This is a genomic window from Vibrio hepatarius (assembly GCF_001274785.1).
Classification (GTDB): Bacteria; Pseudomonadota; Gammaproteobacteria; order Enterobacterales; family Vibrionaceae; genus Vibrio; species Vibrio hepatarius.
The window spans coordinates 230,686-284,870 of the sequence record NZ_LHPI01000004.1; the positions used below are offsets into that span (position 1 = coordinate 230,686).

The window sequence follows — 54,185 nt, forward strand, 5'->3', positions numbered from 1 at the left end:
TCGATCCAACTCGTGGTAATGTTCTCGAACAATACGCGAGTCAACCGAGTTTAGTGAACCGTATTGAAGCGGGTGGGCTCGTTGGCGGAGTGATTATCTTCTTGCTGATCGTTGGTCTCCTGATCGCTTTGGTGCGAGGTTTTGCGGTATTGAGTGTTTCAAGAAACGTTAAAGCTCAGTTAAAAACACCGGAAACGCCAAAGGAAAATCCACTAGGTCGCGTGTTGGCGGTTTATAGCGATAGCAAAGCGCAAACTGTTGAAGCTTTAGAACTGCGGCTTCTGGAGGTGATCCTCGATGAGCAAGCTAAGCTCGAAAAAGGTCTTTCGATGTTGAAACTGCTAGCGGCACTTGCACCAATGCTTGGTTTGCTTGGCACCGTGACAGGTATGATTGAAACATTCCAAGTGATCACTTTATTTGGTACCGGTGATGCCAAAGTAATGGCTGGCGGGATCTCCACAGCGCTAGTGACCACAGTGATGGGGTTGGTCGCGGCGATGCCATTGCTGCTGGCACATAACCTTTTATCCACCCAAGCTGAAAACCTACGCAATATTTTAGAGAAGCAAGGTATTGCGCTAGTGGCAGAGCTTGCCGAAAAAAATACACCAAAGCCAGTCGTTGAGAGTGTTTAATCATGATTGAGCTGAGTCATGTCTTGCAAACACTGCTGAGCCACTTTGAAGGAGTGCGCAACTTTGCCCAATTTATGCAGCAAGGTGGCACAGTACTTTGGTGTTTGTTTGCGGTTGTGGTGTTGTTTTGGCTGCTTGTTGTCGAGCGCATTATTTATCTGTTTGTTCACTATCCTAAGCATAAATCTGAGTGGTTAGCACAATGGGCGAGGCGCAGTGATCATCACTCTTGGCACTCACGCGCTATTCGTGACGGTTGGCTGGCACAGGCGAGAATCAACTTGTTCCAGCACACCAACACAATCAAGTTGCTGGTATCACTTTGTCCGATGTTAGGGTTACTAGGAACCGTTACGGGGATGATAGCGGTATTTGATGTGATGGCGTTACAAGGTAACAGTGAGCCTAAGCAAATGGCGGCGGGAATTGCCATGGCGACTCTACCAACGATGGCCGGTATGGTTGCAGCTTTGGTTGGCATGTTTGTCCATGCAAGACTAGTTAAGTTGTGTCGTAATTACTCATACTCGCTAGAACAACAATTGAGGAGTCAGCAATGAGGCTAGGGCGACGTTCACACAGACAAGAAGAAGCTCAGGTGGATCTAACGCCGATGCTCGATATCGTCTTTATTATGCTGATCTTCTTTATCGTCACCAGCACCTTTGTACGCGAATCCGGGATTGAAGTCGATAAACCGCAAGCGACCAACGTCGTTAACCAAAAAGATGTTGGAATCTTTATTGCGGTTACCGCAGACAATGATGTCTACATCGACAAAAAAATGGTGGATATCGAGCGAGTGCAAGCAGGGCTGGAAGCTATGCTGCTCGACAAGCCTGAAAGCTCACTCGTCATTCAAGCCGACGAACGAGCGTTTAGTGGCACCGTTATACAAGTGATGGACGCAGCAAAAGGAGCGGGAATCGAGAAGATCGCGATTGCTGCAGAGAAGCCATAATGCTGCGACTGCTGGTTGCTTTACCTATCGCGGGATGCTTAGCGATAGTGTTGTTCAGTTTGATGGCTTGGCTCGTCAACGCTCCAAAACAAACTCAGCAGCATAGTGTTGAGGTGACCAACGTCAGCTACCTTGTGTCTGAGCAAGACAATGAAGCGCAAACGCGTTCACGTAGTTTACCGCCGGAGCCTAAAGTGATACCGACTCAAGCGCCACAAACCTTTGTTGACCTACCGCAGACTCTCTCTATTCCATCAATGGATGCCCCTGTTGATGCCGGAGCGCTGGGGCTCAATATCAATATTGGTGCGGTTGATGTTCAAGCTCCTCAAATTGCGCAGATAAGCGGCAGTCAGCAGGCCATGCCTTTGTATCGCGTTGACCCCAATTACCCAGCGAAAGCACGTAAACGCCGCGCAGAGGGATTTGTGATCATAAAGTTTAATATTGATCCACAGGGGAAACCTGTCGACCTAGAAGTCATTGATGCAAATCCCAAGCGTTTGTTTGAGCAAGAGGCGATAAAGGCGCTTAAGCAATGGAGATACCAGCCAAAACTAGAGTTTGGCAAAGCGGTGGTTCAACATGGACAGACGGTGAAGTTGGAGTTTCGACAACCTAAATGAATAAATACTCAGTTGCTCTAATTGCCATTTTGTTGTCTGGGTCGGCCAACGCAGCCGATCTAAGCCGCTATACCGCCTCTAAATTGCAACAAGCGCAAAAGTACGAATCCTCAGGTGATTTGCACAGTGCGATACAGGTATTACAAAGTGTCGAGAATCAGCGCGAATACGACGCTGCCTTTGTCCAGCAAAGCTTAGGTGTTTATTACTGGAAAGCGGGTGATTTGGCACAATCTATTCATCACCTAACACTTGCCGTTGATTACGACGTGTTGAGCGAACAACAGCAGCAAAGTACGCGCCAAATGCTCGCGAATCTTTTATTTAACCAGCAGCAATACCAGAAAGCACTGGAACAGTATTACGTGTTGGTGCGCGCAAAAGCGACCAAAAGTTCACAAGCCCAACTTTGGCTCAATATTGCCAAGGCGCACTACCAGTTAAAAGAGTGGAATAACGTGATCACTGCATCTAATGCTACGTTGGCGGCGGGTTACGCAAAACAAATTGACCCGCTTTCGATGAAGTTGGCGGCGTTAGTGGAACAAAAAGAATGGCAGCAAGCTGGTAGCGTGCTGAAACGGCTACTGATTCTTGAACCGAATAACGCAATTTGGTGGCGACAATTAGTCGATATCGAACTGCGCGCGGGGAATACTAAGCAGGCGTTAGATGCACTGGCGCTGGCTGACAAACAAATAGCATTAACCGCACAAGAACGACGTCTCTTAGCATCGCTATACGCGCACAACGGCGCTCCCGAACGTGCGGCAATAACTCTTGAACATATTGATCAAGCACGCTCTGAACTTGAGTTAATTGTAGAACAAGCAAAATACTGGCAGACCGCCAAAGAGCTGGAAACCGCCGAGCATTTATGGCTCAAAGCAGCCCGCTTAGATGGGCAATATTATTGGCAGTATGTGCTGGTATTAACTTATCAAGATAAGTGGCAACAAGCGTTGCAGACTATCGATAAAGTGCAAAACCCAACGACAGAAACTGCGTTGTTGAAGGTACAAATATTGTATGCGTTGGAGAGGGTAGATCTGGCATTAAGCATGGCTAAATCGGCATTGGAGAACACATCAGACACTCAGATAGAGAACTGGGTAGCCTTTCTTGAAAAGGTGAAACTTGCACGCGAGCCTTCATTGATGAACAAACAAAAAGAGGGAATATAAATCCCTCTATGACTACTAAACTAACGAATTGCTAAATTAACGCTTGCGGTATGGATGTTACTTTTGAACCAAGCAAGCAAACTCAGCACGCCAGAACAGAGCTTTTTTTGACTCCATATTATCCAGCACTTCGCGACCAGAGAGCTGCGGAAAAGCATGCATGACCTCAAGATCTTCGCTTCGTTGTGATTTAGCATAAGCCCTTACATGAGTGAACGTTCCAGATAAGTTACTCGAAAGCATAGATTTAGAAAGGCAGATGCCTAAAGTATCCTTTTGCATTTTGTTCATTTCCTCCCTCTATTCCGTTAGAGGCGGTCATTCGTAGTATTTTTTATTTAACCGCTAAACCAAAGACGCTAAACATTTTCACCAATGCTCAATAATTATACGATATGGATGCAGGATTATCCCGAAAAATAACCGATCAAATGTATGATCAAAATCAATGTTTATGGCTATTCTAAAAATCGCCTTTCTACTCCGTTAGTTGCACAAGTTATGTTACAAAAAAGTCAAAATGGGCGAATTATAAGTACACTTCATTCACAATTCGTTACTCGCAAGCTCGTTGCTCATTCATAAGAGTGATAGCCTATAGTTCTAACAAGGAGAAAGTATGAAATGGAGTAGTATCAGCTTTCGCAAAAGAATGCTGATTATCATGACTTTATCCGGACTGATAGAGTTGCTATTGCTTGCGACAGCCGGTTTTATTTATATCAAACACGCGCAAGAAGAAGAGATGGGGCATAAAGCGCTTGGCGTCGCTTCGTTTCTTGCTAAGTCACCCTATGTGATTGAAATGATTCAAACTGGCGTGACGCTAGAATATCAAATGCGTTATCGCAGCCTCACTGAGCTGATAGGCGCTGCGTTTATCGTCATCGGCGACAAAGAAGGGATCCGTCTAGTTCACCCAGTCGATGAGCGAATTGGTTTGCCGATGAAAGGCGGCGATAACAAACGAGCGTTGGTCGACGGGCTCGCTTACATCTCAACAGCAAAAGGTTCACTTGGTTACTCCGTACGGGGTAAGGCCGCTGTATTTGACTCACAAGGTAATATCATTGGTGTTGTCTCAGTCGGGTACCTTATCGACCGACTGCAAGACCGGATTGAACCATTCCTATACTTTCTAATTGTAATGGCACTGATAGTGGTTGCGGCGAACGCGGTGGTGTCGAGTTACGCGTCGAGACGATTCCAGAAAGCGATACTAGGCTTTGAACCAGAAGAGATCGGTCGACTTTATGTTGAACTAGACGTAACCATGGAAACCCTAAAAGAGGGCATTCTCAGTATTGATGGTGATGGACGACTACGTTCAATCAATAAGAGCGCGTGTCAGATCCTTGGGCTAAACAAAGCTGAGTGCCTGAATCGACCACTTAGTGAGGTTTTGCCTGAAAGCGATTTACACGTCGTTTTGCAAACGGCACGTACAGACCACGACATAAACTTGTACTTAAACCAGCAACGTCTGATCGCCAACCGCAGCCCAATTATCGTTGATGACAAAGTCGTTGGCGCCGTTTCCAGTTTTCGTTTACGTGACGATCTTACCGAACTCACCGAACAGTTGGCGAAAACCAAAGAATACGCAGATATGCTGCGTTCACAAACCCACGAGCACCGCAATAAACTTAATACCATCAGCGGGATGGTGCAGATGGGCGAACTAGACGCCGTGCAAAATCTCATTGGACAAGAAACCGCGCACTATCAGTCATTGATAGAGTTCTTACGTGAAACCATCAAAGAGCCATTGATCGCTGGCATGTTACTTGGCAAAACCGAGAGAGCAAGAGAGCTAGGGCTTGAGCTGGTGGTCGAAGAAGGTTCGCGTCTTGAACCCTTACCAGACAGGATTAATGCTGAAGATTTAGTGACGATTCTCGGTAATTTAATTGATAATGCATTCGATGCAACCCGCGAAGCGATTGAAAAAGATGCGCTTATTTCGCCTGCGCGGCGCAAGATTGAAGTCTCTATCAGTGATTTTGGGAACGAAGTGATCCTTGAAGTGATTGATCAAGGCTGTGGGTTACCGGAAAGCATGAGTGTAACGGCGCTGGTTAAACGGGGTGTTTCAAGCAAAGATAACCAAACACGCGGTGTTGGGTTGTATCTAGTGAGTGAACTGGCGCTACGCTATCAAGGCGAATTAGAAATGGCGAACAACAAGGAGTATGGAGCCAGAATGACAGTCTATCTACCTAAGGAAGATTTGGTATGACGATGAATACCAAGGTGATGATTATCGAAGACGATATCGCCATCGCACAGTTGCACCAAAAATACCTAGAACAAATCGAAGGTTATGAGGTGATTGGCATCGCGACCAGCCGTATGGAAGCCAATATTCAATTAGATATTCTAAAGCCAGAATTGTTGCTACTGGATGTGCATCTCCCGGATGGTTCTGGGTTGGAAATTTTACAAGAGTTGAGGTCGAGAAACTTAAGTTGTGACGTCATTTTGATTACCGCAGCGAGAGATGTTGACACTCTACAGCAGGCAATGCGTGGTGGAGTAGTCGACTATCTTTTAAAACCAGTGATGTTCCCAAGATTAGAATCTGCGTTGAAAAAGTATGTGTCTCAGAAGCATCAGTTTACTCATACCAACGATCTGGACCAGACAATCGTTGATCGTATGTTTCGTTCCTCATCTTCACACGAATCGACGGTTAACCGTCTACCGAAAGGAATAGACGGTGTGACTTTGGAAAAGATCAAAGCATTGTTTAACCAACCAGAGAGTTTAACCGCTGACGAAGCCGGTGAGAAAATTGGCGCTAGTCGTACCACAGCTCGCCGTTACCTAGAGTATTTGATTAGCACAGGTGAGTTAGAAGCCGATTTGAATTATGGCACGGTAGGGCGACCAGAGCGCAGCTACAAAAAGGCAGCCAGCAAAAACTGATGTCACATTTATCCTTCAAAGCGGATGGAAAACATCTACGATCGAAAAAATGATAACGACTTTCTCATTTAAGTGTATAAAATTAAACAGTTATAGTTACGAAACCATGGTGAATGCCTGATGGAAAGTGTTTTTATCGTAGTTGTTGTGCTGGTTGTGTTCTTTTTTGTTGTTCAGAAACGTTTCCTCAAACAAGAAGAACTTAAAGACAGCGAATATAAAAAGAAGGGCGCTTTGCTAAATATGCAAGAGTCAGCTTTTTATAACGCCTTGGTAACAGCGGTCGGGGAGCACGGCGTTGTTCTAACGAAAGTCAGTATGTCGAATGTTGTTGCGCCAGTAGCAACAAACAAAAAGCACTGGTTTATTGCCAACAACCGCATTGCAAAAAGCTATTTTGATTATGTGGTGTGCGATCCAAGAACATTAGAGCCAAGAGTTGCGATTGAATTTGATAATGGTAAGCAACTCGATAAAGGCAAGATTGAACGTCATAAACTGCTTATGCACGTGTGTAAGTCGGCAGGTATCCCTCTAATTGGTGCAACGATTAAACATAGCTATCAGGTTGGTCGTTTACGTCGATTATTGGCCGCTCATATTGACCTTATTGAGCCAGATAAAGAAGTTCGTTTCTGCAAGCGTTGCGGTAGTCCTATGGTAATAAAAACCGCCAGTTCGGGAGAACACAAAGGCCGAAGATTCTTTACCTGTAGTCGCCAACCACATTGTACGTATACCGAAAACTATAATGTGGTGTTTGAAGAAGACTCTTCGGAATAGCAGACTTTCTTACTTAGAAATATAAACAGCCCAGTTGTAGAGAACTGGGCTTTTTATTTAACTCGATTTGCTCAATAGCTAGCTAGGTCGGGTTCACCGCGGCTTGATTACAAACCATGATTTGATTGCGACCATTTTTCTTTGCTTTATACAGCTCTTTATCTGCTTTTCTTAATACACTTTCCAGATCTTTATAATGGTCACATTGATAAACGCCAATACTTGTCGTCAATGAAATTGGGGTAGCGCTGTCGTTAAAACTAAACTGCTCGATAGCGCTGCGAATTTGCTCAGCCTTACGTGTAGCTTGCGCTACATTGGCGTTGTGAAGCGCAATACAAAATTCTTCACCGCCAATTCTATAGACAAGATGTTCATCGCTCAGCGCATCAATTAACGCGGCGGTTTGAATCAGTACTTTGTCCCCAATATCGTGTCCATGGTCGTCATTTACTTGCTTAAAGTAATCCAAATCGAGAATCAGTAATGAAAGGGGTAATTTAACGCTTTCGTTTCGGTAGCGCTCAAAGTTATGAATGAGTGCGTGGCGGTTATATACACCCGTTAGCGCATCACGGGAAGCCAATTGCCCAAGTGAAGCTTCTGATGTTTTGCGCTTCACTTCTAGGATGTGAGAGGCAAGCCAAACCGACAGGTAAGCGAGAATGAAATTAAGATTGAATACAACATCATTCAGAGCGTAAGCGTCAGTAGACTTTTGCATGAATAGGCTTATCTGGCTTAGAAAGCCCACAGCCGTAGCTAAGAAACCGTTTCTTCGACCCAAAATGAGGTAGAAAAGAACCGGGTACAAAAAGCTCCACATAAAGATACCGTTTTCGATTGATTGAATCGAAGACGACAAATAAATGATCCCAACGACGGCATATGAGTAGCTATTTGATAGAGCTAGAGAGACTTGGTTCTTATAACCTCGAAAAGCGACGTACAGAGAAAGTGTGGAAAAAGAAAGTTCAAAAAAGGCGAGTACGTAATAAGAGGTCGCGATATTAATAGCCGCAGCAATTAGGCACATGATGGCTAGTAACATACTCATCCAGAATAAAACCGCCCCTCGAATCTGTCGTGAAGGATTAAAAATGTCTAGCTCCATGCTATTCGCCTATTTGTTCTGTATGCCTAAATGCAACTTCAGACAATAGTATTCTTTTCAAAGGTGGAATCAAGACAAACACTGAATCAATATCACAATTTGAGATAGTCATTTGCTTACATATACTTATACAAAGTGATTTTTATGAATAAATACAAATAAAAGTACAATAATAGAACAGAATGAGAGAACTGCCTCAATATTAACTTTTTAATCAGTAATAAGTGGGATTTAGCTTTAGAAATGAAATTTCGTTAGTTCCAAATTATACGGCATTTGAAGGAATTACATCTATTTATTGAATCATTGACAGCTAATTGCATTCTCCCTCTAAGTACGAGGGAGAATATTCACTTAAATCTAGGACTGAAATTGCTTCATTAATCTTTCAAGCCCTTCAAGCTGCTCAACGAGTTCCGTCGTTCTGTCTAAAGAAGTTTTAGAGGCTAGGGAAGTATCATCAGCTAGCGTCTTAATATTTGACACGTTCTGATTGACTTCCTGGGTGACGGTCGCTTGTTGTTCAACAGCACTCGCAATTTGCACACTGCTGTCGGCGACACGATTCAGGATTTCAGAGATCGCTGTCAATACTTCACCTGTTTCATGCGCTCGAACCTTGCAGTTATCTGATAGTGACATGCCTTTGTCCATTGCAACGACGGCATTTTGCGAAGTCTCTTTAAACTGCTTGATCATCGTATGGATTTCATTCGCTGAATTTGCAGTCTTTGATGCCAGATCGCGAACTTCATCTGCCACGACCGCAAAACCTCGCCCCGCATCTCCAGCTCGAGCAGCTTCGATAGCCGCATTCAATGCTAGCAAGTTAGTCTGTTCAGAGATTGCTGTGATGACCTCTAAGATGCTATCGATCTTCTGGCTATCCTGAGACAACTGGTTCACGATGCTATGTGCTTGGCCTAGCTCTTCAGCTAAATCGTCAACTTCTGAAATAGTAGAATTGATGCTCTCCATTCCTTTAACCGCTTGAGTATCAGCGTCGTTCGCCAGATTTGACGCTACCGACGAAGCGGAAGCGACTTCAGAAATAGAGTGGGTGAGCTCTTCTACTGCAGCAGCCACTTGTTCTGTTTCTTGGCATTGTCTATTAAGGCTTTGTTCTATTCCAACGCTATTGTTGAGCTCTTGCTCTGCCGCCGAATGAATCGCACTAGCAGTATCTGTCGCTCTAGCGGCAACGGCTCTCAACTCCGATTTACGTTTCATAAGAGCAAGCTCTATTTGAGAAAAGTCATCGAATTTGCCTGTGTAGATCTGCTCCATAAGTGGATTCACGTATGCTTCTTCAGCACGAGACTTCAATGTTTCGAATCGCTTGTTCTGTAGAATGGCGAAAACTGTAGAGGTGAGAGACACCAATAAAAGCGCAAAACTCAGGTAATTTGGCGAAGTGAGTGAAGCAATGGTCGCTAATGTGGATAGTAAAACACCAAACGCAATAGACAACTTATGAAAGGGGACTCGCATGGAGTTGATTCGCTGATTATTACGCAGTTTGCGATACAGGCTCTCTGCACGTTTGATTTGCTCCTGAGTAGCTTGAGAGCGAACAGATTGATACTCAATGATTTCTCCCGATTCATTCTTGATCGGCGTAGCGAAAGCACTCACCCAGTAATGCTCGTTGCTATTCTTACATTGGTTTTTGACTAAGCCCATCCAGCTTTGGCCTTGCTTTAGGTACTCCCAAAGCTGCCTAAATGCTTGTTTTGGCATATCAGCATGGCGGACCATGTTATGAGGGTTGCCCAGTAATTCTTCTCGACTGTACCCAGCGATATCACAAAAATCGTCGTTAGCGTATGTGATGTAGCTTTTTGGGTCTGTGGTAGAAATTAAGTTAGCGCTCGCAGAATAATCTTTATGAATTTGGTTCTTTGTCATTGTTATTGTTCTCGCTCTAAAGGCAATGCAATCAGTGGCTTAATAAAAGGTCTACTCCCATAATTACTGTCAATGTCATAAATTTATCGTATCTATTAGACTTACGTCTTACAAACGATTGCGATCAAATTATTAACATTGTCAATAAATTACCACTTTGGTAGTAGTTAGCCTGAAGCGACGTTGAGAATAATTACATGACAATTACGTTACATCATGATTTTGCTTCATTTCTTGTTATTTAGTTGCCGATAACCGATTGTTAACCCTGTTGGCGTTCGGAACTGTTACAATAGAAGCTTTTAAGAAGTATAGACATGATGGAAAAGATTGCGATTTTCGTAGATGTGCAAAACATCTACTACACAACCCGAGACAAATATGGCGCGAACTTTGACTACAACCACTTTTGGTACGTCGCGACAGAAGGGTGTGAGGTGCAAAAAGCTCATGCGTATGCGATTGCGTCGACAGATCCTAAGCAACGTCAGTTTCATCATATCCTGCGAGGCATTGGTTTTGATGTGAAGCTAAAGCCATATATTCAGAGACAAGATGGCAGCGCGAAAGGAGATTGGGATGTGGGAATTGCACTTGATGTTTATGAAGCGGCACCTACGGTTGACCGAGTTATCTTGTTATCTGGCGATGGTGACTTTGAGATCTTAGTGACTCGCATCCAACAAAAGTTTGGTACTAAGGTGGATGTATTCGGAGTCCCAGGACTTACCGCACAAGCATTAAGAGACGTGTGCGATAAGTTTATTCCAATAGAAGAATCTTTGTTACTAAAGCGATTCTAACGAAGTATTCTCTTCATTATTTTCTTGAGCAAGCTGCTCTTGCTCTTCCATTTTGGCTCGATCCGCTTTAGAGATGTAGCGAGGCTTATTACTCTTGTGTAGCTTCGCGTTCATCTTCTTTTGCTTCGATTTCAAAATCTGATTGATTTTCTTTTTACGATTCATGGTTTGTAACGTCTAACTGAATGTTTGAGCGCGGATGTTACCAGAGTTGAATGAAACTCGCATTGCTATCTTTTACTTTATAGATTAGCTAAAGAGATAAATATATTTGTGATTCGTCGCATTTAGGTGGTGAATAACTAATTGCATACCAGATTGATTTTATAATCCTTGTAATTCAGATGTTAACTAACAATATGATATACAAGGAAATAATAATGAAAAAAGTATTGCCTATTTTGTCGTTGGCGATAAGTGTAGCTTTTACTGCTAATGCAACTGAGCAAGAGCAAGCTAACACTGGTCCAAAAGTCGGTTGGTACTTAGGTGTGGATGTTCACAACAGTGAGCTAGATATTGAATCTTTTGCTGGTTATGCAATCGATGATATTTCTTCAGAGAGCGCAATCGGTATTGCACTAGGTTATGAGCAAAAACTATCTGAAGAATTCATGCTCGCCATTGAAGGTGAATACGTATTCTTGGGTGAACACGAAGTAATGCTTGTAAATGCATATCGTGCGATTGACCTAGACTTTTATAACTTGAATCTAAACATCAAGCCTAAGTACTACTTTACAGGAACTGGTTTTTATTTAGGCGCGTCAGCTGGTATCGGTACGTACGGTGTTGATGCTTCTGCAGGTAACATATCAGTGACTGATAACGGCATGGGTTTCAACTTTGGTGCTGAAGCTGGATATGAGTTCTCTTCAGGTGTCGTGTTATCGGGAGGCTACCGTTCAGCAACAGTAGAGATAGATTCAATTGATTTCGACTTTGACGGTTTGTACGTTGGTTTAGATTACAAATTCTAAACTTATCTTGTAAGTAGTGACGTTTGAAAAGGTTCGGCTTATTGTTGAGCCTTTTTTAATGATGCATAAATACAACAAAGCCCGCTTATTAGCGGGCTTTGTTTTAAATTTGGTGGGTCCGGGCGAACTCGAATCGCCGACCCCTACCATGTCAAGGTAGTACTCTAACCAACTGAGCTACGGACCCAAATTTATTGTTCTCTGCGAAAAGCATTTAAGGAATGGTGGGTCCGGGCGAACTCGAATCGCCGACCCCTACCATGTCAAGGTAGTACTCTAACCAACTGAGCTACGGACCCATACCTTGAGAACGAGATGGATATTACCGAGAGTTATTTAGTCGTGCAAGAGCAATTTTACGGATTTTAACGCGTTTGCTTTATATCTAAGCGAATTGGCGTAGTTTTGCCCTCAATGAATTAATAAATGTGCTTCAAATCACACACTTGCTTATCGTTGTCGGGGAGGTGTATGTCTGTTTGAGTAATCAGTGTGACAGCGTTCGCACACTCTCTTACTTCAAAAATGGTTAGCAGTAAAACTAAGCGATATCACTCGAATTGCTTTATAGGCGACGTTGCTCAGAACAAATTGTAGTGAACACAATGCCAGTACTATGAATTGTTTGGCCTTGGTATACGTATGCGCTTAAATCAGATTTCGATTGCCATTTCTGCAATCTGTTTCCCTTTACTTTGTTACTCTCAACAACCAAGTACATCAATACCTGTCGTATTAGCACAAAGCTATCAGGATAGCGTGGATGTTCTCGAGTACTGGGTAAGCGAGAAATTGGACGGTATACGCGCGATTTGGGACGGTTCAAAGCTATTAACGCGCAATGGAACACAGATTCAAGCGCCCAAATGGTTTACTCGTTCTCTACCGAATTATCCGTTGGAAGGAGAGTTGTGGGCAGGGCGAGGGAATTTTCATCTGGTGCAACAGACAGTGCTCGACCAAGTTCCAGTTGATGCTGCTTGGCGTAAGATTGACTACATGCTGTTTGATTTGCCCCAATCTGCAGGTGATTACCAAAAGCGCTATTACAATTTGATCGATCTAGTTAGAGATCTACACGAAGAGCACATCAAGTACGTTGAGCATTCACCGATTCACTCTGATTCAGAGCTTTTTGCTTATCTCGATCGCGCGGTAGATGGGAAAGGTGAAGGTTTAATGCTGCGTAAGATCAGCAGTCGATATCAGGCGGGAAGAAGCACGGACTTATTAAAACTAAAGAAACACCAAGACGCTGAAGCGCGGGTTATTGGCTACAAAGTTGGCAAAGGAAAGTACCAGGGCCTGATGGGCGCGCTGCTGGTTAAGTTAGAGTCGGGTGTAGAGTTCTATATTGGTAGTGGCTTTAGCGATCAACTCCGACAAGACCCGCCAGAATTGGGTTCTACCATTACTTTTCGATACAACGGACTTACGCAAAATGGCGTGCCTAAATTCGCTCGTTTCTTACGTGAACGACCTGAGTAACTATTTAATCGCGATTAGGATTTGCCCCACAGCGCTTAAATAGCGACTTCCAGTAATCGACGTGCTGCAAGATGGCTTGGCGAAATTCACTATGGTACTGATGAATCGGGTAGTGGTAGCCAGAACCATTTGGCACTAAGAAGCCCAATGTGGGTTCGAGCTGCATAAAGCTGCTATCCAGTTTTGCTAGGTAAGGTTGAAGATCATCAATGTAATAGTTTTGGAATACATTTTTCAGGTACTGGAACTTGGTTGTATCTCTGGATTGACCGCAGATGATTTGCTTGTCGAAGGCCTCCAATTGTTTTGTAACGGTTCTCAGTTTGAGTGACGCGTTGAGCATAGAAAAGCTCAAAATGCCAAGAAATCGCTCCTTTTCTATCACTTCCTGAAAAGGAGTAACTAGATTAATGTTTTTCGCTGATACTTTATCATCTGCGTCTTGATACGCCGCATCGATATGTTCTAACGCTTGTATTAATTGCGGACTTGGTGTCGCGCGATTTGCTTCTAGCCATTCATAGCCAATCAGTTGAGCGCGCATCGCCTCGCTGGTAAAAACTAAGTTAGTAAAGTGAGCGCCAATTTGCGCTCGCTTGGTGGCAAGCAATGCTGCCAACTGTTCTTTTAAACCAACTGAGATAGATGGGTGTACTAAGCACTCTTCGATCCCGTCGATAACCTGTATTTGATAATCGAAATTACGGAACTGGTCCTGTACTTTTCCCAGTACTGAGTTCTTTTCTGCAATCAGATTGAACAGACCACATTTTCTTAGCTCGTAGCTGTCGAGCAAGCCAATCGTAGTGTTGGGAATTGTGATAGCCAGATCTCGCTTGTCTGGGACGATGATGTTGATGTTCGGTTCAAATTGAAATGATTGCGAATCTTGGACATTGGCGATGCGCGTTAGGTAGGTATCAAATTTGTCATCGATAGGGCTTTGCAACCAATTACAGCCAGCGATAGCAAAGGTGGTTGATAGAATCGTAATAATACGCATGGAAATATGATCGATCGTGAAACTCTTTTAATAGTACGTTTATAAACGAAAAAAGGTCAGATAACTGACCTTTTTAAGCATTACTCGTTGGTTTCACAATAAACTTTAATGTGACGCGAATGTAAGTTGAGACTCGTCTGGTTGTTTGTGCATCCAGCGTAACCTTAAACCCAGCATCAGTGCAGCAGACGATAAACCAATGATAAAGCCCATCCAGAAGCCATGCGCGCCCATAGGCTCAACAACCCAGTCCGTCATCCCCAAGATATAACCACTTGGTAAGCCTAGTATCCAGTAAGCAATGAAAGTACGGTTGAAGATCGCCGACATATCTTTGTATCCGCGCAGTGCGCCGGCGGCAACAACTTGGATAGCATCCGTTACTTGGTAGATAGCGGCGAGTAGCAGTAACTGCAAAGCGACTTCAATTACCGCGCGGTTGTCTGTGTAAAGCAGCGCAACTTGTTCGCGGAAAAGCACCGTAAGGATGGCAGTACCAAACGCCATGATCACCGCAACAATCAAACCGACATGAGAGGCAATGGTTGCACCTTGGACGCTTCCTTCACCTAAGCGGTGCCCAACACGAATACTGACGGCAGCGCCGATACTCATAGGAAGCATAAACACCAAAGACGAGAAGTTAATCGCGACCTGATGAGCGGCAACAATAAGTGGGCCGAGAGGGGCGACCATCAATGCAACCACCGCAAAAAGTGTGACTTCAAAAAATAGCGCTGCTGCAACGGGGAAGCCGAGCTTAAACAAACGCAAAAGTGGTTTAAGCTGAGGTTTGTGGAAAGTGCCGAAAACGTTGATGTGCGCAACACGGTTAGACGTGATGATATAAACCAACAACATCACAAACATAATCCAGTAAACGATAGTGGTTGCAACGCCACAGCCGACACCTCCTAATGCTGGTGCGCCGAATTTGCCGTAGACAAAAATCCAGTTCAATGGAATGTTTAGCAACAAGCCGGCAAAGCCGATCACCATTGCTGGTTGAGTTAAAGACATCCCATCGGTGAAACTGCGTAACGCTTGGAACAATAGAAACGCGGGTACAGCAAGCATTACGGCGTACATGTAGCCGATAGTTTTCTCCGCCATCACGGGTTCAACATCCATCAAGCCGAGAATAACTTTTGTCTGAAATAAGACGAACACGGTCGGGATAGAAATGAACAATGCCATCGCAATCCCTTGTTGGATTTCAAACGGGATCTTTTTCTGACGCCCAGAGCCATTGAGCTGTGCCACAACAGGCACCAAAGCCATAAGCAAGCCAATGCCGAACAAAATCGTTGGTAACCAAATACTCGACGCAATAGACACGGCAGCCATGTCTGTTGCGCTTACTCCACCAGCCATGATCGTATCTACAAACCCCATACCAGTCTGCGCAACAGATGCGATCAGTACTGGGGTTGCCAGTTTGATTAACTTACTGGCTTCTTCTTTATATCGATGCACGTTTGTACTCCAAGAGACGCGATATATCTCTCCACAAGAAAGGGTGATGCGGGAGATGAAATAACTATAAATATAAGCTGACGCTTTTCTGTGGCATGATAATGAAATGTATCTCTAAGCACCATTAAAAACTAACGGATATCTCTATGTTTACCGGAATCGTTCAAGGGATGACAGAAGTCGTCGCTATTGATAAAAAACAAGATTTTCAAACTCATACCGTACGCTTAACAGGCGCAATGAGGGAAGGGCTGGAAATTGGCGCTTCTGTTGCTCACAACGGTTGTTGTCTGACGGTGACAAAACTCGATGGGGAACTTGTCAGCTTTGACTTAATGCAAGCGACACTCAAGTTAACGAACCTTGGTCAAATTGAAGTAGGCAATTTGGTTAACATCGAACGAGCAGCAAAATTTGGTGATGAAATCGGTGGTCACAGTATGTCTGGCCATATCAGTGTTATGGGTAAGATCGTTGATGTGATCGATACACCAAACAACCGTACAATTTGGTTTGAGTTGCCACAAGACAGCATGAAATATGTTTTGGCGAAAGGTTACATTGGACTTGATGGCTGTTCATTGACTATTGGTGAGGTCGAAGCAAACCGCTTCTCAGTGCACCTTATTCCCGAGACACTACAACGAACTCTATTTGGCCAACGTAAGGCTGGAGAGATGATAAACGTTGAGTTTGACCCACAAACCCAAGCCATTGTTGAAACTGTAGAGCGAGTACTCGCTGCAAAGAATCTTTAATTGCCGTTGCCGGATAAGCTTAAATACTATCCGGCATCTCACCAAAACGAATGATTAGAATATCTGTTCGTCGTCGGCGTCAACAAACAATTCAATCGTGTCTAGCTGCTCATTAACCATCATATTAAGGTGGATCGCGTTACAACAAGCAGGGCAATCATCATAAAATTCTTGGTCACCATTGGATGCATCCAGCGTAATACTGATGGAGTGCCCACAGTGAGGGCAGGCGACGAATTTTTCGGTGTAGTTACGCATAATTCTCTTCCTTACTTCTCGATGAGACATCTAGTCTAAGCTTAAGTCCAGAAGTTACTATTAGACGTAAATTAAGTGTAAATTTTGAATTGGTTAATAAAATTCACTCAATGACCGTATCTAGAACCATTTTCAAAGGTGAATTTTGCAACAAATTGTGAATGCGAAAGTTTAAATACATCCTTTATATCAATAGGTTAGTATGCGGTCGATGAGTTTTTGTGATTGTTCTAAATAGTGCCCACCAAATTGATTGTAATGGTTGAGTAAATGGTAAAGATTGTAGATATCTTTGCGCTCTGAGTAACGATAATCCAGTGGCAGGATGCTTTCATAACCTTGGTAAAACTCTGGTTGGAATCCGCCAAATAGTTCGGTCATCGCAATATCGCATTCACGATCGCCCCAATAACAGGCTGGGTCAAAACAAATCGGTCCAAACACCGAATTCGCTGTGTTACCGTGCCATAAATCACCGTGCAATAAAGAAGGGGTTGGTTGATGCGCGGCTAAATGTTCGTGGACAACCTCAGTGAAATCGTTGATATCAACAAGATTGACGCCTTTTTCTCGTACTAACTGCAACTGCCAACCGATACGTTGCTCCGCGAAGAAGCGTGCCCACTTTCTTTCCCACTTGTTTGGCTGCAGGGTCGAGCCGATGTAATTGTCCTGATCAAACCCATACTCTTTTTGCTCACCCCATTGGTGAAGACGCGCAAGTTGCTGGCCGAATAGGTAGCTGTTTTTGTCGTCGTCGAGCTGCTTGGTAGGTAGGTAATTGAGAATGATAAAAGCATTGTGCTTTGATTGACCAATAAGCACCAGCTCTGGAACGGACACAGTATCGGTCTCGCGCAAGATACGAATGTTCTCTGCTTCGACTTCAAATTTCGGCAAAAACTCACGGCTGTTTACTTTGACAAAGTAACGTTGCTCGCCGTCAGAAATCATATAACATTCGTTGATATCACCACCGGAGAGTTTTGTCTTCTCGGTGATTTGATAAGAAAACATGAGGGTGTCTGAAAGATGTTGTGAGATGGCTTGCCACATACTTTTAATCCCCGATCTTTGCGCTTTAACCTTATTGTAGAAGATGCCTTGTCTTGGTTCTGAACTAGAGTGCAAAAATTTCAATCATTTAACTTAAAATATTCGTCAGATTAATAAAATGTGAGCTAAATCGCTTATAATTCATTCTATTAACGTAAGTCGTTAACGAACAGATTAAATATGCACTTAAACACAACTCATTCATCAACTAAGCGTAGGTTACAAGTCACATAACTGATAGTTATTGCGGGTTTTATCAGCAATCGTACGGTGATAAGTTGTCTAAACTAATCGATATGTCATAGTATTCAACTACTAAGACGCCATGAATTTACGGAGGTACGCAGTGGTTGTAGATACCGATGGTTATTTAGCTTTAATCGAACACTTAGCCTTCAATATGGACGTATTTACGTCAGATGACGGAGATATAGGTCCACAGAGCGTGGAAGATGTGGTTACTGATATGGTCGCGAGCAACATAATGGCGATTTTTGATCAAAACCCTGAGTTGCACGCTAGTGTCCGTTTTAAGTTGTTGAAAGAAGCAGATTCGGTAGTAGATGACCTTGGTGAAGTGTTAGCCGGCGTTTGGGCAAAGCCTGCAACCAATGGCCAGATTGCCTTTCTGGATGAGTATATCGCACTGATGAAAAACCTATTTGATTCAGCAGTAGCAAAATACGATTAATTTTTCTTGATACCTTATTCAGGCGAATTGACGACTCGCCTGAAATGCCAAAATTTGGATGCCCAATAGGGATTATCCAACCTCGAAATAATCACCCCTTTAGATGTCGAAGCGTGCATAAACTGTTTATCACCGATGTACACTCCTACGTGGTTGACTTTGTGTGACGTTTTAAAAAACGCTAAATCGCCAATTTGTATTTCCTCATAGGGGACTTCTTTACCCAATAAAACTTGATGGTGCGTGGTTCTTGGTACATCAAAGCGCATTGCGTCACGATAAGCGATTTGGACAAACGCAGAGCAATCAACTCCAGAGAACGAGTTACCGCCAAGACGATAAGGCACACCTTGCCAGTGCTTATATACATCCATAAAAGACTGTTTAATCGCAAGATGTTCAGCCGTGGGCTCTTCGCGTTCAATTGATTGGCTAAAATCAGGAGACGATGAACAGCCAGCTAGGGCCGTCAAGACCAACGCAAGGGAAAGGCCAGGGACTTTTTTCATGACACAGTTTTGAATAATAAATGACATTTAAATGTAATGTTCCCTAAATAGAATGCTGTGCATATAAACTTTTGTATGATGTCAGTTCCAATCTAATGAATAAGAAAAACAACAGGTCGTCTTTATCTCTCGTTCAAACTATCAGCACTGTTTTTATCAGTATTACTTTACTGGTGATTATTCTATCTGTCACCAGTATCAAAGGCTTAGAGCAAGTTGAGAATCAGTTTAATGGTTTATCAGATAAAGCGCTGCCGCTTGCGATGACTAACGCTAAACTCACCCAGTCGATATTAGAACAAATCAAACAGCTCGGTTATGGTACTCAAGTCGAATCACTGGAAGAATTAACAAAAATCCAAACTGAAACGGATTCGTTGATTGCCCGTAATACTCAACTGATGGAAACCGTATTTTCGATTGCCGCAGACTTTGATTCAGCACTCACTCCACAGCAAGAAAAGCAACTCAAAAAGAACATCGCCGCATTGGCGAGCCAAACTCAAAATATCCTTGCGGACCAAGCCAAACTGCTCAATATGCAGGATCGTATTGACGGTGAGGTCAGTGAGTTTCGTTACGGTTTGAGCTCTATTGGTCCTGAAATGAACCGTATCAGTTCGTTTTTGTCCGGCGACAATCCAGCTTCACAAGATGCGGCTAACCGTTTTTCTGCCAGTGCGAGTTCGATGGAAAGCACTTTCCTTGTATTGATGATGCAAACCGACATCGACAAAGCGATGCAGGAATACAAGGAGATGCGCAATCGAATCGCTGGTATCAACTTAGCGTTTGATGATTTCGCAGAGTGGCATCCCGACGTCAAAGAATTTGCCAGCTTAACCGCACCTTATGAAATGGTGAAAGGCGGCTTTTCTGATGATGGCGTTCTCAAACAACTCCTTACTCAATTGGAATTGGCGCAGCAATTAAAACGACAAGTCGCCACCACGGCGACCACCGCCAATGAAACGATTGAATTACTTAATGGCGTGTCTACCACTGCAGAATCGCTGATTGATGACAGCAAATCAGTGGTGAGCAGTACGATAAATAACATTGTATTGATGTTGATTGTTGGTGGTTTGGTCATTGTGGCGATCATCGTGTGTAGTTGGGTCGCGCTGCGCGCTTGGATCAAAGTTGGTTTGGTTAATGTGCTGTCACACCTAAGCCGACTGACCGAACACGATTTTACCCAGTCTTTAGAGTTACGAGGCCCGTTCGAACTCAAAGAAGTGGCACGTAAACTAAACCAAGTGATTGAGTCGACCAGAGATTCCATTTCGACCGTGACACGTAATTGCGAAACACTTTATCAAACCGCAGAAATCAGCCACGGCGCGGCGGAAATAACCCATCAAAGCTTGACCAAGCAGAATGAATCATTACTCAGTATGGTTACGACTGTCACCCAGTTAGAAGCCTCTATTCGAGAGATTGCCACAGTGACCAACGAGTCTTACAGCGAATCTAATCTCGCTGCTGAGCATTCATCTTCGGGCGTTGAAGCGATAGAGCAGAATCAAGTTCGTTTGCAGTCGTTAGAGCACACATTGAACATTAATGAAGAGTCGATGCTTGAACTGGACAGTCGCGTTAAACAAATTCGTGAAATGGTCGACATGATTGCTGGTATCGCGGACAGCACAAACTTACTGGCTTTAAATGCGGCCATTGAAGCGGCTAGGGCAGGTGAACAAGGACGCGGTTTTGCCGTGGTTGCGGACGAGGTTCGTAAACTCGCGCGCGACACATCGGATCAAACTGGAAATATTCGCGAGCGAATGAATGAGTTAGTCGCGGCGGCAGAGAAATCGCGCTCAGCGGTAGAAAGCACTCGGACAGAAATGACGTATGCACTGGAATCGAGTGAGCAGGTGAAACAGACATTTGCCGACATTGCGAATGCGGTCGAACACATTCGCACCCGAGTTGAGCAAATAACCGTTGCAACCGAAGAGCAAGAACGAGCAACTGCGGACGTCAGTCGTTCAATCAGTCACATTACCGAGCAAGGAGAACAGACCAAGCTCCAGGTTGACTCAATGGTGGAAAGCTCCGAACAAGTGGCTGAAATTGCCGGTCATCAGCAAGCCATGCTTCATAAATACGAGCTACACCAGCAAGTTTAGAAATCCACGAAACTATTGCTGACGAAACGGCTGGGTAAGCATTTTATCCAGCCGTTGTTCGTTTGGTTGGCGAAACAACGGCAAGCCGATTTTGACGTTATCGTGTCCCTGTGCAGGTTGGGCAATATAAGTGCGAAACATGCGATCCCAAATGGAGAGGCAAAAGCCAAAATTGGAGTGAGTTTCTTTAGCAATCACAGAGTGATGAACACGGTGCATATCTGGCGTTACCACCCATTTGCGTAGTTGTTTGTCGATCGCAAGTGGCAGTTTAGCGTTGCTGTGGTTAAACATGGCGCTCGCATTTAACACCACTTCAAAGATTAAAACCGCCAATGGTGAAATACCCAATACGGCGATCAAACTAATCTTAATCCACATCGACAAGATAATCTCAATCGGATGAAAACGCGCACCGGTCGTGACGTCGATATCTTGGTCCGCGTGGTGCATCCGATGTAAGCGCCACAACCAAGGCACGCGATGAAATACTACGTGTTGAGCGTAGATGGCAAGATCCAACAAAATGACGCAAAGGAAAACTTCCAACGCGAATGGCATGTCGATATGGTTAAAAAGACCGATGTTACTTTGCCCAATACGCACGGCAACTTCAAACGCGAGAAACGGCATCAGTAAACTCAAACAAAGAGAGTTAAACGCAATCAGGCCAAGGTTATTCAGCCAGCGAAACAGTTTGTTTTGCGTGAGTTGTTTTCTCGGGGTTAACCATTCCCAGAGGCCACATAGCACCAATACCGAAAGAAAAAAGCTTAATCGAATAAAGTCAGGGTTTTGCATGACGAAATACGCCTCGTTTCTACTTGCAACTCGTCTATCAGAGAGTAAACTTGCCGTCCTTTGCCATTATCAATGAATGACGATGAGAGTCCACGCTTTTCACCACCTTTACCAACAACGCTTAGAAAAATCGACCAAGCCGTTTAACGCACGTGGTTGTAAGGTTATACGTTGCCAATATTGCCAAGTGTCGCAAACGCACTGCATTTGCCAGCACCAACCAGATATTGAAAGCGATGTGGCGGTGATGCTTTTAGTGTCGGAAAACGAAGTCTTCAAACCAAGCAATACCGGACGTTTGATCCTCGACACGGTTAAAGAAGGTTACGTATACCAATGGAACCGCACCGAGCCAGATCCCCAAATGTTGGATTTACTTGAAGATGAGCGCTACCAGCCAATCGTCGTGTTTCCTGAAGATTACGTTGAAGATCCGGCTCGACTGATAGATGAAGCTCCGCGCTCATTCTGCAACGGCAAAAAGCCACTACTGATTTTTCTAGATGGCAGTTGGCGCGAGGCCAGACGCATCTTTCGAAAATCACCGTATCTAGACCGCCTACCAGTCCTATCTATTTCACCGCAGGTGGTATCAAATTACGTCATGCGCCGCTCAGACAACGAGCAGCATTTGGCCACCGCCGAAGTCGCAAGCTTGGTATTACGAGAGTTAGACGAGCATTTAGTGGCAAATACGCTGGCACTTTGGTTTGAAGCGTTTAAGGAAAGTTACCTGTTAAGCAAAAGTCGCGGCAAGATGGACGAACAGCGTCCAGCATTGCAAGCATTTATCGCGCAAACAGAAAACGCGAGTCCAGTCTAAAACTAATTCGATTTTCGTCGAATCTACGCGCAGTTAAGTTTGTCTTAAGGGTAAACTTGTCACACATCACGGACTGTAGGCTTAGGTATATGGATAATAAGTCCGTTTTTCGATTTTTATATTTTGTATTTTAGGGAGAGAGTCAATGTACTACGGCTTTGACGTTGGTGGCACTAAGATTGAATTTGGTGCATTTAACGAGAAACTAGAGCGTGTTGCGACGGAACGTGTACCAACACCAACAGAAGATTACCAGTTATTGGTTGATACGATTGCCGGTTTGGTTGCCAAGTATGACAACGAGTTTTCTTGTGAAGGTAAAATTGGTCTAGGTCTGCCAGGTATGGAAGATGCGGACGATGCTACTGTGCTGACTGTGAACGTTCCGGCAGCGAAAGGTAAGCCTCTACGCGCTGACTTAGAAGCAAAAATTGGTCGTAGCGTTAAAATCGAAAACGATGCTAACTGTTTTGCGCTTTCTGAAGCGTGGGATGAAGAACTTAAAGACGAGCCATCAGTGATGGGCCTAATTCTAGGCACCGGTTTTGGTGGCGGTCTGGTTTATGAAGGGAAAGTCTTCTCTGGTCGTAACCACGTTGCGGGCGAACTCGGTCATATGCGTTTGCCGCTAGATGCATGGTTCCACTTAGGTGATAACGCGCCATTATTGGGCTGTGGTTGTGGTAAAAAAGGTTGTCTAGATAGCTACTTGTCTGGCCGCGGCTTTGAACTGATTTACGAACACTATTTCGGTGAGAAAAAGAAAGCGATCGACATTATCAAAGCGCACGCTGAAGGTGAAGCCAAAGCGTCTGAGCATGTTGAGCGTTTCCTTGAGTTACTAGCGATCTGCTTTGGCAATATCTTCACGGCGAACGACCCTCATGTTGTCGCTTTAGGTGGCGGTCTATCCAACTTTGAACTGATTTACGAAGAAATGCCAAAGCGCGTGCCTAAGTATCTTCTGTCTGTGGCTAAATGTCCGAAGATCATCAAAGCAAAACACGGCGATTCAGGCGGTGTGCGCGGTGCGGCGTTCTTAAACATCAAATAAATTGATTTGTTTTGGTTAATTTGAGAGCTTGCTTAGGCAAGCTCTTTTTATTTTGAGGAAGCTAGGATGGCACTCACGCAATTTCACATTTGCAATTACCAGCAGCTCGTCGATTGGATCGACTCCCCAGAGCTGAACTACCTTTGGGGTGGTCCAAAATTTACTTTTCCCCTCGATCGCTCACAAATTGATGCGCACGTTTCATTACCTCAATGCCAAGCATTTTTCTACTTACATCACGGCGAGCGGGCTGGGTACGTTGAACTGTTTGAAGTCGATGAACATATCGCGCGTATTTGTCGTGTGTTTGTTCACCCTGACTTTCGTGGCCACGGAATCGCGAAACAAATGCTGGTTGAATTAATAGAAGTCGCCAGACAGCAACACTACGCAAAACTCAATCTATGTGTGTTTAGTCAGAACATCGCCGCGATTCGCTGTTATGAGTCACTTGGTTTTATTGAAACCAAGCGAGAGCAGGGCACAAGAGTGTTTAATGGACAAAGTTGGGAGCTGATTTATATGGATTTGAAGTTAGATGAGTGAAGCACTGTCGGCGCGCGGTCCAAGCAATAGGGAGCGCGCTGACCAACATCATCATTTAATTAGGCCTACCGCTTGTTCAAACGGTACCGGCTTGCTGATGTAATAACCTTGAATGTAACGACATCCCATTGACTTAAGCAGTTGCAATTGTTGCTCAGTCTCGACGCCTTCCGCGATCACATCCAACCCCAGTTGATTTGCCAATAGATTCACGGATTCAACCAAAACCGCATTGTTTTTATTGCTGTCGATATTTCGAATCAGTGAACGGTCGACTTTTAGGATATCCACGGTATTCTTCATTAAGTTTGAGAAAGACGCGAAGCCAGTGCCGAAATCATCCAATGCGAGCTTCAAACCTTTGGCGCGAAGGCTATCTAATAGCTTCTGTACATCGGGTTTGTCTTCCAGTGGCACGGATTCGGTCACTTCAATAATGATGTTTTCTGGTGAAAGGCCAGATTGATGGATCGTGTTAATGATTGAACAGTTCTCAGGATCTTCGTTGATCAATTCGTCGATCGAGCGATTGACTGAGATAACGATGTCATCGTGGCCTAGCTGCTTGAGCTTATGAATATCCTGACAGGCGATTTCTAGCACCAGTTGCCCAAGGTCTTTGATGTAACCCAGCTCTTCGGCGATAGGGATAAACTCAAATGGGGAAATGGATTCACCGTCTTCAACCCAACGCGCTAGCGCTTCATACTTTACAACTCTGTTGTTGTCTAAATCGTAAATCGGTTGGTATTCGACGTGGATACGTTTTTCAGCGATGGCGTGTTTGAGTAACACGCTTAAACGGTGTTTACGGCTGATACTCTCTTCAAGCGGGTAGCAGTACATAACTGTGCTTGGTACTGGCTTCGTCTTCGCTTCGTCCAAAGCGTAGTAGGCTTGCGTGAGAGGGTGCGTGTTTGACGTTTGCTGCTCGGGGTTAGAGTGTCCAATATTGACCGACAGTTTCAGCTTGTGCTTATCGATAGTAAACTCAGCTTCAATCTCGGAACGCAATTTTTCAGTGATTTCAGGTAACGCATCGGTGTTTTGCTGCGGAATCGTCATCGCAAACTGATCCGCACCGTAGCGACAAATGCTGGTGGATACGTCTGAGAAATGCTCTTGCAATAACTTACCTACGTGACGCAAAACCTTATTGCCAAACACTTCACCATAGATGGTGTTAATCGCAGAGAAACGGCAAATGTCGATAAGAATAACGGTTTGTTGGTCGTCTGCATCAGACAGCTGAATAAATTTCGAGCGGGTGATAAGACCGGTGAAATCACGCTTGTTCTTATAGCGATCCAATTGGCTTTCGATCATCTTGGTGGTACTGATGTCTTCGAAAACCGCAAGGTAGCTTGAGACGTCGCCGTTCATATCTTCGACGACAGAGATTTGCAGTTTCTCCGGATAAATCGCGCCCGCTTTGGTTTTGTTCCACACTTCGCCTGACCAATGACCCAGCGTGTTAATGCTGTGCCACATTTCAGCGTAGAACTCTTTGTCTTGAATGTCTGAACTAAAAATTTGTGGTTTTTGACCAATCAGTTCTTCACTTGAATAACCGGTAATTTCTTCCACACGAGAATTTACTTTGACGATACGATTGTGGCGGTCAGTGAGCATCACACCACGGTCAGATAGCTGAATTAATTGATCGGCTATTGTACGCTCATGAAGCAATTTAGTGATGCGAGTGACGTTCTTGATATTACCTTCAACGCGCTCTAGCTGACCTAGAGAGTCAAAGCTCTTAGAGCAGCTGATTTCCAACTGCATACCTGCGATGCAGTCTTCGCGTCTAACGACGAGACGGGAGATACCAATATCAGACGTGGCTTTATCAAGGAAATCTTGGAACTGATCGTCCCGTTTAAACACGTGATGACGGAAAAAGTCATCGAAGCTCAAGTTTTGCAATGTTCCTAGTTGAAACATTCGCCCTAGGTTCTGTGAACAATAGAATTGGTTTTCTTGTACACGCCAGGTCCAAGATGACGTATCGGTGATCTGTTCTGAACGGTCGAACTGCTGCAGCAACTTATCATTGCGGTTCGTTAACCTTTCTTGAAGCAGAGAGTTACCGATCAGGAAGCCTAAAGTTAGCAACCAGTCGTTATCAAATTGGCTAGTGTCAAGATGGCAGGAATAAAGCAGAGCGAGCACGCCGACAATCTGACCGTTGCGCGCTTGGAGAGGTATACCGATGTAACTTTCTGCATTCAGTTCACGTAGTGCAACGTCTTCAGGAAATCTTTGCTGAATGCCCTGCGAGAACGAGCACATCATGTTGTCGTTAATGACTTTCTCACAAGGGCTACCCCTCAGTTCATAAGCCATGTTCGCTGCTTGTGTACCATCGGCGAGATAAACACGAGTCGTGGCGACGTTTTTTATCAGGTCATACTCCGCAACAAAGCAGTGTTCGGGGCTGTAGCGGGCGTAAATCTCCTTTAAACAACGTTGACAGAACTCCTCACCATCCTGAGCGTTGATTATTTTTCTTACTAGGGCTTCCATAAAAAGGCTTACATTCCGAATTTATAGTAAATTTAGCTTAATTATTATATTTGTAGCATATAGCGTTGCGGTAAATTAACAGTATTTTTAGTGCGTGTATACGGTTTAATAAACATTCGCATTAAGTTGTGTAATAAAATTGCAACTTTAGTTTAGAAGTGTGTTTGGTAAAGGGGAGGAATGTATGTTGATGAAAACGAAGGAATTCAAACTGATAGTTTGCTCACGCTCCCTAAGGTAGAGAGCGTGTCATCTGTAGCTAAGACTTCTTTTTGCCTACGCCGAGATTATCTTTTTGTTGCAGGGTGATTTTATCAAACCCCAACTTTCTAAAGTGGTTATCACGGTAATTACGAACCGCTTTGGTATCTGAAACCGCTTCGATTTGCTGCTCCATACGCAAGTAATCAGAAATATCGATGCCTTCTGCTTCCGCTACTGCTTCTTGGATATTACGGTGTTGTTGGTACGAAAAGGTCAGAGTTTTATCTTCACCTTTGTAGGTATATAGAATGGTACGAGCCATGAATTGTTTCTCAATCAGTTCAAAATAAAGAGGCCAGCGATGCTGGCCTCAGTCTTTATGGGCTAGATTCTGCCTTGAAGCGGGATGATTGTCACGCTTTCACCGACTTTTACTGTATCGACCGAAGGTGAAATTTCGATAAGACAGTTTGCTTCACTCATTGAGCGTAAGATGCCAGAGCCTTGCTTTCCTGTTGTACAAACGGTGAGTTGGCCAGTGCTATCCAGTTGGTAGACACCACGACTAAACTCAGTGCGGCCTTGGCGAGAGCGTAGGTTTTCTGTGGCAATCGCGTTTACTTTAAGTGGTTGCCAATGTTGCTCACCTTGCATTTTTCGTAGTGCAGGCTCAACAAAATTAATAAACGAAACCATGACGGCGACTGGATTACCAGGTAAACCAAAGAAAGGCTTACCGCTGATTTGACCAAACGCCAGTGGACGACCAGGACGCATGTTGATACGCCAGAAATCGATCTGTCCAAGTTTGTCGAGCGCGAGCTTGATGTAGTCAGCATCACCAACGGAAACGCCACCAGAGGTCAGTACAACATCGGCTTGAGCAGAGGCGTCTTCAAGCGCTTTTACCATCAAGTCTTCGTTATCTTCAAGAATGCCAAAATCCAAGATTTCGCAACCTAAGCTTTCCAATAACCCAATGAGCGTGAAGCGGTTTGAGTCATAAATCGAATTCGATTTTTGCTCTGTGCCGGGCGCTTGGACTTCATCGCCTGTGGAGAATACCGCGACTTTAAGGGCGCGAAATACTTGGCAATCTGCGTATCCCAGAGAGGCAATCATGCCCATTTCTGGCGATGAAATTCGTTTACCTTGGGTAAAGACTTCGCTACCAATGGCTAAGTCTTCTCCGGCTTGGCGAACGTTTTGTCCAATTTTGATTTTTGCCTCACCAAATGTGACATTGTCACCTTGTTGCGAGGCTTGTTCTCTCATGACCACTGTGTCTGCGTTAACAGGTACTGGAGCGCCAGTCATGATCTTAACTGCTTCACCAGCTTGAAGAGGTTTATCGTAAGCATGTCCTGCAAGAACTTCGGCGACGACTTGGTAGTGGTTACGGTCTAAATCATCACCGCAAATCGCATAACCATCCATTGCTGAGTTGGTGTATTGAGGCACGTTTACCGGAGAAATCACATCTTTCGCTAGTACGCGCCCATAAGCTGACTCTATAGGGCAAGCTTCGGTCTCTTCTACTGGATGAACCAAAGATAAAATTTTCTCTTGGCCTTGCTCTACAGAAAGAAAAGCAGGGGACAGAGTATCGCAGCAAGCAGCCTCAGATTTTGGTTTAGTCAGTTGACCACTACTTTTTACGTAATCAATCACAAAGTGTGCAATGGCGTCTAGGTCATTGATGTCCATTTGTGGCAACTGAGTATCGCTTAACTGCGAATCTGATGCGATGGCAATGATATTATCGTCATTTGGATACAACCAAGGCTTGGCGATCTCTTCGCGGTGCAACTCAATTTTAGGAAAGGCGATATTTTTGCAGCCTTCGACTAGAACAACGTCAAGTGTGTCGCAATCGAAGCGACTAAGCAGATAATCAAATTCTGACTCTGCTTCTGGCGTTTCAGTCATCAGCGCGTAACGATTACGTGAAGCTATCAGCATTTGCGACGCGCCAGCTTTTCTCAAACGATAGCTATCTTTCCCTTCCTTATCGACATCGAAATTGTGGTGTGCGTGCTTAAGCATGCCGATACGCAGACCAGCCTCAGTCAATTTGGGTAGTAGGGTTTCCAGAAGCGTCGTTTTGCCTGTTCCCGAGTATGCGGCAAAACCTAAGAGTGGGATAGGAAGTGAATATTTCATGACGATAGCGTTCCAAATTGTGCGAGTTCTTCTGGGGTATTGAGATTGACAAAGCAGTCCGGAGAATCACTGAAATCAACGTAACTGGTGTTGCACTCTTTGTAGAGTAAGATGATCTTTCTGTCACCGCGCTCAAGAAATGCCGTCAGCTTGGGTAACACGCGTTTGTGGTAGAGCGTAAAAACAGGCTGTTGATGGTCACCATCGTGCGCAACCAAAATGTCGGTTGACTCTGTCGCTTGAGAGCAAAAACGCTCGACAAGGTCGATGTTGATTTGTGGGCTGTCACAAGGCACAAAACCCACCCAATCGGTTGGCGCGTGAAGAAGCCCTGCATGAATGCCACCCATTGGTCCTGGGTAATTAGCGAATTGATCAGAGAAGACGTCTCCGAACTTGGCGTATTCACTCTGGTTGCGATTCGCGTTGATTAAAATATTGGATGTTTGTGTAGAGAGGCGTTCAATAACATGTTGAATCAGCGGTTTGTTATTGAGTTCAATCAGCCCCTTATCTTTTCCGCCCATACGGCTGGCTTGTCCGCCAGCCAAAATAACCCAACTAGTTTGCGTTGGAAGAAGCATAGTTGTTCTCTTGTTTTGCATCTGTAATAACCTGTAGCAGCGGAGACTCTATCAAAGTCGTGTCTTTTATCCACCATTGTTTACGGCACAGTTCGGTCAGTGCGTTTTTCTGGTGGCTTGTGACGACAATACTTGAACCTCGGCTTAGCAGATCCTTTGCCATAACAACCAAACGCTCGATTGACTCTTGGTCGAGTGAGGCGCTCGGTTCGTCCATCAATAAAATAGACGGCTTTAAGATCCAAGCTCGCGCCATCGCGACGCGTTGCTTTTCTCCTCCCGACAGTACTGAAATATGTTCATCAGCCAAAGTTTCCAAGCCTACCATGCGTAGCGCAGTAATTACTTGAGCTCGCTTATCTTTCGGTGACTCTTTTTCATAGCGAATACCGTACACTACGTTTTGATAAACGGTCCCATCGAATAAATAAGGGGATTGGTGTAAGTAGATGACGTCTTTTCTACCTGCACGATTGAAAAAGCGCTTTAACCAACTGTCGTCAGGGGCAAACACTTCGCCGGTCGTTGGCTTGATTAAACCAGATAATATCTTGAGCAGCGTGGTTTTGCCGACACCGTTATCACCTTTAAGGTAAATGGCATCGTTGGGACCAATCGAAAGCTGCGGAATGTGGAACAACACTCGCTCCTTGTAGCGCATAGATAAGTGCTGTGCTTTGATTTGAATTGTCATACAGCTCCTATGTTCTCAAGTAGCCCTTACCGCGCATGCTGGTAAGTAGAAAGTTTAGAACCAATGCTAGAGATAATAATACAATCCCTAATGCCACACCTTGTGCGAATGCACCTTTATGACTTTCCATTGCAATTGCTGTGGGAATATTTCGTGTTACACCCATAATGTTACCACCAACCATCATTGAACAGCCGACTTCGGTAACGATGCGTGAAAACGCTGCGATAGTCGCTGCCATAAGAGGGAATCTCGCTTCCCAAATCATCGTCGCGGCAATGCGAGGGATAGATACGCCAAGCGTTACTGCGGTTTCAATCGCGCGGCGATCACTTGATTGAAGCGCACCGTGCATCATCGAAACCAATACTGGGAATCCCACCAACATCTGGCCGATGATCATCGCTTTCTGGGTAAACAGCATTTCCCAGTTGCCGAGCGGACCTGCGCGAGATAGCAACATGTAAAGCAACAAGCCAATGACAACCGTCGGAACCGCTTGCAAGGTGTTAATCAGAGACAATAGCAGCCACTTGCCACGAAAGTTTGCATGAGCAAGGGTAAAAGAGAGCAAAATCGCGGGTAAAAGCACTAACGAAATCGCAGTTAAAGAAACACTAAAGGAGACCGCGACAATCTCCCATAATTCTTTATCAAGGTTCACCAATAGGGTGAGCGCTTCAAGAGTAGTTTGCCAAAGGCTCATAAATGACTATTTCTCGTTAGCATTCGCCACGAATAGCTGTTTGCCGTTGAGTTTAAAGTCATTGATCAGTTGCTGGCCTTTAGGGTTAACCAACCAGTCACTGAATACTTTTGCGCCTTGGTAGTTGATCGCTGGGTAGCGCTCTGGATTTACTAAAATTACTTGGTAAGGGTTAAATAGGTTTTTGTCACCTTGAAACACAATCTTAAGGTCAAGTTTGTTGTTGTATGCCAACCAAGTACCGCGGTCAGTCATTGTGTAACCTTGCATTTCGTTCGCCATGTTTAGCGTTGGGCCCATGCCTTGACCAACACTACGGTAACCGCCGAAGTTTGGTTCGATCTTAGTTTGTTCCCAAATGCCTTTCTCTTTCTTGTGCGTGCCTGAGTCATCGCCGCGTGAAACGAAAGTCGCGTTCATGTCCGCGATTTTCTTGAATACTTCTGCGATGTCTTTTGACTCGGTCACTTTCGCAGGATCGGCGTCTGGACCAACGATAACAAAGTCGTTGTACATCAGTTTGCGCGGCATGACGCCGTAGCCTTTTTCAACGAAGTTAGCTTCTGCTTTTGGCGCGTGGGTCATCACCAAATCTACATCGCCGTTTTCACCCATTTTTAGCGATTTACCCGTACCAGCTGCAATAACATCAACTTTGTAGCCCGTATCTTTTTCAAATGCTGGCAGCAAGTAATCCAGAAGACCTGAGTGGTAAGTACTGGTCGTGGTTGCTAGACGGACGTGAGTGTTATCTTCTGCAGAAGACGCTGAGTAGCTAACGAGAGCCAAAGACGCTGTTGCAAGTGTAAATGCTATTGCTTTCATTTAATTATCATTCCATTTTTTGAGTGGTTTGCTCTAACAAGTCGATTCCAACACTCCGACTTATTTTGAATGTGTATAAACTCGGAAGCATATATAGCAATCTTAATGCCAACATTCTGTGACTCGTTTCAAACGCTATATCAATAAGTTACACGCTAAAAACTTGAAGTGAGACAAAATGTCGCATCTTTCTTTCACGAGATTGCATAATCCTTGGTACACTCTGTCTCATTGGTAATAATTTTTAATGAGTCATCATGTCCCCATCGTTTGATCCAAACAAAGTATCGCAATATCAAGCCTTTTCAGTTCTCGTCGTGGATGACGAGATTGGTATGCAGGCGATACTGAACAAAGCTCTAAGCAAATGGTTTTCTCGCGTCGATACCGCAGGGTGCATTGAAGAAGCGGAATCACTTCGTATCACTAACCACTATGACTTAATTATTCTCGATATCAACCTGCCAGGTCGTTCAGGTGTGGAATGGGAAGAGGCATTTACCGACGAAGATCGCAAAGCAGACATTATCTTTATGACGGGCTACGCCGATCTCGAAACAGCGATCTCAGCGCTTAAGCTAGGCGCATCAGACTTTATTCTTAAGCCGTTCAACTTAGAGCAGATGCTGCAGGCGGTTGAACGCTGTATGGATAAGCGACTTACCGCCCGTCACCAATACGCTTTGAAGCACGATTTTAAACGTCATATCAAAACCGAGATTGTCGGTGGCTCTGAGCGTACCAAACAGTTAAAGCAGTTGATTACTCAGTTTGCACCATCACGAGCTTCCGTTTTGATTGAAGGCGAGTCGGGCACAGGTAAGGAGTTGGTAGCACGCGGCGTACACGAAGCCAGCCAACGCAGTGGCCCGTTTGTGCCAATCAACTGTGGCGCGATTGCACCAGAATTATTGGAAAGTGAGTTGTTTGGCCATACTTCTGGCGCATTTACTGGTGCGAAGAAAAACCGCGAAGGGATGTTCCGCGTGGCCAATGGCGGTACCTTGTTCCTCGATGAAATTGGTGAAATGCCGCTGCCAATGCAGTCTGCCTTGCTACGTGTGCTGGAACAAAGAACAATTCGTCCAGTGGGCAGCGAGCGTGAGGTCAGTGTGGATGTTCGTGTTGTAGCGGCAACCAACCGAAATCTGCAACAAGAAGTTGAAAAAGGTAACTTTCGCCAGGACCTGTTTTACCGCCTGAACGTACTTAAGATTGATGTTGCACCACTTCGCGAGCGCAAGGCCGATTTAATCGAACTGATTCCATTCTTCACACGTATGTTGTCGTCAGAACTTGCGATGCCAGAACCGAAATGGGCGCATGAAGACGTGATTGCAATGAACGAATATGATTGGCCGGGTAATATCCGTGAACTCAAAAACTTGATTGAGCGCTGTATTTTATTGGGCAAACCACCGGCGCATTACTGGCGAGAGATTAACGGCCATTCGGTGCAACCCAATGTCTCTGTGACCGTATCAAGCGGCTGTGAGATCCTGGATTTACCAGAGGGTAGAGACAGTAAGCAAGGTTATCCCAATACGTGGTCTTTGAAAGACGTTGAAAAAGCGCACATCATGCAGTTGGTCGACTTCCATGATGGTAACAAGTCAGCCGCGGCAAGAGAGCTGGGCGTTGCGCGTAAAACACTAGAGCGTAAATATAAGGAATGGGACACAGAGGAGTCGGACTATGCCCAATAGCGGCACTTTGATGTCCAAATGGCACCATAGGTTTAAAACTATGGTGCGTTACCGCCTGATGATACTAACGTCGGCGCCAATCTTTCTCACCTTGGTTGCGCTGATCGGCATCACTATTTATTGGTCGATTCACTACACTTGGCAAAGTGCGTTGCTGGATGTTTCCGAACGTTTGGGTGTTGCTGACAACAGTATCGAGCTTATTCAAGAGAAGCAGGCCAATCATGTTAAGGCGTTTGCTGAATCTTATGATTTCGTCAGTCGCATTAATCACTTAGCGCAATATGAAGATTTCGAAACTTGGGTCACTGAGCAGAGAAAGCGTTATAACCTCGATTTCCTGCGCTTTCATCGTGTTGATACCGTTGCTGATAAGTTTCGTTATCTCGACCTGACGCGGAGAGAATCATTCTTTGATGTTCTCAATCAGCAGGAGTTGAATGAACTGGGCGAAGATCTGGCGAAGCGAGCACAAATCCCAATCCTCAATAGCCAAAAAATTGAAGGGCGTGGATTGGTGAGTCGCACGGTCGTGACGATTTACAACCAACAAAACGACATTATCGGCTTTCTCGACGGCGGTTTACTACTCAACAACAGCACGGTTTTGGTCGACCAAATTCGAGATCTGATTTACCCATCAAAAGAAGACAGCTTACGTCCAGTCGGTACGTTGACGGTATTTCTAGACGATTTACGCATTAGCACCAACGTACCTTTGGACAGCGATGGTCATGTAGGTCGCGCGATCGGTACTCGTGTGTCGTCTGAAGTGAATCGCACGGTACTGGTGGAAGGGAAAGAGTGGGTAAATCGCGCGTTCGTTTATGACGCCTGGTACATCACCGCTTATCAGCCGATGCGAGACCAGTACGATAACGTCATCGGGATGCTTTACACCGGTTACTTGCTGTGGCCGTTTGTGAAATCGTACATGACCAATATCGCCGAGATCTCGATTACCACGATTGCGCTGCTCTTAGTTTCTGGCTTTTTGGTCTATCGCGGCTCTCGGGATTTGTTTAACCCCATTGAACACATTCACCGCGTGGTGAAAATGATCCAATTGGGTAAAGAAACAAGGATTGGTCCACTTGCACTGGATGATGACCATGAATTGGCGCAGTTAGCGAAGCAGTTCGACAATATGCTCGACCTACTTAGGCAACAAAAGAATGAGTTGGAACAAGCCGCCGTGGCGTTAGAAGGCAAAGTCGAAGAGCGTACTGCTAGCTTACGTGAGAAGACAGAAGAACTGGAACTGCACATCCAATTGCTCAATCAAACCCGCGATAAGTTGGTAACGAATGAAAAACTTGCCGCGTTGGGTGAGTTAACCGCAGGTATTGCCCACGAGATCAACAACCCAACCGCGGTGATCCTCGGTAACGTCGAACTTATCCAGTTTGAGCTTGGCCAAGACTCAGAGCGGGTGAAGGAGGAAATTGAAGCCATTCATGCTCAAATCGACCGTATCCGGAATATCACGCGTAGCTTACTGCAATACAGTCGTCAGGGCGGCGTGCAGGATGAAATTACTTGGCAGCACGTTAACCCAATCGTGGAAGAGAGCATTACGCTGGTGAAAACCGGTACTAAGAAACGTGAGGTCGAGTTTGAGACCGACTTGCAGGCCAAGAGCTCAGTGGAAGTCAATCGACATCAACTGTTGCAAATCCTAGTTAACTTGCAGATGAACGGCATCCACGCGATGCAAGGTCACGGTAAGTTGAGGATCTCTAGCGAAGATTGGATTGAGAATGGGATGAACGTTGGTGCGATCATTCATGTTACCGATGAAGGCAGCGGGATTAAGCCTGAAAACCTCAAACGTATCTTCTCGCCGTTCTATACCACCAAGCGTGAGGGGACTGGACTTGGCTTGTCAGTCTCGCAAAGTATCCTCAGCCAAACCGGTGGAGAGCTAAAGGTTGAATCGGAATGGGGCAAAGGCAGTACGTTCAGTATATATCTGCCTCAGCGAGCGGAAAGCGATTTGAAAATCACCAATCTTTAATCCAAAAAAGCGGAGCTATTAGCTCCGCTTTTTCGTTTAGTCTGCGTTTACCGCAATCTTCGGCGGACGAATATTATGTTTTTTGAACTCCTTCATTACGCGCAAGGTAATGTCGGTCTCAAACAGCTTCTCGTATGCAGTATCGACCACATACGCCTTACAAGTAAGTTGAATTGCCAAGTAGTTATCAGTGATGGTTTGTTTGACTAATACGGTAACTGGTTTAGGTAAGTGAATGTAGCGACTTGAAGACGCCGCTTCCTGAATCAAGTCGCGGGCTAGGGTAATGTCCTCATCCAAGCCGACATAGAAAGGAATCACTACCTGCATGTCTAGTGCGCCATAGTTACCACTGACGGTGACTTCATTGAGAAACTTGTTGTTTGGGATGGTAATGATGTCGTCGTTAAGTGTGCGCATCCGCACCGAACGTAAACCAATGGCAATAATGTCGCCGTAGTTACCTTCGAACGTGACGCGGTCACCTACTTGGAACGGGCGGTCAACCATGACTGTCATACCCGCGATAAACGAAGCGGCCAAATCTTTTAGCGCGAAACCCACCGACACCGCAAGCGTACCGCCGATCAACGCAAGAATTTGGTCGTTGATGCGAAAGCTCATCATAAACACCAAGATACCGGCACTCATGTAGATGAAAAACTGCATAAAGGATTGCAGTTTTTGCAGCAGCATACGGTATTGAGCAAACTGCCCGCCGACGCTTTCGACCATCGAGTTGATAAACTTAAGCAATAACCAAGTTGCGGCAACCACGATCAATGAGAAAAACACGCCGCTCCAACGAATCAGGCTGGCGATTTGGCTGATGTTTTCAACGCCTGCCACTTCTTCTGTCGCGAAAACGGGAGCGGAGAGAATCAGTCCGATAACAATAAATAGAATGCGTTTCATATTACTTCACCAATAGATGCTGACGGTCGAGAACGTTGGTTATATGTCGGAACCAATGGTCAGACACTCGCGCTTTATCTTCGAGCCACTCGATGTAACCGCGGCTTTCAAAATAGCGCAGCGTACCAGTCACTTCTGCAATACTCAGTTGAGTACAGTCCGACAGCACTTCAGGAGAGGCAATTTCCAATTGAACAATAGAACGCAGCACCGCCAGCATCGGTTTAGGCATTTTCTCAAGCTCTTGAGATTCAGGTACGCGAAACAGGCGAATGTAAACTTGCCCAGTGTCTTTGTCCTGATTGAGCGATAAGCGGAAGAAGCGAAGTGCAACAGTCGGGTTACCGTCAGCGTAGTGCCACAAAATACGATAGAAGCCTTGTTTAGCGCGTTCTTCTTCCGTGACGTCTTCCTGATCCCATTGTTTAGGAACAACAAGGCCTTCAAACGACACTTGTTTTTGATCGGCTTGGTTGATGCGAGTATCCAACAGTTGGTGGATTTGTTTCTCTGTCCAGCGCGGTAAGAAAGTCACCAAATCAAACAGGAGGCGTTCGCCGCGCGCACGGTCGACAAAACGCCAGCTAGCTTTTTCGATTGCGATGACTACGCGATGATTTTTCTTCGAACGGCGAAGTAGGTTGGTTAGGCGAATAAGGTCTGCAAGACCACCGACCATAGGCTTGACCAAGCGTTGCGCGTTGTCTACCGCAATTAAGTAAGTGGTATCGCTCTTACGCAAATGGGCAAGAATTTGAATTTCAGTGGCGTCTTCTTCTAGGCCTAAGCTGGCAGCGAAATGTGCCAGTAGCTCGCCGTAGCCCGAATAAGGGCAACTAAGATAAATTGGCTCCGCGTTTTTCACTTTGCTCAGTAAACTTAATAGCAAAGTTGTGGTACCAACGCCACGTTCGCCTGAAAGAACACAAATTGCTGGGCTGTCAGTCATCAAGTATTTCGACAGTTGCTTCACTTCGTCTTTGGCATAGTCAATTAAAGCGCTGTCATAACTGCCCGGAGAGACATAGTCGAACGTTTCGCTACCTTTGATTCTCACCAAATTTGAGTGACCATTGTTATTATCGGTTTGCTTAGCGACTTCGATGCGGAACAAATACGCTAACGCCTGACTAAAGAAGCTGTAGTTCGATAGCGCAGCCACGATGCGGTGTTTAAAGTTGTGTATTGTAAGCCAAACGATCGCAATTGCAGTGGCTGGAATATTGAGCAAAAACGAATCTTTACGTCGTACCGCCCAGTTAACCCATACTGGTCGGTCAGATAGGTGCTCAACCGTGTCAAACACCTTCTTACGCCACAAACCTAGTACAGAGATGGTGACCAGAATAAACCACGTGTAGAGCGCACTGTAAATCCAATAATAAATGGTTCCTTTGCCCAGTGTTCGCATCGAGATTTGTAAAATTACCCCTGCGACAATCGCACTCCACACGTAACGACGAATGGTTTTTAAACGTAATGCCACCACATCAGGGCTAGAGCTGCGACTGTTACGGTAAGCAAACTCAAGAATAAAGCTGATTGCGATAGAACCGCCGAGTATCCACCAAGTGAAGATCTCAAGAAAGATAAGGTGCTGCAGGCTAGGGATCTCAGACAATACACGAAGCGAGAGTGTGATAGCGATTAACCATGCAATCGCGCGGTGGGCGCGGCTTACGTACCAAATCAGACGAATCCACAGCGCAGGTTTGCTGTTGTTTTCGAGCTGGGTTTGTTTAAACAGAGTGATCAGGCGTTTGCTGTTTGTTAGCCACCACACTAAGCCAAAATAGATAAATAAAACTTTTAGGCCCGCCCAGATAACCGGAATCGGCGAAATCAAGACTTCACTTAAAAGAGATTTGAAGCTACGTAGCTGGAAATACACCAGATATTCTAGATTGAGCTGGGTATGCTGCCACTCTTGTTTGAATTGGGTAACACCATAAGGCCCAAATCCAGTGAGCTTGTCGTGGGTAACCGGGTCAGTTAGTGCCAGCAACCGTTCTTTACTGTGGCCTAAACTGGTTAACGTGAGATGGCTAGACTCGGTCTCAAACCAAATCTCGTTCGTTGCGTTTTTTTTGTACGCTTCAAGGTGTTGTTTAAACAGATCGATTTGTTTACGTTGCTCATTGATCGCCGCATCAAGCAAGTGGTCGACTTTGCGCTTGTCTTGCTCTGTCATAAACAACGGTTCTGGGATTTGAGAAATTTCTTGTTCGATGTCGGCACTGACAGCATCGACTTGCGGTGTCGCCTTAAAGTCATACTGCCAATTCGCGACAGCTGGATAGACCGTAATTAGGCTCACCACACATAAAAGGCGTAGGAAAAAACGCATAAAAATCTCTTATAACTTATCAAGTTAGATTTATCTTAGTTGGTTTAAAGTCGAAAGCGAGGAATTCGACAGCGATTTTAAGGCGCATGACTATATGCCTAAGCATGAGTCAAGTGTCATAAGGATGTCATTAATTCCAGAGAACTCAAAGTTAAAACAAAACTTGAAGTTAGGGGCGGTTATAAGTAGTGTGGCGCCGTTTGTCACAATTTATAGGTAAAGACTTTGATTTCCACTAACAACATCACGCAGCAATTTGGTGCTAAGCCACTGTTTGAAAATATCTCGGTAAAGTTTGGTGAAGGTAACCGCTACGGCCTAATTGGTGCGAATGGATGTGGTAAGTCTACCTTTATGAAAATCCTCAGTGGTGAGCTAGATCCAACTGGCGGTAACGTAAGCTACGACCCAAATGAGCGTGTTGCAAAGCTAAATCAGGATCAGTTCGCATACGAAGAATACACCGTCATTGACACCGTAATCATGGGTTACAAAGAACTGTGGGAAGTTAAAAAAGAGCGTGACCGTATTTACTCTCTACCTGAAATGTCTGAAGACGAAGGTATGTTGGTGGCTGACCTTGAAGTTCAGTTTGCGGAAATGGACGGCTACATGGCGGATGCCAAAGCTGGTGAATTACTGCTAGCCGTTGGTATCCCAGAAGAGCAGCACTACGGCCTGATGAGCGAAATCGCTCCAGGTTGGAAGCTACGTGTACTATTGGCTCAGGTTCTGTTTGCTGACCCGCACATCATGCTGCTTGACGAACCAACCAACAACCTGGATATCGATACGATCCGTTGGCTGGAAGATACGCTAAACCAGCGTAACTGCACGATGATCATCATCTCGCACGACCGTCACTTCCTAAACTCTGTATGTACCCACATGGCAGACTTAGATTACGGTGAACTTCGTGTCTACCCAGGTAACTACGACGAGTACATGACGGCTGCAACTCAAGCTCGCACACGTTTGCTTGCGGATAACGCGAAGAAGAAAGCACAAATTGCTGAGCTACAAACGTTCGTTGCTCGTTTCTCGGCAAACGCATCGAAAGCAAAACAAGCAACATCTCGTGCGAAGCAAATCGATAAGATCCAGCTTGAAGAAGTAAAAGCGTCAAGCCGTCAAAACCCATTCATCCGTTTTGAACAATCAAAAGAGCTGTTCCGTAACGCGCTTGAAATTGAAAACCTAAGCCAAGGTTTCGAAAACGACCTATTTACCAACTTCAACGCAATTTTCGAAGTGGGTGAGCGCGTTGCCATCATCGGTGAAAACGGTGTGGGTAAAACAACGCTACTGAATACCTTAGCGGGTGTTCTAGAACCACGTACTGGTGAGTACAAATGGTCTGAAAACTCAAACATCGGTTACTATGCGCAAGACCACGCGGAAGATTTCGCTGAAGACAAGAACCTAATGGACTGGATGGGTCAATGGCGTCAAGAAGGCGATGATGAGCAAGTGATTCGTAGCTTCTTGGGTCGTATGTTGTTCTCGCAAGACGACATCAAAAAGTCGGTAAAAGTGCTTTCTGGTGGTGAGCAAGGGCGCATGTTGCTTGGTAAACTAATGATGCACAAACCAAACATGCTGCTAATGGATGAACCAACTAACCACATGGATATGGAATCGATTGAGTCGTTGAACTCCGCGTTAGAGCAATACAAGGGTACGTTGTTCTTCGTCTCTCACGACCGCGTATTCGTTGACTCTCTGGCAACGCGTATTCTTGAGATTCGAGATGGTCAAATCCACGACTTTAAAGGCACTTATGCCGAGTTCCTTAAAGCGCGTGGCATCGAAGGTTAATTCCTTTTCCAAGAAAAAAGAGCCTCAGTTGAGGCTCTTTTTGTATTTACTCAGTTTACGATGACGATTAGTCGGCGAGATGGCCTTTAACGTCAAATACCATTTTCTCTGCGCCTGTGAACACTTGGAAACGTAACCCTTTCGCTCGAGCGATGGTGGTAATACCGAACTTCTTCGCCAGATCCAGCCCCATTTGTGTAACGCCAGAACGAGACAGCAATACAGGAATGCCCATTTGCGCGACTTTTATCACCATCTCAGACGTCAAGCGACCAGTGGTATAAAAGATCTTATCTTCACCTGACTCTCCATTGAGCCACATTTCACCCGCCAGCGTATCCACAGCATTATGGCGACCGACATCTTCGACAAAAGACAGCACTTCATCGCCACGACAAACCGCACAGCCATGGACTGCGCCTGCTTTCTTGTAGGTATCGTTGTAATGAGTTAGTGCTTTTAATGCCGCATACACTTGTGATTGCTTCAGCTCTACTTGCGGAACTTGATAGTTTTCCAACTGCTTCATTACGTTGCCATACATAGTGCCTTGACCACATCCTGAGGTAACGGTCTTTTTCTTCAATGCGCCTTCAAGGTGTTCGGTATTTTCTTTGGTAATCACTGCAGCTGTATGGGTTTGCCAATCAATGATGACTGACTCAAGTGCATCTGGATCGGATAGGAAACTTTGGTTTTTCAAGTAGCCCAGTACTAAAGACTCAGGCCTTGAGCCGAGCGTCATCAAGGTAACGACTTCTTTCCAGTTAAGCATAACGGTCAACGGGCGTTCACAGGCGATTTGCTTGACGAGCTTTTCGCCGTACTCGTCATACACTTCGACTTCAATGGTCTGCAGAGGGTTTTCACTGGTTTTTATAATATTTGGCTTAACCACGAGTTGTCCTATGTTTAGAGTTGGTTACGAATTCTAAGAATATACTACAAGCAATTACTATTCCTTGTTTAAGCGCGTCATAATTTTATTTCTCGCTGATTGTTTGCTTGTGTCGGTGAGCTTGAAGATAGGTATAAATATTGCTTAGCTTGATAGATAACGAGAATGTAGGGCAAAACCTAATGACCAACCAAGATATTGCGGAAAGCAAATTAGAGAAAAATGAGGAACTTTGGTCTCTGGAGTGCAATTTAGTTGTGCACGAGATCGCAACCGGTATGTGGATGACAACGCAATGGCAGCTTACGGGGTTTAACTTAAAGCCAGAGACAGTCAGCAAACGCGTTGTAACGCTTCAACTGCATCGTGACGAGCGAACCGACTATCGCTTTAACTTAAGTTCTCAGCAACCGAAATTGTTCTTAGTGCTAGATACGGTAGAGAGTGAGGAAGACCCTAACATAGTTTTGCTCACTGCTTCTCAAGGTGTTGCAGGACAATACATGGACGGCGACTACTTGGTGTTGTCGGCCGATATGCCGCTTCCTGTTCAGGCTTGGATGGAAGCGTATATTGGACGTCACGGTGAGTTGTTGGAAACACGACGTAAGAAACGCAAAGGTGCAGGGCGAGCAAGTGGCAACTAGTTTTTTAGGGCGCTGGTCAAAGCGTAAGCTAGAAGGTGATAACAGCGAAGCGGATACGCTTGGTTCTGACAACGCCGAACTTCGAACTGACAGTCAAACCTCAGCTGATGTTTCTATTCAAGAGGAAGAGCTCGTTGTTTCATCCGCTGAAGAGAACACTACTGATGTAGCGTCTTCTGATGAAGGGGAAGAGCTATCAGTAGCTGCATTGCTGGCGTCGGAAGCAGAGGCGGCAGTAAAAAAAGCGGCATTAAGAAAGCTGTTCCTGTCTGGTGAGTTCAGTGAAGTTGACCGGCTCGTTGACTATGACCATGACTACGCAGCGGTGAGCACGTTACCAAGTGAAGCAGCAGCCAAACTTCGTGAGTGGTTAAACAAACCAGAAGAAGAGTCAGCAGAGAATGAGGCTGAACTCGTTAACGAAGAAACGCAGCTAGCGTCTATTGATGCAGAAGCAGCGGAAATCGATGATTCAGAACAAGATTTACAAGTGGGACAAAATATACCACACGAAAAATAGGTACATTTTGACTAAACCATCAATTGAACGGGTGCGACATTTTGTCTCATCCGTTTTTTATTTATTCTGTTTTTACTCAGCAGTTATCTAAGTTTCTGATTTTATTTGCAATAAAAGTTGGTACAGCATTTGCTATTACTCTCCAGAGTGAATATTCATGTTCTAACTGGAACAGAGCAATGCTTAGACAACTACTACAAGAATCTACGTCTGAAAACGGTAAAGCGCGTTTGTATGCGTTTGAAAATACTGTGGAACTGACAAACCTCATTCCTCCTACAGTCAGTTATGAAAGTGGCGGGAATACCCTGATTATTGGTCCTACGGCGATCATTGAGAGTGCAGCGGAACAGCTGTCTCAAATGAAGAGCTTAACGTTACTGTCGACAGACGGCGAAAACGGGACTCATCAAAACCTTTACTACGCAAACAGCGTCCAAGTGTCGGGCTTTTTAGGTACGTTTGAAGTCGTTATCGAAAATCGCGGTGTGCAGAGTAACCTAGCGAAAGTGGCGATTAACCATGACTGCTTTGATGTTGTTCTCGACCTTTGCCTAAATAGTTGTATGGCAGAAGAAGTGCCTGTCCCGGGTTACTACCCAGTTGGCCGTGGTTATCCAAAGTTGGCTGAAGCATTGGAAGAAATTCCAACGTTGATGGGAACGTTTGATAAGCCAAAATTTTTCCGTTTAGACACTGATTTATGTGCACATAGCTCACGTGGTGTGAAAGGCTGTGAACGTTGTGTCGACGCTTGTCCTGCTGGCGCGTTATCAAGTGAAGGTAATGACAAAATTGGTCATCGAATCGAAATCAACCCTTACCTTTGTCAAGGGGTAGGGACTTGTGCGACGGCCTGTCCAACAGAAGCGATTCATTACGCGTTGCCAAATCCACAAGACACACAAAAATTCATTGAACGCACGCTGGCAAACTATCAGCAAGCCGGTGGCGTTGATCCAATCGTACTTATTTGTAGTTCTCGCCATGAGACCTACAACATTATGGCATTAAAAGCGCTGCCAGATAACGTTATCCCTGTTGTTGTGGAAGAGCTACCTTCTGTTGGTATCGATAGTTGGTTTGCGGCTTTGGCAAATGGTGCGACACAAGTGCTGTTTGCAGCGAGCCGTTTTATGCCTGCAACCATCATTCGAGTGCTAACGAGCGAAGTATCCACTGCTCAAGAACTGCTTGAACAGATGGGGATTGCGAAAGAGACGATCGACATTCTTTATCTAGAGTCTCTACGCGAGGCGCAACCATCGTTGATGACTCAACCTTTCGGTTTGTCGTTAGGTGATTTGGCTGGCAATAAACGTGCTCGCTTGTTTACGGCTCTTGATGCTCTCGCAGAAAACCATATTCCCGTTGAAACCATTCAAGCTCTTCCTGTTAGTGCGCCATTTGGTAGTGTCGATTGTGATACGACCAAATGCACTTCTTGCATGAGCTGCGTTGCGGTATGTCCTACACGTGCACTACACACCGAAGGTCATTCTCCATCACTCAAGTTTATTGAGCAAGATTGTGTTCAATGTGGTTTATGTACCAAGGCATGTCCTGAGAATGCACTAAGCTTAAGCTCGAGAATGAATTGGGATGCATCAGCGCGTCAACAAGCGATTGTGCTTCATGAAGAGAAAGCTGCGGAATGTACGCGTTGCCACAAACCATTCGCACCGCAATCAATGATTGACATGTTGCAGAGTAAGTTACGCGGTCACTCTCATTTCCAAGATGATTCGGCGATCAACCGTATCGCGATGTGTGAAGACTGCCGAGTGATCGACATGTTCGAGTCAATGGCAGAAGACCCAATGCAGCAGCTTAAATACTAGGAGTTCTCGTGGAAAATCAACAAGACACATTACGTTCAGATATTTACTTACTCCTTTCTGCACTTTACCGCCAGAGTCCGAGTTCTGAAGTGTTGGCATTTTTGGCGGGCTTAGAGCCTGAGTCAGCCGCTAGCGATATGCAGAAAGCTTGGCTTGCGTTGATTGAAGCTGCTCGCAATGCCAATGAAGAAACACTCGTCGATGAATATCAAGAGTTGTTCATCGGTATCGGTCGTGGGGAAGTGATTCCATTTGCCTCTTGGCATCGTACGGGCTCGCTAATGGAAAAACCGTTAGCGGAGATTCGTCGAGACTTGGAGCTACTTGGCTTAGAGAGAGAAGCGGAAGTCAAAGAGCCGGAAGATCACATTGCAGCACTTTGTGAAGTGATGGCGATGCTTACCCAAGAGGAAGAAGGGCTGCAGCAAGCTTTCTTCAATAAACATATCGCGCCTTGGTTTTCATTGTTCACTGAACAAATTCTTCGCGCGCAACATGCCGCGTTTTATCTTCCAGTCGCGCAGTTTACCCAAACGTTTTTAACACTGGAGCAAGTTCGCTTCAGTGAGAACACCCATAGCAGTAAAAGCAAAATAAAAATTGATGTGAAAAACGTCACTGAGTACGACCCAACTCAGCCGTAACGAGTTCGCGTCGATAGAGAGGCTCAGAGTCTCCAAGTACCGCAAGGTAAGGAAGCAAAATGAAAGACAATAATGAGAAATCAATAGATACATCCCGTAGGGATCTACTTAAAGGATTAACCACCGCAGCAGTGGCTGGTGCTGTCGTCGCTGGTACGACAAAAGTTGCCAACGCGACGGAATCTGTTGAAGTAGAAAAAGACGTTAACAAGACCGGATATCGCGAAACGCAACATATCCGAGATTATTACGAAACCCTATAGGAGCTGAGTAATGAAACTAATCAAACGCTCCGATAGTGTGAGCAAAGAACAAAACCAATTGGGCATTTCACGCCGCGCATTCATGAAGAATAGCTCGCTGGCTGCTGGTGGTGCCGTTGCTGGTGCGTGTTTATTCACACCGGGCATGATCAAAAAAGCCGAAGCGAAGTCGGTTGATCCAAATGCTAAGACAGAGATCAAACGTACCATTTGTTCTCACTGCTCTGTGGGTTGTGGTATCTACGCAGAAGTACAAAACGGTGTTTGGACAGGACAAGAGCCTGCTTTTGACCACCCATTTAACGCTGGTGGCCACTGTGCGAAAGGTGCAGCACTGCGTGAGCACGGTCATGGTGAGCGCCGCTTGAAATACCCAATGAAGCTAGAAGGCGGTAAGTGGAAGAAGCTTTCTTGGGAACAAGCGATTGAAGAAATTGGTAATAAAGCGCTAGAGATTCGTGAAGAGTCAGGTCCAGATTCCGTTTACTGGCTAGGCAGTGCGAAACACAGCAACGAACAAGCGTACATGTTCCGTAAGATGGCGTCGCTTTGGGGTACTAACAACGTTGACCACCAAGCACGTATCTGTCACTCAACCACGGTAGCCGGTGTCGCAAACACTTGGGGTTACGGTGCGATGACCAACTCTTTCAACGATATGCACAACTGTAAATCGATGTTGTTTATTGGTTCGAACCCAGCAGAAGCGCACCCAGTTGCGATGCAGCATATCCTGATCGCAAAAGAAAAGAACAATTGTAAGATCGTCGTGGCTGATCCGCGTCGTACTCGCACCGCAGCAAAATCCGATTTCTACGTTTCTCTACGTCCTGGTTCTGATGTTGCGTTCATTTGGGGCATCCTATGGCACGTATTTAAGAACAACTGGGAAGACAAAGATTTTATCCAGCAGCGCGTATTCGGGATGGATGAAATTCGCCAAGAAGTGGCGAAGTGGAATCCTGCTGAAGTTGAACGCGTAACAGGTGTTAGCGAAGAAGAAGTGTACAACACCGCGAAGATCCTTTCTGAAAACCGTCCGGGTTGCGTGGTTTGGTGTATGGGTGGTACGCAGCACACCACTGGTAACAACAATACTCGTGCTTATTGTGTACTTGAGCTTGCGCTTGGCAACATGGGTAAATCTGGCGGCGGCGCAAACATTTTCCGTGGTCACGATAACGTACAGGGTGCAACTGACCTTGGCGTACTATCGCACACATTACCAGGTTACTACGGTTTGGCTGATGGCGCGTGGAAACACTGGGCAGGCGTATGGGATCTGGATTTTGAGTGGATTAAAAACCGCTTTGACCAGAACGAATACCGTGGCCAGAAACCAATGAACAACATGGGTATTCCTGTTTCTCGTTGGATTGACGGCGTGCTGGAAAACAAAGACAACATCGAGCAGAAAGACAACATTCGCGCCATGTTCTACTGGGGCCATGCGGTTAACTCGCAAACCCGCGGCGTTGAAATGAAAAAGGCGATGCAGAAGCTGGATATGATGGTCATCGTTGACCCGTATCCAACGGTAGCTGCGGTAATGAACGATCGTACAGACGGCGTTTACTTGCTACCTGCGACCACTCAGTTTGAAACATACGGCAGTGTGACAGCGTCAAACCGCTCACTTCAGTGGCGTGATCAAGTCATCCAACCGCTGTTCGATTCAAAACCAGACCACGAAATCATGTATTTAATGTCTAAGAAACTTGGTTTTGCAGAGCAGTTGTTCAAACACATCAAAGTAGAAAACAACCAGCCAGTCATTGAAGACATTACCCGCGAGTTCAACAAAGGTATGTGGACGATCGGCTACACAGGTCAAAGTCCTGAGCGTTTGAAGCAACACCAACAAAACTGGCACACATTCCACAAAACAACGCTTGCTGCGGAAGGTGGTCCGGCTCACGGCGACACTTATGGTCTGCCTTGGCCATGTTGGGGCACGCCAGAGATGAAACACCCTGGTACGCACATTCTTTACGATACGTCTAAGCCAGTGGCTGAGGGCGGCGGTACATTCCGTGCACGTTTTGGCGTTGAGTTCGAAGGTAAGAACTTGTTGGCGGAAGACAGCTACTCGCTAGGTAGTGAAATCCAAGACGGGTATCCAGAATTTAGCGATAAGCTATTGAAGCATCTAGGATGGTGGGACGATCTTACTGAAGCAGAGAAAGCTGCGGCAGAAGGTAAAAACTGGAAAACGGACCTGTCTGGCGGTATTCAACGTGTGGCTATCAGGCACGGCTGTAACCCGTTTGGTAACGCGAAAGCGCGTGCCATTGTATGGACGTTCCCAGACCGCGTACCGCTACACCGTGAACCACTGTACACACCACGTCGTGACTTAGTTGCTGACTACCCAACATGGGATGACAGTGAGTCAATCTACCGTCTACCAACGATGTACAAGTCGATTCAAGATCAAGATAAGTCGAAAGAATACCCGATTATCCTGACTTCTGGTCGTCTGGTTGAGTACGAAGGTGGTGGTGAAGAAACCCGTTCTAACCCTTGGCTGGCTGAACTTCAACAAGAGATGTTTGTGGAAGTGAACCCGAAAGATGCGAACGATCTTGGCTTTAAAGATGGCGATATGGTTTGGGTTGAAGGTGCAGAGAAAGGCCGCATCCACGTTAAGGCGATGGTAACACGTCGTGTGAAACCGGGTTTGGCATTCATCCCGTTCCACTTTGGCGGTAAGTTTGAAGGCGTTGACCTACGCGATAAGTACCCAGAAGGTACTGACCCATACGTGATTGGTGATTCTGCCAACATCGCCACGACTTACGGTTATGACCCTGTAACGCAAATGCAGGAAACCAAAGTCACTCTATGTAACATTCGCAAAGCGTAAGGAGTCTACTAATGGCTAGAATGAAATTCCTTTGTGACACCAAGCGCTGTATCGAATGTAACGGCTGTGTCACTGCATGTAAAAACGAAAACGATGATGCTCTTGAATGGGGTATTCAACGTCGTCGCGTCGTTACTCTAAACGATGGTGAGCCGGGTGAAAACTCAATCTCAGTTGCTTGTATGCACTGTACCGATGCGCCTTGTATGGCGGTGTGTCCAGCAGACTGTTTTGAGCATACGGAAGACGGCATCGTACTACACAACAAAGACTTGTGTATCGGTTGTGGCTACTGTTTGTTTGCTTGCCCATTTGGCGCGCCTCAGTTCCCTAAACAAGAAGCGTTTGGTGAGCGTGGCAAAATGGACAAATGTACATTCTGCGCGGGCGGCCCTGAAACAGAGCCTGGTTCTGTTGAAGAGCGTCAGAAGTACGGTGCAAACCGTATCGCAGAAGGCAAGCTGCCGATGTGTGCTTCGCTTTGTTCAACTAAAGCGCTACTCGCGGGTGATGCAGAGAAAGTGTCTGACATCTTCCGTCAACGCGTGGTTGAGCGTGGTGCGAAAGGCGCTGGTTGGACAGATGGTAATGATCTGTCTTACGACGCAACGAAAAGCTAATACTGGAGAGAGTCATGTTTTCAATGTTTAAACGTGCATCTCTCACAATGCTGTCATTGATGGCAGCATTGGTTTTTGCTTTGTCGTTGCCCGCGCATGCTGAGCAAAAAGAGTCTGATGTTGCACAACGCGAAATGACCCAACTGGCTGGCGCTGATTTTTGGCGTCAGGTTCGTCAGGGTGAAGAGGGCTATACGACGTCTCAGTTCCCGGAGCACGGAACGCTAATTAGTACGCCAGGACAAACCTGGTACATTTTGAAAGAGAAATGGATGTCTCCTGCGGGCGCTATCGCGATCTTTGGCAGTATTGCTTTCGTGACTTTGGTTTACCTGTTCATGGGACCAATCATGTTAAGTGCGCCAAGAACCGGTAAGCGAATTAAGCGCTGGTCTCGTCTTGATCGAGCAATGCACTGGAGTATGGCATTTACCTTTTTAACCCTTGGTTTTAGTGGTTTGATGCTTGTTTACGGCAAGCACTTCTTGAAGCCATACATTCCTGCGGATTTGTGGGGATTCATCATTATGCTGGCTAAGCAGTATCACAACTACATTGGTCCTATTTTTGGTGTGTTGTTGATCTGCGTGTTAGTGAAATGGTGGCGTAAGTCTATCTTTACCAAAGTCGACTTTGTTTGGTTTATCAAGCTGGGTGGTATGGTAGGTAAACACAAAGGCTCGCATCCATCTGCAGGTTTCTCGAATGCAGGTGAGAAAGCACTGTTTTGGCTACTGATTGTTGTGGGTAGTGTTGTAGCTGTGAGTGGTTTGGTTCTCGATTTCCCTATCTTTGGCCAAACTCGCCGTGATATGGAATTATCGAATCTAGTACATATGCTAGCGGCATTGATCCTTATCTGTGGTTTTGTTTTCCATATCTACATTGGTCTGTTTGGTATGGAAGGCGCGCTGGAAGGTATGGTCACAGGCGAAGTTGATGAAACATGGGCGAAAGAGCACCATGACCTTTGGTATGAAGAAGTGATGGCGAAAGAGCAAAACGCACAAGCTGCAGAGCCTAATCAAGATAAAGTGAAAGGAGCGACGACAAATGAACAAACCTCATAAAGGCATTTGGGTCGCGTATATCCTGAGTTGCTTTACGCCCTTTACTTGCCTTATCTCTGGTGTAGTCGCGATTATCTACGCGGGCTACCGTCTAGATAAAGGAGAGGATGGGGAAGTGATTGATTCGCACTACTATGGCCTGATTCGGACTTTTTTCCTCAATCTGACCTATTTCGTTGTGCTGATCATCACGGTCGCGACGTCAAACGGTGTGTTGGTTGGTTTGAATGACTACTGGTATAAGAGCAGCGTGTTAGACAAAATCGCGTTTTATATTCCTTATGTCGGTATGTTGCTTGGTTTGGTTGCGATCTTCTTGTGGTTTATTCGCATGTATGAAGGGATGACTAAACTAAGAAACAACCAACCGTTTAAATTCTCCAAAGGTCCGAACCTTTAATTCCCCCAAGAGCCCTGAATCAATCAGGGCTCTTTTATTTCCTCAGTGCACAATATTCGAACGCTTTAATTTGGTGCGTTATCACCATAACTGTGCAACAAGGCGTCTGTTTTTGATTCCATCGTGAAACACTCAATCATCAAGTCTTAATAAAATCAGCACGTTATATTTCTTTGTTTTCCATTTTATCAGTTGGCACATTCATTGCTCTAACACGTCTTTGATATTCATATCACCAATGTGGTGAATTGAATGTGCTACTGCACAGGATAAGTGCACGCAAATACAACGGAGAACAAAAACGATGAGTGTAACCGCAAGTCAGGTCCATGGAGCCGTTCAAACCCTGACCCAAAGTTCCGATACTTTATTCCTGCTACTGGGCGCAATCATGGTGTTTTTAATGCACGCGGGTTTCGCCTTCCTTGAAGTGGGAACCGTTAGGCACAAAAACCAAGTCAACGCCTTAGTTAAAATTCTTGCCGACTTCGGTATTTCAGCCATTGCATACTTTTTTATTGGTTACTGGGTCGCATACGGCGCTAACTTTTTCGCCGACGCGCAAACTCTCTCGCAAGGCAATGGCTATGAGCTAGTGAAGTTCTTCTTCTTACTGACTTTTGCAGCTGCGATTCCTGCTATTGTTTCAGGTGGCATTGCAGAACGCGCTCGATTCTATCCTGTTTTGATTGCGACCTTCTTTACGGTTGGTATCGTTTACCCACTGTTTGAGGGCATGATCTGGAACGGCAATTTTGGCTTGCAAGCGTGGTTTGAAACGCAATTTGGTTACGGATTTCATGACTTTGCAGGTTCAGTTGTTGTACATGCTGTTGGCGGTTGGATTGCTCTGGTTGCGGTAACGTTTTTAGGCATGCGTAAGGGACGTATTCGCGCAGGTAAACACACTAACTTTGCACCCTCGAACATTCCTTTCTTGGCACTAGGGGCATGGATCCTATGTGTGGGGTGGTTTGGCTTTAACGTCATGTCAGCGCAAACTTTAAACGGTATTAGCGGTTTAGTTGCGATGAACTCGTTGATGGCGATGGTCGGTGGTATTGTGGCATCGCTGCTTGCAGGCAAGAATGACCCAGGCTTTATTCACAATGGTCCGTTAGCCGGCTTGGTGGCGGTTTGTGCTGGCTCTGATTTGATGCACCCAATTGGGGCTTTGGTGACTGGCGCGGTGGCAGGGACGTTATTTGTTTACTTGTTCACTTACTTGCAAAACAAAACCAAAATCGATGATGTGTTGGGCGTATGGCCTCTGCACGGCGTTTGTGGTGCGTGGGGTGGTGTTGCTGCGGGTATCTTTGGTCAAAACGCGCTAGGAGGCTTAGGCGGCGTGAGCTTTGCTGTTCAGCTACTAGGAACCATTGCTGGTATTGCCATCGCTGTAGCCGGCGCTCTGGTTGTTTATGGCGCGATAAATAGTATGACTGGGCTGCGTTTATCGGAAGAAGATGAATTCAATGGTGCAGACTTAGCGATTCATAAAATTTCAGCGACCAACGAAGACTAACGCAAAATCACTTATGGAAAGAGCGGCGTTGGCCGCTCTTTTTTGTATCACTTCACAATCCCTGTTGATAAAAAGCCAACTTCGACTATGGTCTAACCCTCATAACTTCTGATGTTATTCATCAAATGCTAAGCTACAGACAAAGGATATGAAGAAGGATGTGGTATGAAGTTTCCGTATCGTAATGTGGTTGTATTAACGGGAGCCGGTATTTCTGCCGAATCAGGAATACAAACGTTCAGAGCCCAGGATGGCTTGTGGGAAGATCATCGAATTGAAGATGTCGCAACGCCAGAAGGCTTCGAACGCGACCCAGACCTAGTGCAAGATTTCTATAATCAACGCCGTTTAAAACTGCAAGAGTCACACATTGAGCCAAACGCTGCGCATTTAGCGCTAGGCCGCTTAGAGAAAGAGCTTGAAGGATCAGTGACGGTAATTACGCAGAACATCGACAATCTGCATGAGCGTGGTGGTAGTAGCAATGTCATCCATATGCATGGTGAACTGCTGAAAGCACGTTGTAGCGAGTCGAATCAAGTGACAGAAGAGTTGGGTGAGATCAAGACCGGCGATCTTTGCCATTGTTGCCAAATTCCATCTCAGTTACGCCCGCACGTGGTTTGGTTCGGTGAAATGCCTCTGCGTATGGGTGACATCTACGAGTCACTCGAGCAAGCGGACTTGTTTATCTCTATTGGTACATCCGGTGTGGTTTATCCAGCTGCAGGCTTTGTCCATGACGCGAAAATGCATGGCGCGCACACCATCGAAATTAACTTGGAGCCGAGTGCTGTAGAAAGTGAATTTGAAGAGAAGCGTTACGGCAAGGCAAGTATTGAAGTGCCAAAATTGGTTGAAGAAATTCTTGCTCTGCAACAACCAGACTCGCAAAGCGCTTAACAGCAATCATTCCCTAAATAACTAAAACAAATAAAGCGGCTTTTAAGCCGCTTTATTGTTATCTAAATTTGAGTAGATTAGTTATCTACTTTCAGCTTTTGGAAGTACTCGTCGTAAATCACGCTTGCTTCGCCAACTTCGTCTTGCCAAGTACCACTGTCCATCACTTCTTGAGGAGGGAAGATGCTTGGGTCGTTCGCAAACTCTTCAGGCAACAGTTTATGCGCGCTTGCTACTGGTGTTGGGTAGCCAATTTCTAGAGCGATCTTCGCTGCGTTCTCTGGGCGAAGTAGGAAGTCGATCATCTTGTGTGCCGCATCAACGTTTTTCGCTTCAGCTGGGATTGCTAGACTATCCATCCAGAAGATCGCACCTTTTTCCGGCCAGATGATATCGATCGACGCACCTTCTTGGCGAGCCATGTACGCAGAACCATTCCAAAGCATACCGAGTGATACTTCACCCGCTAGATATGGGTTAGCTGGGAAGTCAGAGTTAAATACCAATACGTTTGGCATCAGCTTCTTCAGCTCTTCGTATGCTGCTTTGATTTCGTCAGGGTTAGTTGTGTTTGGCGAGTAACCCAGCTTGGTTAATGCGATGTGGAACACTTCACGTGAATCGTCCATCATCATTAGCTGACCTTCCCACTTGCTATCCCAGAAATCATCCCATTTAGTGACAGAGGATTTGTCTAGCATGTCTGAGTTAATACCAATGCCAGTCGCGCCCCAGATGTATGGGATAGAGAAGTTGTTATTTGGGTCAAACGGCTTGTTTAGGAAGTTAGTATCAAGGTCAGCAAAGTGAGAAAGCTTGCTCTTGTCGATTTGTTGAAGCATGCCTTCTTTGCGCATCTTAGATACGAAATAAGTAGACGGAACAACAAGGTCATAACCAGAACCTTGAGTCTTTAGCTTCGCGTACATGCTCTCGTTAGACTCGTAAGTCGAGTAGATA

At 45.4% G+C, this 54,185-nt stretch carries 52 protein-coding genes and 2 tRNA genes (1 of these 54 running past the window's edge); 31 read left to right on the forward strand and 23 right to left on the reverse strand.

Annotated features, from left to right (window positions below; genetic code table 11):
* The 5 genes in view from AKJ31_RS07725 to AKJ31_RS07745 are tightly spaced (at most 2 nt apart) and all read left to right on the forward strand, a layout consistent with a single transcriptional unit that may run on beyond the window.
* Nucleotides 1–638 carry the 3' portion of a MotA/TolQ/ExbB proton channel family protein gene (locus tag AKJ31_RS07725; RefSeq protein ID WP_053408526.1) on the forward strand. The gene continues 706 nt to the left of window position 1, outside the view, so only the last 638 of its 1,344 coding nucleotides appear in the window; its start codon lies beyond the left edge, outside the window; the stop codon is at nt 636–638.
* 2 nt (nt 639–640) lie between these two features.
* Nucleotides 641–1,198: a MotA/TolQ/ExbB proton channel family protein gene (locus AKJ31_RS07730; RefSeq protein ID WP_083439967.1), complete on the forward strand. Its 558-nt coding sequence runs from the start codon at nt 641–643 to the stop codon at nt 1,196–1,198.
* On the forward strand, nt 1,195–1,599 hold the full coding sequence (locus AKJ31_RS07735; protein WP_053408527.1) for an ExbD/TolR family protein: 405 nt from the start codon (nt 1,195–1,197) through the stop codon (nt 1,597–1,599). The genes AKJ31_RS07730 and AKJ31_RS07735 overlap by 4 nt, the downstream gene beginning before the upstream one ends.
* On the forward strand, nt 1,599–2,225 hold the full coding sequence (locus tag AKJ31_RS07740; protein WP_053408528.1) for an energy transducer TonB: 627 nt from the start codon (nt 1,599–1,601) through the stop codon (nt 2,223–2,225). The genes AKJ31_RS07735 and AKJ31_RS07740 overlap by 1 nt, the downstream gene beginning before the upstream one ends.
* Nucleotides 2,222–3,409 carry a tetratricopeptide repeat protein gene (locus AKJ31_RS07745; protein ID WP_053408529.1) on the forward strand — a complete coding sequence of 396 codons (1,188 nt, stop codon included), beginning with the start codon at nt 2,222–2,224 and terminating at the stop codon, nt 3,407–3,409. The genes AKJ31_RS07740 and AKJ31_RS07745 overlap by 4 nt, the downstream gene beginning before the upstream one ends.
* Before the next feature lie 57 nt (nt 3,410–3,466).
* Here AKJ31_RS07745 and AKJ31_RS07750 read toward each other — a convergent pair whose 3' ends face one another.
* A complete protein-coding gene (locus AKJ31_RS07750) occupies nt 3,467–3,691 on the reverse strand; it encodes a hypothetical protein (protein ID WP_053408580.1) in 225 nt (74 codons plus the stop codon).
* Between the two features lie 337 nt (nt 3,692–4,028).
* On the opposite strand from AKJ31_RS07750, the gene AKJ31_RS07755 reads away from it, so the two are divergent.
* The 3 genes from AKJ31_RS07755 to AKJ31_RS07765 all read left to right on the forward strand — a co-directional run bounded on the left by AKJ31_RS07755 (nt 4,029) and on the right by AKJ31_RS07765 (nt 7,120).
* A complete protein-coding gene (locus AKJ31_RS07755; protein WP_053408530.1) occupies nt 4,029–5,648 on the forward strand; it encodes an ATP-binding protein in 1,620 nt (539 codons plus the stop codon).
* Nucleotides 5,645–6,337: a response regulator gene (locus tag AKJ31_RS07760; RefSeq protein WP_053408531.1), complete on the forward strand. Its 693-nt coding sequence runs from the start codon at nt 5,645–5,647 to the stop codon at nt 6,335–6,337. The genes AKJ31_RS07755 and AKJ31_RS07760 overlap by 4 nt, the downstream gene beginning before the upstream one ends.
* Nucleotides 6,338–6,457: 120 nt before the next feature.
* Nucleotides 6,458–7,120, forward strand: coding sequence for a DUF2726 domain-containing protein (locus AKJ31_RS07765; RefSeq protein WP_053408532.1), 663 nt, complete (start codon nt 6,458–6,460; stop codon nt 7,118–7,120).
* Nucleotides 7,121–7,202: 82 nt separating this feature from the next.
* On the opposite strand, the gene AKJ31_RS07770 is transcribed toward AKJ31_RS07765, so the two are convergent.
* Together AKJ31_RS07770 and AKJ31_RS07775 are read right to left on the reverse strand one after the other, a co-directional pair.
* Nucleotides 7,203–8,234, reverse strand: a complete 1,032-nt coding sequence (locus AKJ31_RS07770) for a GGDEF domain-containing protein (RefSeq protein WP_053408533.1) — start codon at nt 8,232–8,234, stop codon at nt 7,203–7,205.
* A 360-nt stretch (nt 8,235–8,594) separates the two neighbouring features.
* Nucleotides 8,595–10,142 carry a methyl-accepting chemotaxis protein gene (locus AKJ31_RS07775; RefSeq protein ID WP_053408534.1) on the reverse strand — a complete coding sequence of 516 codons (1,548 nt, stop codon included), beginning with the start codon at nt 10,140–10,142 and terminating at the stop codon, nt 8,595–8,597.
* Between the two features lie 320 nt (nt 10,143–10,462).
* On the opposite strand from AKJ31_RS07775, the gene AKJ31_RS07780 reads away from it, so the two are divergent.
* Nucleotides 10,463–10,945 (forward strand): LabA-like NYN domain-containing protein, encoded by a 483-nt coding sequence (locus AKJ31_RS07780; protein WP_053408581.1) that lies wholly within the window; start codon nt 10,463–10,465, stop codon nt 10,943–10,945.
* Here the strand turns inward: AKJ31_RS07780 and AKJ31_RS07785 are convergent.
* The gene (locus AKJ31_RS07785) at nt 10,931–11,110 is read right to left on the reverse strand and encodes a DUF2986 domain-containing protein (RefSeq protein ID WP_053408535.1); all 180 of its coding nucleotides are present in this window, start codon (nt 11,108–11,110) and stop codon (nt 10,931–10,933) included. The two genes, AKJ31_RS07780 and AKJ31_RS07785, sit on opposite strands and share 15 nt — an antisense overlap.
* Nucleotides 11,111–11,325: 215 nt before the next feature.
* Between AKJ31_RS07785 and AKJ31_RS07790 the strand changes: the two genes are divergently transcribed.
* The gene (locus AKJ31_RS07790; RefSeq protein ID WP_053408536.1) at nt 11,326–11,925 is read left to right on the forward strand and encodes a porin family protein; all 600 of its coding nucleotides are present in this window, start codon (nt 11,326–11,328) and stop codon (nt 11,923–11,925) included.
* Nucleotides 11,926–12,035: 110 nt separating this feature from the next.
* On the opposite strand, the gene AKJ31_RS07795 is transcribed toward AKJ31_RS07790, so the two are convergent.
* Nucleotides 12,036–12,112, reverse strand: a tRNA-Val gene (locus tag AKJ31_RS07795).
* A gap of 35 nt (nt 12,113–12,147) precedes the next feature.
* Nucleotides 12,148–12,224 (reverse strand) — tRNA-Val (locus AKJ31_RS07800).
* A gap of 343 nt (nt 12,225–12,567) precedes the next feature.
* On the opposite strand from AKJ31_RS07800, the gene AKJ31_RS07805 reads away from it, so the two are divergent.
* Entirely contained in the window at nt 12,568–13,413 is an 846-nt protein-coding gene (locus AKJ31_RS07805) for a DNA ligase (protein ID WP_053408537.1), read from the forward strand.
* 4 nt (nt 13,414–13,417) lie between these two features.
* Here AKJ31_RS07805 and AKJ31_RS07810 read toward each other — a convergent pair whose 3' ends face one another.
* Entirely contained in the window at nt 13,418–14,416 is a 999-nt protein-coding gene (locus AKJ31_RS07810) for a DUF3080 domain-containing protein (RefSeq protein ID WP_072161269.1), read from the reverse strand.
* Between the two features lie 105 nt (nt 14,417–14,521).
* Entirely contained in the window at nt 14,522–15,919 is a 1,398-nt protein-coding gene (locus AKJ31_RS07815) for an MATE family efflux transporter (protein ID WP_281173337.1), read from the reverse strand.
* 119 nt (nt 15,920–16,038) lie between these two features.
* On the opposite strand from AKJ31_RS07815, the gene AKJ31_RS07820 reads away from it, so the two are divergent.
* Nucleotides 16,039–16,650 (forward strand): riboflavin synthase, encoded by a 612-nt coding sequence (locus AKJ31_RS07820; protein WP_053408539.1) that lies wholly within the window; start codon nt 16,039–16,041, stop codon nt 16,648–16,650.
* A 54-nt stretch (nt 16,651–16,704) separates the two neighbouring features.
* Here AKJ31_RS07820 and AKJ31_RS07825 read toward each other — a convergent pair whose 3' ends face one another.
* Nucleotides 16,705–16,908 carry a CPXCG motif-containing cysteine-rich protein gene (locus AKJ31_RS07825; RefSeq protein ID WP_053408540.1) on the reverse strand — a complete coding sequence of 68 codons (204 nt, stop codon included), beginning with the start codon at nt 16,906–16,908 and terminating at the stop codon, nt 16,705–16,707.
* 189 nt (nt 16,909–17,097) lie between these two features.
* Entirely contained in the window at nt 17,098–17,964 is an 867-nt protein-coding gene (locus AKJ31_RS07830; RefSeq protein WP_053408541.1) for a fructosamine kinase family protein, read from the reverse strand.
* Between the two features lie 346 nt (nt 17,965–18,310).
* Here AKJ31_RS07830 and AKJ31_RS07835 point away from each other — a divergent pair, with 346 nt between their 5' ends.
* On the forward strand, nt 18,311–18,655 hold the full coding sequence (locus AKJ31_RS07835; RefSeq protein ID WP_053408542.1) for a DUF3802 family protein: 345 nt from the start codon (nt 18,311–18,313) through the stop codon (nt 18,653–18,655).
* Between the two features lie 14 nt (nt 18,656–18,669).
* Here the strand turns inward: AKJ31_RS07835 and AKJ31_RS07840 are convergent, their stop codons facing one another.
* Nucleotides 18,670–19,164 (reverse strand): NlpC/P60 family protein, encoded by a 495-nt coding sequence (locus AKJ31_RS07840; RefSeq protein WP_053408583.1) that lies wholly within the window; start codon nt 19,162–19,164, stop codon nt 18,670–18,672.
* Nucleotides 19,165–19,259: 95 nt separating this feature from the next.
* Between AKJ31_RS07840 and AKJ31_RS07845 the strand changes: the two genes are divergently transcribed.
* Complete coding sequence (locus AKJ31_RS07845) at nt 19,260–21,299, forward strand: methyl-accepting chemotaxis protein (RefSeq protein WP_053408543.1); 2,040 nt, start codon at nt 19,260–19,262, stop codon at nt 21,297–21,299.
* Nucleotides 21,300–21,311: 12 nt separating this feature from the next.
* On the opposite strand, the gene AKJ31_RS07850 is transcribed toward AKJ31_RS07845, so the two are convergent.
* The gene (locus tag AKJ31_RS07850) at nt 21,312–22,100 is read right to left on the reverse strand and encodes a sterol desaturase family protein (protein ID WP_053408544.1); all 789 of its coding nucleotides are present in this window, start codon (nt 22,098–22,100) and stop codon (nt 21,312–21,314) included.
* Nucleotides 22,101–22,176: 76 nt separating this feature from the next.
* Here AKJ31_RS07850 and AKJ31_RS07855 point away from each other — a divergent pair, with 76 nt between their 5' ends.
* The 3 genes from AKJ31_RS07855 (at nt 22,177) to AKJ31_RS07865 (ending at nt 24,523) form a co-directional block, all read left to right on the forward strand.
* Nucleotides 22,177–22,923: a tRNA-uridine aminocarboxypropyltransferase gene (locus AKJ31_RS07855; RefSeq protein ID WP_211263048.1), complete on the forward strand. Its 747-nt coding sequence runs from the start codon at nt 22,177–22,179 to the stop codon at nt 22,921–22,923.
* Between the two features lie 145 nt (nt 22,924–23,068).
* Nucleotides 23,069–23,977 (forward strand): N-acetylglucosamine kinase, encoded by a 909-nt coding sequence (gene nagK, locus AKJ31_RS07860; RefSeq protein ID WP_053408546.1) that lies wholly within the window; start codon nt 23,069–23,071, stop codon nt 23,975–23,977.
* A 66-nt stretch (nt 23,978–24,043) separates the two neighbouring features.
* Complete coding sequence (locus tag AKJ31_RS07865) at nt 24,044–24,523, forward strand: GNAT family N-acetyltransferase (protein WP_053408547.1); 480 nt, start codon at nt 24,044–24,046, stop codon at nt 24,521–24,523.
* Nucleotides 24,524–24,574: 51 nt separating this feature from the next.
* Here the strand turns inward: AKJ31_RS07865 and AKJ31_RS07870 are convergent, their stop codons facing one another.
* From AKJ31_RS07870 to AKJ31_RS07900, 7 genes are all read right to left on the reverse strand, one after another.
* A complete protein-coding gene (locus tag AKJ31_RS07870) occupies nt 24,575–27,049 on the reverse strand; it encodes a putative bifunctional diguanylate cyclase/phosphodiesterase (protein ID WP_053408548.1) in 2,475 nt (824 codons plus the stop codon).
* Nucleotides 27,050–27,308: 259 nt separating this feature from the next.
* Nucleotides 27,309–27,575: a DUF2960 domain-containing protein gene (locus AKJ31_RS07875; RefSeq protein ID WP_053408549.1), complete on the reverse strand. Its 267-nt coding sequence runs from the start codon at nt 27,573–27,575 to the stop codon at nt 27,309–27,311.
* 62 nt (nt 27,576–27,637) lie between these two features.
* Nucleotides 27,638–29,416 (reverse strand): bifunctional molybdopterin-guanine dinucleotide biosynthesis adaptor protein MobB/molybdopterin molybdotransferase MoeA, encoded by a 1,779-nt coding sequence (locus tag AKJ31_RS07880; protein WP_053408550.1) that lies wholly within the window; start codon nt 29,414–29,416, stop codon nt 27,638–27,640.
* On the reverse strand, nt 29,413–30,000 hold the full coding sequence (gene mobA / locus AKJ31_RS07885; RefSeq protein ID WP_053408551.1) for a molybdenum cofactor guanylyltransferase MobA: 588 nt from the start codon (nt 29,998–30,000) through the stop codon (nt 29,413–29,415). The genes AKJ31_RS07880 and mobA overlap by 4 nt, the downstream gene beginning before the upstream one ends.
* Nucleotides 29,978–30,694 (reverse strand): energy-coupling factor ABC transporter ATP-binding protein, encoded by a 717-nt coding sequence (locus tag AKJ31_RS07890; protein ID WP_053408552.1) that lies wholly within the window; start codon nt 30,692–30,694, stop codon nt 29,978–29,980. The genes mobA and AKJ31_RS07890 overlap by 23 nt, the downstream gene beginning before the upstream one ends.
* A gap of 7 nt (nt 30,695–30,701) precedes the next feature.
* Nucleotides 30,702–31,400, reverse strand: coding sequence for an ABC transporter permease (locus tag AKJ31_RS07895; RefSeq protein WP_053408553.1), 699 nt, complete (start codon nt 31,398–31,400; stop codon nt 30,702–30,704).
* A 6-nt stretch (nt 31,401–31,406) separates the two neighbouring features.
* The gene (locus AKJ31_RS07900) at nt 31,407–32,225 is read right to left on the reverse strand and encodes an ABC transporter substrate-binding protein (RefSeq protein ID WP_053408554.1); all 819 of its coding nucleotides are present in this window, start codon (nt 32,223–32,225) and stop codon (nt 31,407–31,409) included.
* A gap of 257 nt (nt 32,226–32,482) precedes the next feature.
* Here AKJ31_RS07900 and AKJ31_RS07905 point away from each other — a divergent pair, with 257 nt between their 5' ends.
* On the forward strand, nt 32,483–33,931 hold the full coding sequence (locus AKJ31_RS07905) for a sigma-54-dependent transcriptional regulator (RefSeq protein WP_053408555.1): 1,449 nt from the start codon (nt 32,483–32,485) through the stop codon (nt 33,929–33,931).
* A complete protein-coding gene (locus AKJ31_RS07910; protein ID WP_053408556.1) occupies nt 33,921–35,948 on the forward strand; it encodes a sensor histidine kinase in 2,028 nt (675 codons plus the stop codon). Before AKJ31_RS07905 ends, AKJ31_RS07910 begins: the two co-directional genes overlap by 11 nt.
* A gap of 36 nt (nt 35,949–35,984) precedes the next feature.
* On the opposite strand, the gene AKJ31_RS07915 is transcribed toward AKJ31_RS07910, so the two are convergent.
* Together AKJ31_RS07915 and AKJ31_RS07920 are read right to left on the reverse strand one after the other, a co-directional pair.
* On the reverse strand, nt 35,985–36,863 hold the full coding sequence (locus AKJ31_RS07915) for a mechanosensitive ion channel family protein (RefSeq protein WP_053408557.1): 879 nt from the start codon (nt 36,861–36,863) through the stop codon (nt 35,985–35,987).
* Between the two features lies 1 nt (nt 36,864).
* Entirely contained in the window at nt 36,865–39,210 is a 2,346-nt protein-coding gene (locus tag AKJ31_RS07920; RefSeq protein WP_053408558.1) for an AAA family ATPase, read from the reverse strand.
* Nucleotides 39,211–39,435: 225 nt separating this feature from the next.
* Between AKJ31_RS07920 and AKJ31_RS07925 the strand changes: the two genes are divergently transcribed.
* Nucleotides 39,436–41,028 carry an ABC-F family ATPase gene (locus AKJ31_RS07925; RefSeq protein WP_053408559.1) on the forward strand — a complete coding sequence of 531 codons (1,593 nt, stop codon included), beginning with the start codon at nt 39,436–39,438 and terminating at the stop codon, nt 41,026–41,028.
* Nucleotides 41,029–41,095: 67 nt separating this feature from the next.
* Here the strand turns inward: AKJ31_RS07925 and fdhD are convergent, their stop codons facing one another.
* A complete protein-coding gene (fdhD, locus tag AKJ31_RS07930; RefSeq protein ID WP_053408560.1) occupies nt 41,096–41,926 on the reverse strand; it encodes a formate dehydrogenase accessory sulfurtransferase FdhD in 831 nt (276 codons plus the stop codon).
* A 182-nt stretch (nt 41,927–42,108) separates the two neighbouring features.
* Here fdhD and AKJ31_RS07935 point away from each other — a divergent pair, with 182 nt between their 5' ends.
* The 11 genes from AKJ31_RS07935 to cobB all read left to right on the forward strand — a co-directional run bounded on the left by AKJ31_RS07935 (nt 42,109) and on the right by cobB (nt 53,225).
* Nucleotides 42,109–42,573, forward strand: coding sequence for a DUF3305 domain-containing protein (locus AKJ31_RS07935; protein ID WP_053408561.1), 465 nt, complete (start codon nt 42,109–42,111; stop codon nt 42,571–42,573).
* A complete protein-coding gene (locus AKJ31_RS07940; RefSeq protein WP_053408562.1) occupies nt 42,563–43,093 on the forward strand; it encodes a DUF3306 domain-containing protein in 531 nt (176 codons plus the stop codon). The genes AKJ31_RS07935 and AKJ31_RS07940 overlap by 11 nt, the downstream gene beginning before the upstream one ends.
* 179 nt (nt 43,094–43,272) lie before the next feature.
* Nucleotides 43,273–44,934, forward strand: coding sequence for a 4Fe-4S dicluster domain-containing protein (locus AKJ31_RS07945; protein WP_053408563.1), 1,662 nt, complete (start codon nt 43,273–43,275; stop codon nt 44,932–44,934).
* 8 nt (nt 44,935–44,942) lie between these two features.
* On the forward strand, nt 44,943–45,578 hold the full coding sequence (locus tag AKJ31_RS07950) for a TorD/DmsD family molecular chaperone (RefSeq protein ID WP_053408564.1): 636 nt from the start codon (nt 44,943–44,945) through the stop codon (nt 45,576–45,578).
* Between the two features lie 59 nt (nt 45,579–45,637).
* Complete coding sequence (locus tag AKJ31_RS07955; protein WP_053408565.1) at nt 45,638–45,841, forward strand: twin-arginine translocation signal domain-containing protein; 204 nt, start codon at nt 45,638–45,640, stop codon at nt 45,839–45,841.
* Between the two features lie 10 nt (nt 45,842–45,851).
* On the forward strand, nt 45,852–48,707 hold the full coding sequence (locus AKJ31_RS07960) for a formate dehydrogenase subunit alpha (protein ID WP_053408566.1): 2,856 nt from the start codon (nt 45,852–45,854) through the stop codon (nt 48,705–48,707).
* A gap of 11 nt (nt 48,708–48,718) precedes the next feature.
* Nucleotides 48,719–49,327: a formate dehydrogenase FDH3 subunit beta gene (gene fdh3B / locus AKJ31_RS07965; RefSeq protein ID WP_004414075.1), complete on the forward strand. Its 609-nt coding sequence runs from the start codon at nt 48,719–48,721 to the stop codon at nt 49,325–49,327.
* 59 nt (nt 49,328–49,386) lie between these two features.
* Nucleotides 49,387–50,397: a formate dehydrogenase subunit gamma gene (locus AKJ31_RS07970; RefSeq protein WP_416340969.1), complete on the forward strand. Its 1,011-nt coding sequence runs from the start codon at nt 49,387–49,389 to the stop codon at nt 50,395–50,397.
* Nucleotides 50,381–50,797, forward strand: coding sequence for a hypothetical protein (locus AKJ31_RS07975; RefSeq protein WP_053408568.1), 417 nt, complete (start codon nt 50,381–50,383; stop codon nt 50,795–50,797). The genes AKJ31_RS07970 and AKJ31_RS07975 overlap by 17 nt, the downstream gene beginning before the upstream one ends.
* Nucleotides 50,798–51,101: 304 nt before the next feature.
* The gene (locus AKJ31_RS07980; protein ID WP_053408569.1) at nt 51,102–52,322 is read left to right on the forward strand and encodes an ammonium transporter; all 1,221 of its coding nucleotides are present in this window, start codon (nt 51,102–51,104) and stop codon (nt 52,320–52,322) included.
* Nucleotides 52,323–52,487: 165 nt separating this feature from the next.
* A complete protein-coding gene (cobB, locus tag AKJ31_RS07985) occupies nt 52,488–53,225 on the forward strand; it encodes a Sir2 family NAD+-dependent deacetylase (RefSeq protein WP_053408570.1) in 738 nt (245 codons plus the stop codon).
* Between the two features lie 77 nt (nt 53,226–53,302).
* Here cobB and AKJ31_RS07990 read toward each other — a convergent pair.
* Nucleotides 53,303–54,185 (reverse strand): extracellular solute-binding protein (locus AKJ31_RS07990; RefSeq protein ID WP_053408584.1); only part of this gene is annotated, 883 nt, incomplete at its 5' end.

Excerpts from the sequence above, each read along its gene's own strand:
- AKJ31_RS07785 (WP_053408535.1), bottom strand. The coding sequence starts at position 11,110 with ATGAATCGTAAAAAGAAAATCAATCAGATTTTGAAATCGAAGCAAAAG.
- AKJ31_RS07875 (WP_053408549.1), bottom strand. The coding sequence starts at position 27,575 with ATGGCTCGTACCATTCTATATACCTACAAAGGTGAAGATAAAACTCTG.
- AKJ31_RS07955 (WP_053408565.1), top strand. The coding sequence starts at position 45,638 with ATGAAAGACAATAATGAGAAATCAATAGATACATCCCGTAGGGATCTA.
- nagK (WP_053408546.1), top strand. The coding sequence starts at position 23,069 with ATGTACTACGGCTTTGACGTTGGTGGCACTAAGATTGAATTTGGTGCA.
- AKJ31_RS07780 (WP_053408581.1), top strand. The coding sequence starts at position 10,463 with ATGGAAAAGATTGCGATTTTCGTAGATGTGCAAAACATCTACTACACA.
- AKJ31_RS07905 (WP_053408555.1), top strand. The coding sequence starts at position 32,483 with ATGTCCCCATCGTTTGATCCAAACAAAGTATCGCAATATCAAGCCTTT.
- AKJ31_RS07960 (WP_053408566.1), top strand. The coding sequence starts at position 45,852 with ATGAAACTAATCAAACGCTCCGATAGTGTGAGCAAAGAACAAAACCAA.
- AKJ31_RS07740 (WP_053408528.1), top strand. The coding sequence starts at position 1,599 with ATGCTGCGACTGCTGGTTGCTTTACCTATCGCGGGATGCTTAGCGATA.
- AKJ31_RS07945 (WP_053408563.1), top strand. The coding sequence starts at position 43,273 with ATGCTTAGACAACTACTACAAGAATCTACGTCTGAAAACGGTAAAGCG.
- AKJ31_RS07810 (WP_072161269.1), bottom strand. The coding sequence starts at position 14,416 with ATGCGTATTATTACGATTCTATCAACCACCTTTGCTATCGCTGGCTGT.
- AKJ31_RS07910 (WP_053408556.1), top strand. The coding sequence starts at position 33,921 with ATGCCCAATAGCGGCACTTTGATGTCCAAATGGCACCATAGGTTTAAA.
- AKJ31_RS07865 (WP_053408547.1), top strand. The coding sequence starts at position 24,044 with ATGGCACTCACGCAATTTCACATTTGCAATTACCAGCAGCTCGTCGAT.
- AKJ31_RS07730 (WP_083439967.1), top strand. The coding sequence starts at position 641 with ATGATTGAGCTGAGTCATGTCTTGCAAACACTGCTGAGCCACTTTGAA.
- fdh3B (WP_004414075.1), top strand. The coding sequence starts at position 48,719 with ATGGCTAGAATGAAATTCCTTTGTGACACCAAGCGCTGTATCGAATGT.
- AKJ31_RS07895 (WP_053408553.1), bottom strand. The coding sequence starts at position 31,400 with ATGAGCCTTTGGCAAACTACTCTTGAAGCGCTCACCCTATTGGTGAAC.
- AKJ31_RS07900 (WP_053408554.1), bottom strand. The coding sequence starts at position 32,225 with ATGAAAGCAATAGCATTTACACTTGCAACAGCGTCTTTGGCTCTCGTT.
- AKJ31_RS07880 (WP_053408550.1), bottom strand. The coding sequence starts at position 29,416 with ATGAAATATTCACTTCCTATCCCACTCTTAGGTTTTGCCGCATACTCG.
- AKJ31_RS07840 (WP_053408583.1), bottom strand. The coding sequence starts at position 19,164 with ATGAAAAAAGTCCCTGGCCTTTCCCTTGCGTTGGTCTTGACGGCCCTA.
- AKJ31_RS07750 (WP_053408580.1), bottom strand. The coding sequence starts at position 3,691 with ATGCAAAAGGATACTTTAGGCATCTGCCTTTCTAAATCTATGCTTTCG.
- AKJ31_RS07920 (WP_053408558.1), bottom strand. The coding sequence starts at position 39,210 with ATGCGTTTTTTCCTACGCCTTTTATGTGTGGTGAGCCTAATTACGGTC.
- AKJ31_RS07915 (WP_053408557.1), bottom strand. The coding sequence starts at position 36,863 with ATGAAACGCATTCTATTTATTGTTATCGGACTGATTCTCTCCGCTCCC.
- AKJ31_RS07735 (WP_053408527.1), top strand. The coding sequence starts at position 1,195 with ATGAGGCTAGGGCGACGTTCACACAGACAAGAAGAAGCTCAGGTGGAT.
- AKJ31_RS07775 (WP_053408534.1), bottom strand. The coding sequence starts at position 10,142 with ATGACAAAGAACCAAATTCATAAAGATTATTCTGCGAGCGCTAACTTA.
- AKJ31_RS07770 (WP_053408533.1), bottom strand. The coding sequence starts at position 8,234 with ATGGAGCTAGACATTTTTAATCCTTCACGACAGATTCGAGGGGCGGTT.
- AKJ31_RS07850 (WP_053408544.1), bottom strand. The coding sequence starts at position 22,100 with ATGCAAAACCCTGACTTTATTCGATTAAGCTTTTTTCTTTCGGTATTG.
- AKJ31_RS07935 (WP_053408561.1), top strand. The coding sequence starts at position 42,109 with ATGACCAACCAAGATATTGCGGAAAGCAAATTAGAGAAAAATGAGGAA.
- mobA (WP_053408551.1), bottom strand. The coding sequence starts at position 30,000 with ATGCTTCTTCCAACGCAAACTAGTTGGGTTATTTTGGCTGGCGGACAA.
- AKJ31_RS07760 (WP_053408531.1), top strand. The coding sequence starts at position 5,645 with ATGACGATGAATACCAAGGTGATGATTATCGAAGACGATATCGCCATC.
- AKJ31_RS07790 (WP_053408536.1), top strand. The coding sequence starts at position 11,326 with ATGAAAAAAGTATTGCCTATTTTGTCGTTGGCGATAAGTGTAGCTTTT.
- AKJ31_RS07755 (WP_053408530.1), top strand. The coding sequence starts at position 4,029 with ATGAAATGGAGTAGTATCAGCTTTCGCAAAAGAATGCTGATTATCATG.
- AKJ31_RS07825 (WP_053408540.1), bottom strand. The coding sequence starts at position 16,908 with ATGCGTAACTACACCGAAAAATTCGTCGCCTGCCCTCACTGTGGGCAC.
- AKJ31_RS07980 (WP_053408569.1), top strand. The coding sequence starts at position 51,102 with ATGAGTGTAACCGCAAGTCAGGTCCATGGAGCCGTTCAAACCCTGACC.
- cobB (WP_053408570.1), top strand. The coding sequence starts at position 52,488 with ATGAAGTTTCCGTATCGTAATGTGGTTGTATTAACGGGAGCCGGTATT.
- AKJ31_RS07830 (WP_053408541.1), bottom strand. The coding sequence starts at position 17,964 with ATGTGGCAAGCCATCTCACAACATCTTTCAGACACCCTCATGTTTTCT.
- AKJ31_RS07820 (WP_053408539.1), top strand. The coding sequence starts at position 16,039 with ATGTTTACCGGAATCGTTCAAGGGATGACAGAAGTCGTCGCTATTGAT.
- AKJ31_RS07845 (WP_053408543.1), top strand. The coding sequence starts at position 19,260 with ATGAATAAGAAAAACAACAGGTCGTCTTTATCTCTCGTTCAAACTATC.
- AKJ31_RS07855 (WP_211263048.1), top strand. The coding sequence starts at position 22,177 with ATGACGATGAGAGTCCACGCTTTTCACCACCTTTACCAACAACGCTTA.
- AKJ31_RS07745 (WP_053408529.1), top strand. The coding sequence starts at position 2,222 with ATGAATAAATACTCAGTTGCTCTAATTGCCATTTTGTTGTCTGGGTCG.
- AKJ31_RS07805 (WP_053408537.1), top strand. The coding sequence starts at position 12,568 with ATGCGCTTAAATCAGATTTCGATTGCCATTTCTGCAATCTGTTTCCCT.
- AKJ31_RS07975 (WP_053408568.1), top strand. The coding sequence starts at position 50,381 with ATGAACAAACCTCATAAAGGCATTTGGGTCGCGTATATCCTGAGTTGC.
- AKJ31_RS07765 (WP_053408532.1), top strand. The coding sequence starts at position 6,458 with ATGGAAAGTGTTTTTATCGTAGTTGTTGTGCTGGTTGTGTTCTTTTTT.
- AKJ31_RS07970 (WP_416340969.1), top strand. The coding sequence starts at position 49,387 with ATGGCAGCATTGGTTTTTGCTTTGTCGTTGCCCGCGCATGCTGAGCAA.
- AKJ31_RS07870 (WP_053408548.1), bottom strand. The coding sequence starts at position 27,049 with ATGGAAGCCCTAGTAAGAAAAATAATCAACGCTCAGGATGGTGAGGAG.
- AKJ31_RS07890 (WP_053408552.1), bottom strand. The coding sequence starts at position 30,694 with ATGACAATTCAAATCAAAGCACAGCACTTATCTATGCGCTACAAGGAG.